The organism is Oscillospiraceae bacterium, from assembly GCA_035380125.1.
In the GTDB taxonomy this organism is placed as follows: Bacteria; Bacillota; Clostridia; order Oscillospirales; family JAKOTC01; genus DAOPZJ01.
Genome location: DAOSWV010000002.1, coordinates 1 through 57,671 on the forward strand (window position 1 = coordinate 1; position 57,671 = coordinate 57,671).

General features: G+C 49.7%; 50 protein-coding genes, 1 tRNA gene, 1 pseudogene and 1 riboswitch (1 of these 53 running past the window's edge). Of the genes and pseudogenes, 28 read left to right on the forward strand and 24 right to left on the reverse strand.

Translation table 11 applies throughout. The features are described 5' to 3' along the window. From PK629_00640 to PK629_00700, 13 genes are all read right to left on the reverse strand, one after another. Positions 1-1,044: hypothetical protein (locus tag PK629_00640; protein ID HOP09978.1), on the reverse strand; the 1,044-nt coding region annotated here is incomplete at its 3' end. A 22-nt stretch (positions 1,045-1,066) separates the two neighbouring features. Next, positions 1,067-3,100 carry a hypothetical protein gene (locus PK629_00645; protein HOP09979.1) on the reverse strand — a complete coding sequence of 678 codons (2,034 nt, stop codon included), beginning with the start codon at positions 3,098-3,100 and terminating at the stop codon, positions 1,067-1,069. Beyond that, complete coding sequence (locus tag PK629_00650) at positions 3,097-4,170, reverse strand: D-serine ammonia-lyase (protein ID HOP09980.1); 1,074 nt, start codon at positions 4,168-4,170, stop codon at positions 3,097-3,099. Before PK629_00650 ends, PK629_00645 begins: the two co-directional genes overlap by 4 nt. Further along, positions 4,089-4,382, reverse strand: coding sequence for a hypothetical protein (locus PK629_00655; protein HOP09981.1), 294 nt, complete (start codon positions 4,380-4,382; stop codon positions 4,089-4,091). Before PK629_00655 ends, PK629_00650 begins: the two co-directional genes overlap by 82 nt. 47 nt (positions 4,383-4,429) lie before the next feature. Then, a complete protein-coding gene (locus PK629_00660) occupies positions 4,430-6,460 on the reverse strand; it encodes a DUF4838 domain-containing protein (GenBank protein ID HOP09982.1) in 2,031 nt (676 codons plus the stop codon). A gap of 78 nt (positions 6,461-6,538) precedes the next feature. Next, on the reverse strand, positions 6,539-7,582 hold the full coding sequence (locus PK629_00665; protein ID HOP09983.1) for a uroporphyrinogen decarboxylase family protein: 1,044 nt from the start codon (positions 7,580-7,582) through the stop codon (positions 6,539-6,541). A 264-nt stretch (positions 7,583-7,846) separates the two neighbouring features. Then, complete coding sequence (locus tag PK629_00670; GenBank protein HOP09984.1) at positions 7,847-10,168, reverse strand: hypothetical protein; 2,322 nt, start codon at positions 10,166-10,168, stop codon at positions 7,847-7,849. A gap of 160 nt (positions 10,169-10,328) precedes the next feature. Further along, entirely contained in the window at positions 10,329-11,858 is a 1,530-nt protein-coding gene (locus PK629_00675; GenBank protein HOP09985.1) for a diguanylate cyclase, read from the reverse strand. 137 nt (positions 11,859-11,995) lie between these two features. Continuing rightward, positions 11,996-12,190: a DUF2892 domain-containing protein gene (locus PK629_00680; protein ID HOP09986.1), complete on the reverse strand. Its 195-nt coding sequence runs from the start codon at positions 12,188-12,190 to the stop codon at positions 11,996-11,998. A 39-nt stretch (positions 12,191-12,229) separates the two neighbouring features. Further along, positions 12,230-12,559 carry a Rieske 2Fe-2S domain-containing protein gene (locus tag PK629_00685; protein ID HOP09987.1) on the reverse strand — a complete coding sequence of 110 codons (330 nt, stop codon included), beginning with the start codon at positions 12,557-12,559 and terminating at the stop codon, positions 12,230-12,232. 177 nt (positions 12,560-12,736) lie between these two features. Beyond that, on the reverse strand, positions 12,737-13,516 hold the full coding sequence (locus tag PK629_00690) for a hypothetical protein (protein HOP09988.1): 780 nt from the start codon (positions 13,514-13,516) through the stop codon (positions 12,737-12,739). Between the two features lie 238 nt (positions 13,517-13,754). Then, on the reverse strand, positions 13,755-15,437 hold the full coding sequence (locus PK629_00695; protein ID HOP09989.1) for a glycosyl hydrolase family 18 protein: 1,683 nt from the start codon (positions 15,435-15,437) through the stop codon (positions 13,755-13,757). Positions 15,438-15,606: 169 nt separating this feature from the next. Further along, positions 15,607-15,765 (reverse strand): hypothetical protein, encoded by a 159-nt coding sequence (locus tag PK629_00700; GenBank protein HOP09990.1) that lies wholly within the window; start codon positions 15,763-15,765, stop codon positions 15,607-15,609. 180 nt (positions 15,766-15,945) lie between these two features. Between PK629_00700 and PK629_00705 the strand changes: the two genes are divergently transcribed. From PK629_00705 to PK629_00720, 4 genes are all read left to right on the forward strand, one after another. Next, positions 15,946-16,434, forward strand: a complete 489-nt coding sequence (locus tag PK629_00705; GenBank protein HOP09991.1) for a MarR family transcriptional regulator — start codon at positions 15,946-15,948, stop codon at positions 16,432-16,434. Between the two features lie 5 nt (positions 16,435-16,439). After that, positions 16,440-17,291, forward strand: a complete 852-nt coding sequence (locus PK629_00710) for a hypothetical protein (GenBank protein HOP09992.1) — start codon at positions 16,440-16,442, stop codon at positions 17,289-17,291. Between the two features lie 89 nt (positions 17,292-17,380). Beyond that, on the forward strand, positions 17,381-18,052 hold the full coding sequence (locus PK629_00715; GenBank protein ID HOP09993.1) for a CPBP family intramembrane metalloprotease: 672 nt from the start codon (positions 17,381-17,383) through the stop codon (positions 18,050-18,052). 2 nt (positions 18,053-18,054) lie between these two features. Beyond that, positions 18,055-18,327, forward strand: a complete 273-nt coding sequence (locus tag PK629_00720; GenBank protein ID HOP09994.1) for a hypothetical protein — start codon at positions 18,055-18,057, stop codon at positions 18,325-18,327. A 258-nt stretch (positions 18,328-18,585) separates the two neighbouring features. Here the strand turns inward: PK629_00720 and PK629_00725 are convergent. The 4 genes from PK629_00725 to PK629_00740 all read right to left on the reverse strand — a co-directional run bounded on the left by PK629_00725 (position 18,586) and on the right by PK629_00740 (position 21,780). After that, positions 18,586-18,661: transfer RNA gene (locus PK629_00725), tRNA-Pro, on the reverse strand. A gap of 349 nt (positions 18,662-19,010) precedes the next feature. Further along, entirely contained in the window at positions 19,011-20,237 is a 1,227-nt protein-coding gene (locus PK629_00730) for a sodium ion-translocating decarboxylase subunit beta (GenBank protein HOP09995.1), read from the reverse strand. Positions 20,238-20,247: 10 nt separating this feature from the next. Next, entirely contained in the window at positions 20,248-20,667 is a 420-nt protein-coding gene (locus PK629_00735) for an OadG family protein (protein HOP09996.1), read from the reverse strand. Positions 20,668-20,889: 222 nt separating this feature from the next. Beyond that, a complete protein-coding gene (locus tag PK629_00740; GenBank protein HOP09997.1) occupies positions 20,890-21,780 on the reverse strand; it encodes a hypothetical protein in 891 nt (296 codons plus the stop codon). Here PK629_00740 and PK629_00745 point away from each other — a divergent pair. Then, complete coding sequence (locus tag PK629_00745; protein HOP09998.1) at positions 21,770-22,003, forward strand: hypothetical protein; 234 nt, start codon at positions 21,770-21,772, stop codon at positions 22,001-22,003. The two genes, PK629_00740 and PK629_00745, sit on opposite strands and share 11 nt — an antisense overlap. 30 nt (positions 22,004-22,033) lie before the next feature. Here the strand turns inward: PK629_00745 and PK629_00750 are convergent, their stop codons facing one another. Together PK629_00750 and PK629_00755 are read right to left on the reverse strand one after the other, a co-directional pair. Further along, a complete protein-coding gene (locus tag PK629_00750) occupies positions 22,034-23,113 on the reverse strand; it encodes a hypothetical protein (protein ID HOP09999.1) in 1,080 nt (359 codons plus the stop codon). A 45-nt stretch (positions 23,114-23,158) separates the two neighbouring features. Continuing rightward, positions 23,159-24,313: a hypothetical protein gene (locus PK629_00755; GenBank protein ID HOP10000.1), complete on the reverse strand. Its 1,155-nt coding sequence runs from the start codon at positions 24,311-24,313 to the stop codon at positions 23,159-23,161. 287 nt (positions 24,314-24,600) lie between these two features. Here PK629_00755 and PK629_00760 point away from each other — a divergent pair, with 287 nt between their 5' ends. From PK629_00760 to PK629_00780, 5 genes and pseudogenes are all read left to right on the forward strand, one after another. Beyond that, positions 24,601-25,692: a helix-turn-helix domain-containing protein gene (locus PK629_00760; GenBank protein ID HOP10001.1), complete on the forward strand. Its 1,092-nt coding sequence runs from the start codon at positions 24,601-24,603 to the stop codon at positions 25,690-25,692. 118 nt (positions 25,693-25,810) lie between these two features. Beyond that, positions 25,811-26,476: pseudogene (locus PK629_00765) on the forward strand (ATP-binding cassette domain-containing protein). A 201-nt stretch (positions 26,477-26,677) separates the two neighbouring features. Beyond that, positions 26,678-27,559, forward strand: a complete 882-nt coding sequence (ftsX, locus tag PK629_00770; GenBank protein ID HOP10002.1) for a permease-like cell division protein FtsX — start codon at positions 26,678-26,680, stop codon at positions 27,557-27,559. 9 nt (positions 27,560-27,568) lie between these two features. Further along, positions 27,569-28,927, forward strand: coding sequence for a peptidoglycan DD-metalloendopeptidase family protein (locus PK629_00775; GenBank protein HOP10003.1), 1,359 nt, complete (start codon positions 27,569-27,571; stop codon positions 28,925-28,927). 19 nt (positions 28,928-28,946) lie between these two features. Beyond that, positions 28,947-30,191, forward strand: coding sequence for a S41 family peptidase (locus PK629_00780; protein ID HOP10004.1), 1,245 nt, complete (start codon positions 28,947-28,949; stop codon positions 30,189-30,191). A 111-nt stretch (positions 30,192-30,302) separates the two neighbouring features. On the opposite strand, the gene PK629_00785 is transcribed toward PK629_00780, so the two are convergent. After that, the gene (locus PK629_00785; GenBank protein HOP10005.1) at positions 30,303-31,382 is read right to left on the reverse strand and encodes a ubiquitin-like domain-containing protein; all 1,080 of its coding nucleotides are present in this window, start codon (positions 31,380-31,382) and stop codon (positions 30,303-30,305) included. Positions 31,383-31,771: 389 nt separating this feature from the next. On the opposite strand from PK629_00785, the gene PK629_00790 reads away from it, so the two are divergent. The 15 genes from PK629_00790 (at position 31,772) to PK629_00860 (ending at position 50,258) form a co-directional block, all read left to right on the forward strand. Further along, the gene (locus PK629_00790) at positions 31,772-33,364 is read left to right on the forward strand and encodes an ASKHA domain-containing protein (GenBank protein HOP10006.1); all 1,593 of its coding nucleotides are present in this window, start codon (positions 31,772-31,774) and stop codon (positions 33,362-33,364) included. Between the two features lie 84 nt (positions 33,365-33,448). Beyond that, positions 33,449-34,237, forward strand: a complete 789-nt coding sequence (gene proB, locus PK629_00795; protein ID HOP10007.1) for a glutamate 5-kinase — start codon at positions 33,449-33,451, stop codon at positions 34,235-34,237. A 169-nt stretch (positions 34,238-34,406) separates the two neighbouring features. Beyond that, positions 34,407-35,117: a hypothetical protein gene (locus tag PK629_00800; protein HOP10008.1), complete on the forward strand. Its 711-nt coding sequence runs from the start codon at positions 34,407-34,409 to the stop codon at positions 35,115-35,117. A 31-nt stretch (positions 35,118-35,148) separates the two neighbouring features. Beyond that, on the forward strand, positions 35,149-36,402 hold the full coding sequence (locus tag PK629_00805) for a glutamate-5-semialdehyde dehydrogenase (GenBank protein HOP10009.1): 1,254 nt from the start codon (positions 35,149-35,151) through the stop codon (positions 36,400-36,402). 13 nt (positions 36,403-36,415) lie between these two features. After that, positions 36,416-37,147 carry a hypothetical protein gene (locus PK629_00810; GenBank protein HOP10010.1) on the forward strand — a complete coding sequence of 244 codons (732 nt, stop codon included), beginning with the start codon at positions 36,416-36,418 and terminating at the stop codon, positions 37,145-37,147. Between the two features lie 138 nt (positions 37,148-37,285). Then, on the forward strand, positions 37,286-37,552 hold the full coding sequence (gene rpsO, locus PK629_00815) for a 30S ribosomal protein S15 (GenBank protein ID HOP10011.1): 267 nt from the start codon (positions 37,286-37,288) through the stop codon (positions 37,550-37,552). Positions 37,553-37,723: 171 nt separating this feature from the next. Continuing rightward, entirely contained in the window at positions 37,724-39,895 is a 2,172-nt protein-coding gene (locus PK629_00820; GenBank protein HOP10012.1) for a polyribonucleotide nucleotidyltransferase, read from the forward strand. A gap of 217 nt (positions 39,896-40,112) precedes the next feature. Continuing rightward, complete coding sequence (locus tag PK629_00825) at positions 40,113-41,333, forward strand: pitrilysin family protein (protein HOP10013.1); 1,221 nt, start codon at positions 40,113-40,115, stop codon at positions 41,331-41,333. Positions 41,334-41,349: 16 nt separating this feature from the next. Next, positions 41,350-43,155, forward strand: a complete 1,806-nt coding sequence (lepA, locus tag PK629_00830) for a translation elongation factor 4 (protein HOP10014.1) — start codon at positions 41,350-41,352, stop codon at positions 43,153-43,155. Between the two features lie 44 nt (positions 43,156-43,199). Next, complete coding sequence (locus PK629_00835) at positions 43,200-43,769, forward strand: HD domain-containing protein (protein ID HOP10015.1); 570 nt, start codon at positions 43,200-43,202, stop codon at positions 43,767-43,769. Beyond that, positions 43,766-44,857 (forward strand): radical SAM family heme chaperone HemW, encoded by a 1,092-nt coding sequence (gene hemW / locus PK629_00840; GenBank protein ID HOP10016.1) that lies wholly within the window; start codon positions 43,766-43,768, stop codon positions 44,855-44,857. Before PK629_00835 ends, hemW begins: the two co-directional genes overlap by 4 nt. 10 nt (positions 44,858-44,867) lie before the next feature. Further along, a complete protein-coding gene (locus PK629_00845; protein ID HOP10017.1) occupies positions 44,868-46,091 on the forward strand; it encodes a hypothetical protein in 1,224 nt (407 codons plus the stop codon). A gap of 111 nt (positions 46,092-46,202) precedes the next feature. Continuing rightward, a complete protein-coding gene (gene guaB / locus PK629_00850; protein HOP10018.1) occupies positions 46,203-47,681 on the forward strand; it encodes an IMP dehydrogenase in 1,479 nt (492 codons plus the stop codon). A gap of 47 nt (positions 47,682-47,728) precedes the next feature. Next, positions 47,729-48,604 (forward strand): phosphoribosylaminoimidazolesuccinocarboxamide synthase, encoded by an 876-nt coding sequence (locus tag PK629_00855; protein HOP10019.1) that lies wholly within the window; start codon positions 47,729-47,731, stop codon positions 48,602-48,604. 139 nt (positions 48,605-48,743) lie between these two features. Beyond that, entirely contained in the window at positions 48,744-50,258 is a 1,515-nt protein-coding gene (locus tag PK629_00860) for a hypothetical protein (protein HOP10020.1), read from the forward strand. Positions 50,259-50,326: 68 nt separating this feature from the next. On the opposite strand, the gene PK629_00865 is transcribed toward PK629_00860, so the two are convergent. Further along, positions 50,327-51,409: a Gfo/Idh/MocA family oxidoreductase gene (locus PK629_00865; GenBank protein HOP10021.1), complete on the reverse strand. Its 1,083-nt coding sequence runs from the start codon at positions 51,407-51,409 to the stop codon at positions 50,327-50,329. Between the two features lie 47 nt (positions 51,410-51,456). Then, complete coding sequence (locus PK629_00870) at positions 51,457-51,987, reverse strand: small multi-drug export protein (protein HOP10022.1); 531 nt, start codon at positions 51,985-51,987, stop codon at positions 51,457-51,459. A 260-nt stretch (positions 51,988-52,247) separates the two neighbouring features. Between PK629_00870 and PK629_00875 the strand changes: the two genes are divergently transcribed. The 3 genes from PK629_00875 (at position 52,248) to PK629_00885 (ending at position 55,166) form a co-directional block, all read left to right on the forward strand. Continuing rightward, positions 52,248-53,582 (forward strand): UDP-N-acetylglucosamine 1-carboxyvinyltransferase, encoded by a 1,335-nt coding sequence (locus tag PK629_00875; protein HOP10023.1) that lies wholly within the window; start codon positions 52,248-52,250, stop codon positions 53,580-53,582. After that, positions 53,582-54,379, forward strand: coding sequence for an MBL fold metallo-hydrolase (locus tag PK629_00880; protein ID HOP10024.1), 798 nt, complete (start codon positions 53,582-53,584; stop codon positions 54,377-54,379). The genes PK629_00875 and PK629_00880 overlap by 1 nt, the downstream gene beginning before the upstream one ends. Before the next feature lie 328 nt (positions 54,380-54,707). After that, a complete protein-coding gene (locus tag PK629_00885; GenBank protein HOP10025.1) occupies positions 54,708-55,166 on the forward strand; it encodes a 23S rRNA (pseudouridine(1915)-N(3))-methyltransferase RlmH in 459 nt (152 codons plus the stop codon). Positions 55,167-55,220: 54 nt separating this feature from the next. On the opposite strand, the gene PK629_00890 is transcribed toward PK629_00885, so the two are convergent. Then, entirely contained in the window at positions 55,221-56,720 is a 1,500-nt protein-coding gene (locus tag PK629_00890) for a Na+/H+ antiporter NhaC family protein (GenBank protein ID HOP10026.1), read from the reverse strand. A 284-nt stretch (positions 56,721-57,004) separates the two neighbouring features. Then, positions 57,005-57,170, reverse strand: a riboswitch (Lysine riboswitch). A 107-nt stretch (positions 57,171-57,277) separates the two neighbouring features. After that, positions 57,278-57,671, reverse strand: partial view of a DMT family transporter gene (locus tag PK629_00895; GenBank protein HOP10027.1) — the end only. The gene runs 551 nt beyond the window's last position; 394 of the gene's 945 nt are visible here — the last part of the coding sequence; the start codon falls outside the window, past its right edge; it ends in the stop codon at positions 57,278-57,280.

The following is a 57,671-nucleotide window of genomic DNA, read 5'->3' on the forward strand; positions in this document are numbered from 1 at the left end:
CGCCTGATAGCCCACCGACTCTAATCCCGCAAACCCCTCTTTTCGGATGGAATACAGATTGGTGGCGCTTCGGCCGTGCTGTTGGGCATATTCCGGTATTTTTGAATCCGGATAAGCCGGGGTAAACCCGGCTGCGTGGTCGATGCGGCCGCCTAAGGCGGAAATCAGCCATTCGTTTTCCGTCCGCCCCGGCTGCGGAAGATGCATATACAGGCAGGTGCTGCCGAATTCGGGCGGCATCGGACGTTCGGTCACCGGAAGGCGGCTTGCTTTGTTCCAATGCAGGCCGTCATAACTGTAGGTGAGATAACTGTCGACTTTACCGGCCATTTTGTTGCCGATAAAATCATCCGGGTCGGTGTAAAATACCCAAAGCATCCCCAGAAAATAACCCTCCAACGGCAGAACCAGCATCCCGTAATATTCGGAAAACGGCTCGTCAAAAGGATCGGGAGTCAGCATGATTTCCGGCTGCGACCATTCTTTCAGGTCTTTGGAACGGATGCAGGTGATTCGGCGGTCCATGTGGTTCGGGCGCATAATCAGCTGATATTCCCCCAGCGATTCGTTGTAAAACAAGTTGTTGAACGTGTCGCTGGCGTGTTGGCAGAACGGGTGGGATTCGTCTTTGGCCCAATGGACGCCGTCCGGGCTGAATGCGATGTTGCCCGGGGCGTTTTTGGGGTCTTTGTAATTAAAATAAATACACTTATAACGGCGTGACGGATCGGGATCATGCCCGTCGATCATCATGCAGACGGAAGGCAGGCGATCGGGTTGGGATGCGTCGTCGGGTTTTATCCAGTGAACCAAATCCGTCGATTCCTCATAGACCGGCATCCGTCCCCAGTCGTTTGTGATGTCGGGCAGCAGGTCGTAAAGCATCCGGTAATTGCCGGTATCGGGGCAGTAAAACAACCGACCGCCTGTGCCGCCGGGTCGTTGAAAGGACAGCTCCGGCAGCTGCTTGGGCGCAAAAGCCCGCCGCCGCATTCCGGAGGTTCCCCATACCATAAAGTCGTCAAAGAATACCAGTTTGTTCATATTGCACCTCTTTTTATTGTGTTTACGAATAGATGAAATCCGTAAAGATTTTTTGAATCTCCTGCGGGTTCAAGCCGGCATGGATTTCGGCGCCTCTTTTTTGCGCGTCGCGATACAGCCAATCGGCTTTGTCCCGACAGAGCGGCGCTTTGGTGCCGTCCAGCGGATTGAGCAACAGCAGCTGACCGCCGAAAACCGCCGCCAACTCCGGCAGATCGAAATGTTTGAGTACTTCGGGAATCATCACATCCGATTTCCACAGGTTGGGATAGTCCTCAAGCAATGCGCCGTAGTGGGAGAGCATTTCCACGCAGAGCAGCTTTTTGATATGGCCGCTGACGGCTGCCGTCAGCAGCGCCACCAACGCGCCCTGGCCGCGCCCGCCCATATAAATGCGGTTTCGGTCAACATCGGGGCGGTTTTCGAGCCAAAAGAGGGCTGAAAGCGCTTCTTTGACCCGCTGGCCGATCACCGTGTGTTCGATACCCATGCCGATGTAGGCCAGCTGATTGGCGGTGTCCGCCCAAGAGGCCAGATCGTAGGCACCGGGCTGCGGGGTCAATTCGCCCCAACCCGAGAGATCCATGCTCAGCACCATGGGTTCTTTGTCATCGGTTGTGCGCTCCAAAAACCTTGCCGCACGGGCCAGCGGCCCGTTTTTGTAAAGCCACTCCCATTTGCCGTTTTCGTCAAAGAACAGCAGGGCGGGCGCTTTTTCGCAGGCGGTGCGTTTGAGCAGCAGCCCGGGTATATGCACGTCGTCGGACAGCAGCATTTCCACCCCAAAGAGGGAGTGTACCCAGACCGGCTGATCAATCAGATCGGCACGCACCGATTCAGGTTTGCATTCTGCGGGAAGTGAAAGAAGTTGCTTGATTTCTGCGGTATAGGCCTCGGCGGATTTCGGCTGCCTTTGAGCGGCCAGCCGTTCGGCTTCCTGTTTGTTTAAGGTGTAATAATTCAATTTATTTGACGGATGGCACTGCAGATATTCCGGCTCCAAAAACTGAAGATCCGATTCCTGCAGCGGGGTGAGAGGTTTGGGATTCACCGCGATGAGGCCGTTCATCCACTCCACCGTGCGGTTGGCCATATTAGCCGAATATTCGTGGGGGCAGTTGTCAACAAACAGCTCCGCGCGGTCCTGTGCGGCGTATAACTTGTAAATCCGTTGCACATCGGCATAAACCTTACGGGCCGACGCGGTGTCGGAGACCTCGTCGCCGGTGCCGCTGTGGATCAGGCAGGGTTTGGGCGCCGCCATGCACAGCAGATCGGAGGTGTCGATGCCGTGTTTTAAAAATCCGGTATACCACGAGGTGGGTTGTGCGGTATACCGTTCGGTCATGATGACCTGCAGGCGGGATTTTACCGAGCAGACCGGTGCGATGCAGGTGATTCGGTCGTCCATCCAGCCGCAATGGGCCGTGATATGCCCGCCAAGCGACAAACCGGACACGGCGTATCCTTTCGAGCGTTCCACGTCGGGACGGGTGTCGAGATAATCCAGACATCGCAGGGTGTCCGTGATATAATTGGCCTGACTCCAGATGCCCGTTAAAAATCCGCTTTGACCGGTGACAAAACAATCGTTCATCAACCTGCGCTCACCGATGAATCCCGGCGGATCGATGGAAAGGGCGATATAGCCGTTTCGGGCAAAAATCTGACAGGGCTTCTGATAGACCGTGCGCACCTTGGAACTGGAACCGGTGGGGCAGACCACTGCGGGATAGACCCCCGGTTCTTTGGGCAGATAGAGGGTGGCGTTGACCTCCCACCCGGGGATGGATTCAAAAAGCACATTTTCAATTCGGAAATGCTCGAACTCGTGGCGGGACACCACCCTTGCGTTCAGCGGGCATTTTTCCCGCAGCAACGGGGGAAACGCCTTCAGAAAGGCCTGTTTCATCTCGGCAGAGAGCGCTTCCCACTCCGCCGCGTCGGTCAGGGATTCCCGCTTGCGGTTATGGGCTTCCAGCATCTCTTTTGCGGTCTGTCCGGTCAACCGCCAAAGCTGGTTTTCCGGGCGAACGGACGGGTCTGAAACTTTCATGCTTTTCCCTCCAATAGGCGTTTTCCTTTTTCGATGTGGCGTTCGGCTGTTTCTTCGGGGACCATCGAGCCGCCGGTGGCCCAACAGATGTGAATACCGGCTTTTTCTCCGACTTTGGCCGCGATCACGGGACCCAGCAGGCCGGTGGCGGCAGAGGGTTCGATATAAATATTTTCGGTCTCTTTCAGTAAAGCCAGCAGCGGATACATCTCTTCATCGGCGATGGTATAAATTCCGCTGACCAGATTTCGCATCATAGTCCCGACCAATCCGGAGGGCCGTCCCACCGCCAACCCGTCGGCATCGGTTTTGCCCGACAAGCCGATATCCTCTACGCTCGTGCGGTCGTGCAGCCCCGAGGCCATTCCCAGCAGCATGCAAGGGGACTGCGCCGACTGGGCGAACCAACTCTTGGCGGCGTCTTCGTATACGGTTTTCAACCCGAACGTCACGCCGCCGGGTGCGCCGCCTACCCCGCAGGGGATATAGGCGGTGAGCGGTGATTTCGGATCGGGAATAAGATCAAGCGCGTTCAGCTGACCTTTCAGCCGGTTTGCCGCCACCGCATAACCCAAAAAGAGGTCGGCGGAATGTTCGTCGTCCACAAAATAACTGCAGGCGTCTTTTTTGGCCTCGTCACGGGCATTGCAGACCGCCACCGAATAGGCCGCCGGATGTTCGATCACCTCGACGCCGCGGCTGCGCAGCAGGTCTTTTTTCCACACCTTGGCGTCGGCGGACATATGCACCACCGCGTGAAATCCCAGCGCCGACGACATCGTCCCGATCGAAAGCCCCAGATTGCCGGTGGAACCCACCAGAACGGAATAACCGGAAAACAGGTTTCTCCAATTTTCATCGGCGAGTGAAGCATAGTCCTTTCCGTCAAAGCCGTTTTGCAGGGCCAACTGCTCGGTTAATTTCAGGACCTCATAAATGCCGCCCCGGGCCTTGACCGAACCGGCAACCGGCAGGGCGTGATCGCATTTTAAAAACAATCTGCCGGTGATTTGAACACCGTACCGCTTCTCCGTGCCGCTTTCATGTTCGGCAGTTCCCGTAGCGGGGATTCGATGATGCCCTTGCTTTCCGACGTCTCGGGGAAAAGCCGTTGAATCAATGGAGCAAAACGGATTAATCTTGCTTCGGCGTCGGCGATATCCTCACGGCGCAGGGCAAGGTCGGCTTCCACCTCTTGAAAAGGTTTCAGTTCGGGGTTTTGCCAGATGGCGGGTCTGGCACATTTTAAATTTTCCAACAATTCGGGGTTGATTTGTTTCATGTCGGTCTCCGTAAAAAGCAGATAAGCGGTCTCATGCCGGTGAATTTTTAATTTTGTGTCTCGAGTCGGTATTTTCTGCAGCGCATGACGACATCGCGTAGCTGTGTCTTGGTGAGCGCGTCTTTGCTGCAGACGCCGGGAGCCGGGAAATCGTATTCAACCGTGACGCCGTAGGAATCCAGACGGTTTTCGAGTGATTCAACGGTTTGCCAGATTTGCGCCGCTTCTTGTTCGTTTTGAAGATATAAGGCGTTGTGATAGGCGACCGTCTCGGCCATCAGCTGCATGGTCTGTGATGCGTAAATCAACAGCCGCCGATCTTCTCCGATGCGCTTGGTATAACGGTTAAAGGCGATGAATTTTTTGGCGTCATCCGGGTTTACCCCCGCGCCGATTTTGATTTCTCCTTTTAAAGCGGCTTCTTTTAAATCTTTTTGCCGGACTTCATTGACAATATCTAATGCTTTTTGCAGCTGCCGCACCGATTGCCTGCCGCTTTTTAAGGCGCCGTCCGCGGTTTGAAAGTGGTTGTCGAAAGTCAGCGGGTTTTCGGGTTTCGTACCGTCCCATTCCAACAGCTGCGACAACACGCTGCGGGGTCCCCATGCCCGCCAATCCGCGCAGTAGAGCCACGCCTCTTCGGTCAGGCGGTAGGCCTCGCGCATTTCTTCGGCATAAGGACCGTACCAATTTTCAAAATATTCATTCAGCAGTTTATTTACGTCGGTGTGGACATCCCAACACATTTGGGCATACAGCAGCTGCGTGAGCGTGCGCATGCCCTGATTGTTCATGGGCACGTGCATATAAGTGGCGCTTCGGACGCCCATTTGATGATAATAAGGAATATCCGCCGCGATTCTTTGGCTGAAAATGAGCGGCAGATCCTCAAACTTGGAGACATTATAATATTCGCCGATGACGACCGGCACGGCGGGTTTTTTATCAAGCCAACTCTTCAGCGATTTTTTATAGAACGCGTTGATTTCACAGGTCTCGTCGGAAAAATCGTGCGCGTAGCATCTGCGGATGGGGTAATAGACCATCAGGTCTCCCGCGTCCAACAGGTTTTGCGGAATCGGATTTTGCGGGCCCGTGATGGTGCAGGTGCCCTCATACCCGCAAAACACCATTTTGACGTCGTGATCCAGCCGCCCGTCCGCTCGGGCCCGGTCGATCTGTGTGCGTATGTCGGATAAAAAATGCAGGTTTTTATCGGTGTCGTTGCCTAATGCATTGCATTTGTCGCAGTTGCAGGTATAACCCCAAGTGTCAAAGCCCCAGATATCCACCCGGTCGGCGTGCTTCCATTTGGTATTGAGATACCGTAAAACCTCGTCCGCCAGATAACTTGTCAAATCCTCGTTGGAGGTGCAGAATTGAATTTTTTGCGCCAGTTCTTTTTTTCGCGTTCCGTCGGCGGCCTGCCCGAACCAATCTTTGTGTTCTTCCCATAGAGTTTTGCCGCTTGGCGTCATTTTATCGGGGTCCAGGCATTTTTCGAAAATGTGCCCGCCGATTTTAAACTGCATGCCGAGTTTGTCGCAGAGTGGGGCTGTGTAGACCCTGTATCCCGCGACGTTCATACGGTTTTTTGACATCCAGACCCAAAACTTGATCGAATCTTTGCTGTACCACTGCCCGAAATCAAAACCCCTGCCATTATCATAGGAAGGTGTAAATTCGGTCTCCTGCCGGGGCATAATTAAATCTTTTCGTTTTTCGGGTTGAATTTCCCCCTCATCGCCGGGTGCATACCACCGCCAGCCCTGCAGCCGCAGCAGTTCATAAACACCATAAAGAAGACCCGTTCGGCCTTTGCCTCGGATCAACAGTCCGTTCGGCTGGGGCTTTAATAAAAATTCGTCGCTTCGAGAGGCATTGTCGCCGATTTGCAGTTCGATGGTGAAAATCTCATCGGTCTTTGACTCGGTGAAGCGGATGTCGGAATTTTCAAGGGTTTGGGTTAGATATTTTTTTAACTCGACGGCAGCGTAAGAACAGGTGCATCTTGCCGCCTGAAAGGAATCTTCTCCGAAATCAATATTTTCTTCGTCAAACGCCCAAACCGAAACCATCTGTGCGGCCCCTCGGAAAGGCACAAATATATCAATACGCACGCTGTCACCGCCTTTGAAATTAATGTTGCCTCAGTATTATTTAATCTGCCGATATTTTTGAAAGGCCTCGCAGATGTAGGCGACTTGATCGGGGCCGGTCGGCGGGTAGACGCCGTAGATGAATTCCAGACCGCCTTTTTCGGAGCCGAGGACTTTGACCTCTTCTTCGATCAATTCGAAAATCTCGGCGCGTGTGCCGTGCGAGGTGATCTTGACGCGGTCGAGGTCGAGTCGGATGCAGACCTTGCCCTTGAGCGCTTTCGCCAGATTGCCGATGCCGTTGCACAGGTCCTGCGGGTTGATGATGTCCATGCCGATCTCGATCAGATCGTCTAAAATCGGCAGAATATAACCGTCGCTGTGAATGGCGACTTTGACCTTGTTTTGGCGGCAGGGCGCGGTCAATTTCCGATAAGACGGGGCAATGTATTGACGGAACATCTCTTTGCTGATGATCATCGAGGACTCCGCGCCGAGGTCTTCAGGCAATTCCATGACATCGACGCCTGCTTTACAATAATTTTGAACGATTTTCAGGTTTTCGCGGTCGATGATGTCGATCAGTTTGAACAGATTCGGGTCTTCCTCGGCCATATTGACCATCAGGTTTTCAAACCCCATCAAATACTGCAGGCGCAGGAACAGAAAGCCGTGAACAAGCCCGCCGCGGGTGAGTTTTTCGCTTTGTTTCGCTGCGGCGATTTTTTGAAATTCCGCCGCCCAATCGCGTTGGCCGCCGCGGTCTTTCCAGACGTCGGAATCGGGCGCTTTCCAATGATTGAACTTGTGCCAGTCGTCGAGCGGCGGGTTGATGACGCAGCCCTCGATGCCGTACATTTTATAGTGCCATTGATAACCCCAAGCATCGGGTTCGGTGATGTCGCAGCAGCCGTCGCCGTATTCGGCATAATCGATTTTTCCGGGCTGAAAATTCGGGAAAAATTCCGGGAAACGCGCCATGACCGCCTCCATTTCGCCTTGATACGCAATCAATGAGGCGAGGTTCATGCAGATGGTAACCGGGATGTATTCGGGATAGCCGAATTCAACCGTGCGCAGATAATTCTCTCTTTCTGTCATAGGAACTCCTTAACCGGCAGGCGCCGACCAAATTGTTTTGACTGGCTTAGGTTGGGTTTATTCTAATAGAAAAACCCGAAGAAGTCAACCGGCTTCTTCGGGAATACAGGGAAATATTAAAGAACTGGGCATAATAGATTCGCGCAGACAAGTAATATCTTTCAAATCTGCGCTGCAGAGGGTTGGGTCAGCGATGAGGTGACAAACTTGAAGGAAGCAGAATTAATGGTGGATATAGTGAATGAACAAAGAGTGTGATTACGTTCAACCTTTGGGATTTAAACTTTCATATTCATCGAGCAAGGCCTCATATTCATTTGCTAACGGAAGATAGACCTGCTCGTAGTACATAAGGTATTCATCGTAGAGCGCTTGATATTCATCATAATCACTGCGGTCATGGGTCTGTTCATATTTTGCCCAAAGGGTATCCAATTGAGATTCATATACATTAAGCTGATTGACAATCGCATTGAGCTGAGGTCTGAGTTCATCCAGCTCAAGTAAAATTTCCTGACGGCGCTCTTCATTTAAGGCATCGTAATCGACGGAAGAGGTCTTCGAAGAGGCTGCAACGGAACTCGGGCGTACAGATGAAGTTACAGAAGAACGCACGGAGGACACCTTTGACGAGGTAACCACAGAGCTGACCGGTGCTGACGAAGCCGGTTTGGATGAGGTTGTCTCAGAGCTTTTAGATACGGAAGACGTTTTTGATGAGGTCGATGTGCTGGAACGTACAGAACTTGTCTTTGAAGAGGATACGGCGGAAGAGACCGGAACGGAAGAGATGATTGAACTTGCGGGCAAAGAGGAACTCGGTACAGAGGATGCAACCGAAGAGGCAGGGGCGGCTGTAGGCGCAACGAACACAGCGGTTGAAAGCGCGGTCAGCTTACTGCCGAAAATCAACAGCAAAGCGGCGGTAAAAACCAACGAAAGCGCGCCGATGCCGACAGCGTATTCGGCCGCCTGGAAAAAGGCGCGGTGTTTGGCGCGGTTGCGGTACGGCTCCTCGATGACATGAGGTGCTTCACCGTTTGAATCGGCGTGCTGTGGGGCATTGGATTTTGCGAATAAATTCGCATAACGCCAGTTGGTGAAAGTATACAGGATATAATTATCCTGAAGATGGATACCGCCGATCCATGCGCTGTTTTGCATAGCCGAGTGTTCGCCGCCGAGTTTCGGAAGACGTAACAGCAGTCCGAGCAGGACATAAGCCGCTGCCGCGACCAGAATCGGGAGGAGCCAGAAGGCAATTTCGGCGGTGGAGAACAGTGTTGCAAACCATAGAACACTCGCCAAACCGATCAAGGATGAGAGCGCGAAAAGAATCCAATTCGCCCATTTGGCTTTTTTACGGTGCGCAAGGCACTCGGGACAGACTGGCATATTGATTGAAACGGTTCGGGTTGCGGCTTTTCCGCCTTCTTTTTGCGAGGAGGAAGCGCTGACGCTCTCGACCAATGAGGTCGGTTTCATACAGCAGGTGCAAAACGGCGGGATGACCACCTTGTCTGCGTTGAGGTAGACAGAGTATTTTCTGTCGATGCGGTTTCGGTATAGAGACTCCTGCTGGGTTTGGGTATCTGTTTCGGGCTGTATTAAGGGAACGTTCTGACTGTCGGTTACTCCGGGCTGTACGGCATTCTGCGGTTCGGGAACGGCATTTTTGACCGCTGTGAAGGGCAGAAGAACTTCCGGTATACCGCCACGGCTGTTCAGTTCGGCAGTGAGTTCGCGAACGGCGTTTGTGACTTCCTCGCTGTCGGGATGCCGCTGCCCGTGTTTCTCAGCCGCTGCTTGCAGCGGTCGGACCAGCAGATTCCAGCGATTTAATGCCGATGAGAGTTCGTTTACCGTGCCTTCGGATGGGATGCTCTCATTTTTAAGTGCGGAAATTAAAGTCCAAATGCGTTGTTTTTGCTCTTTGACCTCCGGCATGATGTACAGTTCGTATCCCGTCAGGATATCGTCGAGAACGCCGCCTGATTGATTGACGGCGGAGAGTCCGGCAATTAAGCTGAAATATCGATTTTGCGGAAGTGCGGAGATTTTATCGTGAAGGGTCTGCCGAATCTCATCTCGGTAATTGCGAAGGGCCGTTTTGAGTTCGGAATCATCATTGACCGGGGAAATTCCGGCGGTGATCCGATCGCGATTGATTTCGATTTTAACTGCTTCGACGGTTGCCGACTCAAAAAGTCGGTTGATATCGAGAATGATTTGATTTAATTCTGAATCGGTTTCAAAATGCCAGAGCGGGAACGCACCAAGGCGGAGATTTAATGCGGTGAGAATGCCCGGATTCACAAGCCCCGGAACGGCGGATTGATGACCGTCTTTTAATTCGGAGAAGAAGAAGAGGAGTTTTGCGAGTTCCTCTTTTCCCAGCCCCGGAAACCAGCGGAGTTCGGCTGAGAGGCGTTTTTGCGGGTTGGTCAAAACGTCGCGTGCCGCTGTAACAGCATCCGCATCAATTCCGGCAGAAATCGATTTTTCATCGGCCAGAGCGGAGATTTTCCAGCGGTCGTCCTGTGCGGCCGCACCCAGAAGATAAAACGGGTTTTGAAATACGGTCATTGAATCGTCCCCTTCGGTATTTTTAAACGTATGAATGACAACATTTTACACGAAAATCCGAATTCTGTCAATCATAAAAAGGGAAAGTGGTCGAAAAATGCAATAAAGAAGGTGGAAATTTCCCACCTTCTTTATAAGAAATATTTTGTTTTATCACAGATCACAGCACGGTGAAACGGTTTCGGCCGTGTTCTTTGGACTGATAAAGCGCTCTGTCCGCTTTTTGCATCATGCTTTCCAGCATCTGCCCGGGCTGCTTTTTTGTCACTCCTATGCTGACCGTCACATTGAACCGAACGCCGGAATAATTATAAATATGGCGTTCCGCTCTGGACAGAAAAGAACGGACCAATGCAACGACCTCATCATCGGTCTGACTTTCGAGCAAAACGGCAAATTCCTCGCCTCCGAGACGCGCGACGAGACTGTTTGAATTGAAGTGATTTTTCAATAATTGGGCAAATTCCCGAATCGCCAGATCCCCAGAAAGATGACCGTATTGGTCGTTTACATCCTTGAAATGATCCAGATCCAGCATCAGAAGATATAAAATGCCGCTGTTTTCTTCGGACTTTAAAACCCATTCTTTGCCGAGTTTAATAAATGCTCTGCGATTGCTGAGGACACTCAGTTCATCCGTCATCGCCAGCCGGTGCAGTTCTTCGTTGAGCAGGTAGATTTCTGTGACGTCGCGGATGGTTTTGATCCATCCGCGCAGGGCATTTTTATCGTCCGTGCTTTCGGTGGTGATTTCGTAATAACAGTTTTTATCGCCGATCGGAAGTTTTATGACCGAAGTTATCGGGCTTTCCATGCTCTTTAAAAGTTCGGGGCGCTCAGCGAAAGCCGCAGAGAGGCATTTATCTTCCGGGTTGATGCCGATTCTCTGAAAGAGCCGATTTGCGCTGTCATTATAGTCAAGGATTCTGTTTTGGCTGTTGAGCAGTAAAATGGCGTCGTTGCCGGCTTCGAAAACTTTGCTTCTTGCGAGGGATTTGATTTCAAGCAGGTCATAGCGGGTGATCGCTAAAATCACCATGATGCAGGTCGTCGGCAGAAACAGCGCCATATAATCGATTCGGAAAGGCAGTAATTTGAATTGCGCGAGGACCAGACCCATGATCGCAAATACCGTTGCGCTGATCAAATAGTAGATCTTGCCGTTTTGCCGTTCCTTCTTTTTTGCGGCGTCGTATATGAAAAGCCCCAAAGCCGCAAAGACCATAGCGGCGGAATGAGCCGCCTGCACATACATCCATGGTCCCGCTTGTTTGACGAGAATCAATGTACCCAATTCTTTGACGAAATTCAAGGATGAGAAATAGAGGTGGTGATATTCGTTTGTATATCGGAGAATCAGCGTAATGAACGGGATGATGTAAATAGCCGCGAAAACGAGTTTTTTGTAACGCGTGAGATGCCCTGTATAAATCAATGCCATTGTCAGCCATAATGCGGAGACGAACGGGATTCCGATGTATTCGATCAGATTCCAGAACAAAATCTGTGCGGGACCGGTCGAATTGAGTTCCAGGGTATAGCCGAGAATGTAAAAACACACCGCAAGGCACAACAGCATCGCTGTTTTGGCATAATTTGCCCCGCTCAGCGTTCTGATTTGGACTGCATAAAAAATAACGACAATGGTCACGGATAACAGATAAATACTGATAAAATTCGTTATGAGCATTAAAAACGCCTCTCCCGCCGTTGGAATATGCCACATTATATCATAAAATGCAAATCATGTCATTATTTGCATTTTCAAGGGTATTGTAAAACAAAACCGCCTCTGTGACAGAAGCGATTTTAATGGGTTCTCTATTTTTATTTGGTTTTATCAGTGCTGATTTTGAACAGCGCATAAAGCGGGCAGTAACCGATGAGTCCCGTGATCAACGGAATCAGACCGATCAATCCCAGCCATTTCAGATTGCCTTCAATCAGGAAAATTAAACTCAACACGGCAAGTCCCAAAATGATGCGGATCCACTTATCCACGGTACCAACATTCTTTTTCATTTCAATTTCCCCTTTCTTATTTGTCCTTCGCGTATTATTTTATTCGATGCCGACGAGGATGTCCTCACCTTCGGCCTTGACCGGATATGCGCGGTCGTCTTTGACTTTGAGATTCATGAATGCGATCTTGCCGCCTTTGATCGTTTTACCGGTTTTCACATCGAACACGGTGCCGTGCCAGGGACAGGTGATGGTGTCGCCCTCCAGAATCCCGTCGTAGAGGGAACCGCCCATGTGCGGGCATTTGTTGTCGATGGCATAGTATGTACCCCCGATGTTGGTGAGCAGCAACACTTTGCCGTCTGCGGTGACTTTCTTTTTCTCTCCGGGTTTTACTTCGCCGGTCTGTGCGACTTTGACATACTCCATAATATCCCTCCTTGTTCTTTTCATTATACCACAAACAACCGATATCAACAAATATTCATAAAATAAGGGCTCATGGGTTAAAATGGACATGACAACACCGGATTACCCCATGAATATCATGTGAATCGAAAAAATAAATCGCTCCGTCCGGAAGCGATTAATAATCTATTGGCAGGTTTACAGCGAGGAACCGAGGATCGCAAGGTTTTTTCCATAGATCAACAGCATTACACCCGTGATAATCAGGATCAATACTCCGACAGCTTTGGGATGATCGACAGAAAGTAAAAACAGACGGCTCTTTGCGCGATTTTTATATGGTTTTTCAACAAAGGTCAGAGCGCGCTTACCGGGTAAAAGCTTTTTAAATTCATTGGCTTTTTCAAATAATTTGGCATACTGCCAATTTGTAAAATAAAATTCAACATCGCTACCGTCCATAGTTGTACCGCCCAGCCATCCCGCATATTGCCGAGCGGAATGCTCCTTTTCAAGTGGCGGAAACTTGACGATCACACCGAGTGTAACATAAATCACTATCGCGGTTAGGAAGGGTAGAATCCAAAAAGCACCGGTCGGCTCAAACAAAGAGGCCCACAGTATAGTGCTGGTTGCCGCAAGCACGGAGGAGGCAGCGATTATTCCCCGATTGGCCCAGTTGATCTGCTTGCGATGCTTCAGACATTCAGGGCAGATCGGTAAATAAGCTGTGGAGGTTCGGGTGGTTCTGGTTCTGCCTGCAAACGAGTGGGTGGTCTCGGAAGCCGTCGCAATGAATTTTTCAGTCGTTCGGGTTGGTTTCATACAGCAGACACAAAAGGGAGGAATAACGGTATTTTGCTCATTCGTAATAACCAGATACTTCATGTCCATACGGTTGCGTCGAATCCCCTCATGCGTGTTGAGGAAAGCTTCATCATCATAACCATTCAAGGTTTCCGGAGCCTTGTCAAGCAAAGATATCAATCCTTTCACTGTTGTTTTTTATCTTTCAATATTTTACATAATTCCCTATGAAATGTCAACCGGGTATTGATCTATAAAACGGCGATAGGGCGGGGTTTGAGGCATTTATAATAAACAAAGCAATTAGATGAACACCGCCCGCTCGAATTGAGCGGGCGGTGTTGCTGATATTTAATTTATAATTACTTCTTCTTTACTGTTTTTGATGCTGATCCGTTGCGTAATGGGGTTATTGTATATTTTCATGAATCGCATTGAGCAGCGTTCCGTCTTTGTTTTGGGAGAGTTCCCAGACCGAGACGCCCGCGAGATTGCTGAGATTCACATAGTTTGCTTTTTCGGCAATGGAGGCAGGGTCGTCATAGGAGATAAACACGGAGGCGTTGAACAGGGTCGGTACTTTCGCGTCCGGATAATAATACTTGGTATAGGCGGAATCGCTCAAATATCCGGACAAAATGCTGTCGTAAGCGATGGATTTTCCGCTGGTATAGTGTTGATAAAGTCCGTTATTTGCATTGGTGACGCCGCTGTAAATATAACCGTAGAAAGGAATGCCAAGTACGATTTTCGAAGATGGGAAGCCCGCCGCAATCCAGGCCTTGACACAGGAATCGACGCTCAATTGATATTGTGGGGACGCCGTGGTCGGCGTATAAAGAGGGGCGTTGAAGTCGGTGTAGGTATCCCACGGGCCGTGAAGGTCGTAGGTCATGATAATGGCGTAATCAACATAGCTGCCGATCAGACTGAGCTCCGTGTTTTTGATGTATGTATTGCCCGCGCCGCCCGCGAATGACAGGAGATATTCTTTGCCGTCAAGCGCTCCCTGCGTATCTAATTTCTCTCTTAATGTTTTCATCAGCAGGGTGAAGTTTTGTTTGTCCTCCGGCCGGTAAGTGTTTGTCGAAAGTCCTCCGCTGACGGGATATTCCCAATCGATATCGACGCCGTCGAAATTGTATTTCGTGATAAATTCAACAACACTGTCCGTAAATGCCGTTCGGCTGGATTCGGTCAGTGCGGCATCGGAGAATTTGTCGGAGAACGTCCATCCGCCGACAGAAATCAGTGTTTTCAGGTCGGGATTCGCCGCTTTGAGCTGATTGAGCTTTGCAAAATTGGCAAGATCGATATTCGGATCACCGAGAGCGATTTTCAAATCGTCCCCGATTTTGGCAAAGGCATAATTGATATGGGTGAGTTTTGATGCGGGGATATCGAGCGGGGTATATCCGTTGTAAGCCGACCAGCTTGTATAATAACCCGCAACGATCTTACCGGCGGGGGCAGGTTCGGATGGGGTCGCAGGGGATTCGGAAGAAGTCGGGGACGAAGAGGTAGAAGAAACCACAGATGATTCGGAAGAAGACGTGAGAGGCACCGATGAAACGACAGACGATACGGATGATGGCGCAGATGAAAACACAGACGATACGGATGAAACCGCTGATGAAATCACGGAAGAAACCGCAGACGCTGTTGATGATGGTTCAGAAGGGATGGATGAAACCGCAGATGGTATTATCGGCGGGACTGAAATAGTGACTGTGACGGTATTGCTGATGGGAGAAAGGTTCCCTCTGTAGTCTTTGGCTCGGACATAAAATTCATAGGAAGCGGAGGCGGAAAGGCCTGTTACGGCGAAACTTGTGGTTTGGCTTGAACCAATATAGACAGCGTTTTGATAGATCAAGTAGGAGGCGATTCCTTTGGCGGCGTACGAAGCCGTCCATGTGAGTGTCGCCCATGTTTCCCCGACTTCCGATACGGTCAAGTTTGCCGGAGCGGTCGGAGAGATTATTTTTTTCTTAATCGCCTTTGCTGAATATACACCTGTATACAGTGACAGCAGTAAAACGGCAATAAAAACCGAGCAGAACGAATTTATGTATTTCGATTTTTTCATCATACAATCTCGCTTTCGCTTTTTCCTTGTTTTTAAGTATATTTGAATAGAAGTGGCAAATCAATGTATAAATTATGGCAGAAAATGAATGATAACCCCGGCTTTCCCTGCATTTTGATTGAAATATAAGAGTATGAAAAAGCACCTGTTCGAAACGAACAAGTGCTTTATCTTATTTTTGGATCGGCCTTGCTTTCTCCTTGCCGCTTTTCGCTTTGCCCTGTATCTCCGGAACGGGCGGCGCGTCATTCTTCGGAATATGCAGCTTGCGGTTGCTCTCGGTGCCGTGCGGCTGCTTGGGATCGGGTCTGCGCATACCGGCTTTCGCCATAATCATCACCTCGGGAGTAGTTTCTCTGCAGGGAGAGAGTTTTATGCTTTTTGGCAGTCATTCAATATTATTCAAAAAAATTTTTAAAAAGTATTGACAAACAGGAAAAGGTAATGTATTATCTAAAAAGGAAATGCATTACCTATAACGCATTATCCAATTAGCAGATGGGGTGTAATCATGAATTCAAACAATAATATTCCTGATAAAGCGATGATTTTTGGGCTTTTACTGATCATTTCAAATAAGATGAATACGCTTCTCGAAAGAGAATTCAAAGAATTTGATGTGACTACCAAACAGTGGTTTTTGTCAGAGACGATCAACAGCCTCTTCGATTTTCCTCCGACTTTAAAAGAAGCCGCCAATGCGATGGGGAGTTCTCACCAGAACGTCAAACAAGTGGCTGTGAAACTTGAAAGCAAGGGGTTGCTGGCACTGGAAAAAGATAAAAAAGATGCCAGAGTCACCAGACTGAGAATGACGGAAAAGAGCTATGATTTCTGGAAGCAAACAGACCCCAAAGGGGCAATATTTCGAGAAAAAATGTTCAAAGAAATAGATACAAATGATATTACGAAGATAAGACATTTTCTTGAGAAATTGCTTTCGAATCTGGCTGACATTGAAAATGCGGTTAATGATGAGGGTACTAATGCTCAGGAGTGAGGTATATGAAAAAAGGTCAAATAATAAAAGTTGCTGCAACGATATTTGCTTGTGTGTTATTGGATATCATTTTGCATATTGTTACAAGCTCATACAGTACGATGCCGGAGAATCCGAACTATAGCTTAGTACAGAGGATTCTGGGAACAGAAATTACAGTTTCTCTTTGGGCTATAATCGCTTTTTCGGGCGTTGCGTTTGTGTTTTGGAAAATCAGAAATGAGATACCCGGAGTGGGTGTAAAGAAAGGATTGCGTTACGGGGCGGCAATAGCACTGCTTTGGATGTTTGCAATGCTTGAGGGGGTATCTCTGTTTGGAAATCCAATCATGAAAGAATTTGTTGTCGGCCTCAGTGATGCGATACCTGTTTTTGTGATGTGTATTCTTCTGAGCAAGCTGCAAATTGGAGAAGCCATGCACGATCGTCCGGTAACATTTGTTTTCAAACAAAAAATCAAAGCAGTACTGATTTTTACGGGGATGTTTCTTGCAGGCAGATATATCGCTTATCTTTCAGGGATCATCAAATCCGGAAATCAAAGCAGACCTTTTCACACGTTAATATGGACACTGTTGATGGGAATTTCCATCGGGTCAGCGTTTATAATGCTTGGAAACAGCAAAAACGAGCGGTCTTTTTTACACAGGGCCGTGAGATTCGGTTTCTTGATTTTTGGTTTGAATTGGACCGTGTTCCTTGTATTTATGCCCTTATTGTTTTCAGGTTATATTGGCGACGTTTTTCTGCGGATTTTAATCGATACAATATTAGCGACAATTGCTTCATATTTGACGATTATTCCAAAAGGTGAGTTCTTGAGAAAACAAAACCTACAAAAACATGAAGCGGCTTAAGGAGGTGCTTATAAATTAAAACGACAAAATGCAACAGAGCAGCGTTCGGAATGCTCGCTTTAATATTGCTGCTTGTTATACAGGTCTTGATGGGAAAAGCGGGTTATTTAATTGCGGCTTTAGTTCCTTATCAACAAATCGATCCTTTTAATAGCTTCGCCGAAATTTCCATACATCATGCGGTTCAATTTTTAATTGCCGCGCTGATTATCCTCGCGTTGAGAAAAATTTTAAATCTCAACTTCTACTTTCAACTCGGCGATAAGAAAAAAGGAATAAAATACTTTACTATATTTACAGCTGCTTTTGTTGTGATTTCAATTGCGCAGCACATCTATTTGGCTGTGAATAACCAACTCCCTGTCTATGCGTTTCCGTTGGATAAAAGGAATGTGGTCGGAACGTTGGCGTTCCAGTTGCTATTAAGCGGACCGGTAGAAGAAGTTGTTTTTCGGGCATTGCCGATAACAATATTGATATATGCATTTGGAAAAAGCTTTTCAATAAAAGGTAATGTTACTTTGGAAGTAATATTAGCATCGGTATTATTTTCGTTTGCACATATTAAATGGTCTTTAAGCCCGTTCGTTTTTGAGGTGAATTATTTTCAAATGCTTTATTCGTTTGTGCTTGGAACCATTCAGGGGATTGTTTATCAAAAAAGCAAGAGCGTTTTATATCCTATGCTTATGCATAGTTCAAGTAACGTTTTGATGGTTGGTATTGGATATTTATTTAAAGTATTATCTGTTGGAGGTTAATCATGTTAAGAACTCTTTATGAACTTGAAAAATGCAATGTAATAATTTATGACGGTATACACGAATATTGTTTGGCTGAAAAATTAAATGAGGAACAATTGAGGGCGTCTATAAAGAAGGGGGATTCAGCGAATAAGCCAATTAAAATGCACGGGATTACAACTGGTTTTTCCACTTTGCTTGCAGTTCCGGTTAAAATTATTAATTCAATTCGACAATCAATTGAAGCGACAACAACTACGTCGCATCCCGTCAAGAGAATAATAAAAAAATAGAAAAGAGAATCGCTGCCTGTCGATATAGCAGGCAGGACTTTTTTGTGCAGCTGATTTGGAATACTCCTGAAATTCGGATGATGTATTCTGAGATAGCGTATGCTTGACCATAAGAACTCTGTTTAAGATTCAAATTTCCTCCCATGGCAAAAACAAAAAAGCACCTCAGGGTGCTTTTGTGACAGGAGTTCGAAAGGTTCGAATCCTCCCAAGGGCAAGAAATAGCAGAGGGCACTTTAGGTGCCCTCTGCTATTTCTTGGTCGGAGTGACAGGATTCGAACCTGCGGCATCCTGCTCCCAAAGCAGGCGCGCTACCAACTGCGCTACACCCCGATGTGTCTCTATTTTATACGTTTACAAGTCATTTTGTAAAGCGGAAAAGTGAATTTTTCGGAGATGTTTTTTGAATAAATCGAGAAGGGCAAAAGCAGGGGCGGCGAATTCGCCGCCCCGTTTGGTACGATAATAAATATAATAAGATATGAACAAAAGTGGGAAGCGTGCGCTATCAAGCCACTGGTTCGCAGATTCCAAGACGCGTTTGACAGCTTGCTCTACCCGTCGGAGCGCCGAGGTCGTCGCTCCCTACAGATGATCACCGAGTGGGGAAACGCGGCTATGCGGCGAAGTGAAAGCAGATTTTGACGCGCATATTGCAAGCAGCTTTAACCGCATGTGGATTCTATGCGCCGAAGATTTGGAGAAGGACACCGGCTGCAACCGCCGAACCGATAACACCGGCCACGTTCGGACCCATGGCGTACATCAGAAGATGGTTGCTCGGATCCTCTTTCTGGCCGACCTTCTGGACAACTCTGGCTGCCATCGGGACTGCCGAGACACCGGCCGCACCGATCAGCGGGTTGATCTTGCCGTGTGAGAGTTTGCTCATCAGCTTGCCCAACAGCACACCACCGGTGGTGCCGCATGCAAAGGCTACAAGACCCATGAGAACGATCTTGAGTGTGCTTAACTGCAGGAAGACACTGCCTTTCGTGGTAGCACCGACTGTGAGGCCCAGGAAGATGACGACGATATTCATCAGGTCATTCTGTGCGGTTTTGGAGAGACGGTCAACAACACCGCATTCTCGGAAGAGGTTGCCCAACATCAGCATACCGACCAAAACAGCCGCGTCGGGGATAATCAGAGAAACGATGGTTGTGATGGCGATCGGGAAGATAATTTTTTCTTTCTTGGAGACCGGACGGAGCTGTTCCATTCTGATCAGGCGCTCTTTTTTCGTGGTCAGTGCCCTCATGATCGGCGGCTGAATGAACGGAACCAATGCCATATAGGAATAAGCCGCAATTGCAATCGGTCCGAGCAGATGCGGTGCGAGTTTTGAGGTCAGGAAGATGGCCGTCGGACCGTCTGCGCCGCCGATGATGCCGATGGAAGCGGCCTCGGGACCTGTAAAGCCCAAAAAGATTGCGCCGACAAATGCGACGAAGATACCCAGCTGTGCCGCGGCACCGAGCAGAAAGCTGCGGGGGTTTGCGATCAGCGGGCCGAAGTCGGTCATCGCACCGACGCCCATGAAGATCAACGGTGGATAAATACCGAGTTTAACGCCTATATATAAGAGGTCCAGCAGTCCCGCATTTCCGGCGGCGAACTGCGACCAGTCGATATGGCCGCCTTCGAACAGTTCGGTATGGAACATCCCGCCCAACGGCAGGTTTGCCAATAAAATACCGAAAGCGATCGGAACCAGCAGCAACGGTTCAAACTGTTTTTTGATTGCCAGATAAAGCAGGAAGAAGGATACAAAGATCATGATCAGATCTTTCCAGCCGCCATCGGTGGTGACAAACTGAACAAAACCGGTTTTGGTTAAAAATTTACTGAGGACATCCGCAAATTCGGTCCAGATATTGGACGCGGCAATTAAAAAGCTCAAGTTCATTCAACTCCGTTCAAAAAGATCTCGTATTATCGCGGACACCCGCGTTGGCCCAAGCGGACCGGCCGTCCTTGCTCTTGCGCGGTACGCGCTGAACCGACTTGATCGCGAGTTTTTGACCGACACTTTCACCGAACGCATGTACGGCGGCGGCAATGACGGCGATCAGCGAGTCATCTTCGGTTGTCTGAACGGATTTGCTGACCGGCGGAGCGGTCTTCACGGGCGGTTTCGGATTTGAATCAGCGGCTTTATCCGTCTTTTTGCCCGGTTTGGCGGCGGAAGCGGCCCCGATTTTTCCGAACAGAGAGATGACCAGCGTCAGGATAATCAGGATGGCGAAGACGATGATCAGTCCGGTCAGGGTCGTTAAAAGTGAAAGTTCACCTTTTGACATTTCCGACCAGTTGAATGCGAGAAACCAAAAATTCATACGGGGTAACGACCTTTCCAACACATTTGCCATTAGGCGATCACTGCATATTTGGCCTATTTGGCACAAATTTCGCAGTATAACATATTATACATGATCTTTTCCGCGAACGCAAGCACGGGAAAGATAAAAAGTTGAATAAAAATGCATTCAAAAAAGCCGCGGCAGTCAACGAATTGCCACGGCTTTTTATAACGGATGATGATTTTTATATGTCAGAAATTACATACCGCCGCTTCCGGTCAGTACGCATTCCCATTCGCTTTGATCGTTGAGAGAATAGACGTAAACATGATGCCACTCCCATTCTTGTTTATATAGGCATAGTTCAAAAATGCCGTCGTTGTTCAAATCAAAGAACCCGATCAATTCCATGAATTGATCGGCGGTAACCCTGTCATTTGAGCGGCTCCAAGAGGTAACCGTTTTATAACCGGTTTTATCTTTTATCAAAACCATATAATAAAAAGGTGAATATTCAAATACGTAGCCCCATTCATCTCTCGGAGCATTGGCAATTACAAAATGTTCGGTGCTGCCGTCGTTGTTATAATCGAATTCAAAGCATTCGGTGATATTTATGGGGGCGTCGGGGACTCCGAGATGTTCCAATTCGGTTTTTACTGCTACTTTGTCCGCTTCGGAAGACCCGGTTATTTGTTTTATTTGGGATTTGGGAAGAGGGTTAAAATCTGTTGAGAGGACAAGCGGAAAATAGTGTTCAGCGTATTCGACATTGAAAATGATGTTTGTGTTGTATGTTTGGCTTTTTATATAACGCAGATCTTGAGGAAGTTCAAAAGGAATATAAAACGTCATCTTTGATAATCCGTTGTGTTCTTGCGCATAAGGAATCAGGGGTTTGCCGTCGTTTGCGAAACTGTCGTTTGCTTCACAGTCATACATGAATGTGAGCTTTTTTGAAATGCCGATCAGTTCGGTTTGGCTATAACAGTAATAGGCGTATTGTTTTAAATAATCGGCGATTGAAAGTTCACGGTTTTCGATGGTATGCCATTGATTGTCATGATAACTGCCGACAAGCATGTTATCAAGGAAGATAAAATACCCCGGGTCTTCTTCGATGGGCGGTTCTGAGACAATGGAACTCATCGCACTTTCGGAGAAGGGTGCTGATGAGAGAGCAGAAGAAGCGGAGGATGAAATTTGTGAAGAGACCTGTGAGGAGGCAAGGGAAGAGTTCATTATGGAGGAGGAGGTCGAGCCGGGTTCCGAAACAGGGCTGCCGGAGCAGCCGATGCAGAAGGTAACGGAGAGAAGCGCTGCACAGACACGGAGAAAGGATTTTTTCATATGTAATTTCTCACTTTCATAGAAGAAATGGAATTATAAAAAGAGAGAGGTACTACATACCGTAATTTCCGGCTAACACCCGATCCCACTCGTTGTGTTCATTAAGTGTATAAACAAAAACCTGGCCGAACTCATATTCAGGTTGAAAAAGGCATAATTCATAGATGCCGTCATTATTCAAATCGAATATACCTTCCATATAAATCGACTGGATGGCGGTGCAATAATAGTCGCCGGGTTCTGTCATGTCTTTATTATGGCTAAAGCGATACAGCCAACTCCAAGAAACGACTGTTTTATAACTGGTTTCGTCTTTGCACAAGACCACGTAATAATAACCCGATTGGTCGTTTTCGATCTCTTCTGCCGAAACATAGGGATAACCGTCATCGGTTCGAGGCGTTTGAGCAAAAATAAACTGTTCCGTTTCGCCGTCTCCTTCAACATCGTATTCATAGACCTCGGTGATATTCACCGGAGCGCCCGGGATATCAAGCCGTTCAAGTTCTTTCGTTACCGCAGCTTTATCCTCGTCGGAGAAGGATTCTGATAATTCTTTCACTTCGGTTTTGGGGAGCGGATTGAAATCCGCTGAAATGATAAGCGGAGTATAATAATGTTCGCCTAAGGGGTTTTGAATGTGAAAATAGATATTTGTGTTGTAAGTTTCACTTTTTAAATAACGTAAATCTTTTGGGAGAGTGAAAGGAAGATCAAAGGTAATATATTCACCTCCTGAATCGTGCTCGGTCGCATATGGAATTAATGGTTGCGGATTTTGTTGAAAACTATTCCCTAAATCCTCAGAGTAGCAAAATGTCAGTTCATCAGAAACACCTATCAATTCGTTTTGGCTATAGCCATAATAAGCCTCTTCTTCCAATAAATCCGCAATATAAATATCTCGGTCATAGGAACTGAACCATTGCCCGTTTTTATAACTGCCCACCAGCAGGTAGTCAATGAAAATAAAATAATCCGGTTTGTTATCCTCAATGGAACCGGTGTTTAATTCGAGGGCTGATGAAAACGAATAAAGCGAAGCCGATGTGGAAACCGAACCGCTCATGCAGCAAAATATAACAAGTGCGGATAATACTATTGAAAAATAACGAATGTATGGCGTTGTCATTTTATTGCCTCTCTCTAATAAATTTCGGAAATTGAAAAACTTGCACTACCACCACGGGTGGTAACCTTCCAACACCAGGTCCCATTCGTTATATTCATTCAGAGCGTAAACGAATACAGACCCCTCTTCAACCCCCGATTCCTTTAAACACAATTCAAGAATTCCGTCATTGTTTAAATCAAAAATTCCCACCATTGCAATGGACTGAAAGGCCTTAAATTCATAATCGCCTGGCAGCATGTCTTGATAGTTGTCAAAGCGGTATGGATAACCCCAAGAGAATACGGTTTGATACCCGGTTTCATCCTTGCACAAAACCATATAATAGAAGCCGGAGTGGTCGTATTTGATCTCTTGTATGTTGACATGCGCATAACCTTCGGGATTAAGCGGCGTTTGAGCAAAAATGAATCGTTCCGTTTCACCGTCTCCATCAACATCGTATTCATAAACATCCGTAACATTAATCGGAGCGCCGGGAATATCAAGTTTCAACAACTCACCATATACAGCTGCGCTGTCTGCGGCGGCAAAGGGCTCTGTTAACTGTTTCACTTCGCCTTTCGGAAGTGGATTGAAATCTGCCGAAAGCACCAGCGGAATCCGCGCATTTGAAGAAAATGAAATATCAAAAACGACATTATCGTTCGGACGATCGCTACGGATGTAGTTTAATTTCTGTGGCAGTTGAAAGGGGAGATTAAAGGTGATTTGTTTATTTTGGGCATCACGTTTCTGCGCATAAGGGATCAACGGTTCCCCGTCCTCCCAAAAGCAGTCGTTTGAATTTCCATAACCAAGTGTGAGTTTTTTGGATATGCCTAAAAATTGTGATTGGGAATAACCATAATAAGCGTTATAACTGAGTAAGTCGTCGATGTATATGGTTAAACCGGTTGCATTGTACCAATAGTTGTTTTTACAGGTTCCAATCAACAGACCGTCGATGAAAATGAAATACCCCAGTTTTTTTTCAATAGAAGGTTCGGAACTGGAAACTGATGTAACAGAAGAACTTGGGATTGAGAGTGCAGAAGAAACAGGCGATGAAATTTGTGAAGAGTCCTGTGAAGAGACAGGGGAAGAGTTCATTATGGAGGAGGAGGTCGAGCCGGGTTCCGAAACAGGGCTGCCGGAGCAGCCGATGCAGAAGAGTATCGAGAGTAAGGAGACAATGAAACGACGAATAAAATTCTTCATATAACTACGCTCCGACTTAATTTTGGCTAAAAAATAAAAACAAATTGATATGGTAAATTATAACTAATACAAGTTTAAAATGCAAACGGGTGAATTCTTTGTGGAGGTTTGGCGGGGTTTACAAACCTTATAAGGGAGATGATACCAAAATTTGATGTTCATTTTTATGCAAAACGCCGACAATCATGCAAAATGTTCAAAAAAACGCTTGCAAAATATGTGGAATTTGTGTAAAATGATTTCGCTGGTAAATTTCGAGCTTGCGAATAGCGAAAGTGGGAGTGTGCATGACCAATAAAATTTTTCAGGACATGATTAATCAATTTTCAATTCCGATCGGACGTACTATCGGCATCATCGACCGCAGCGGCACCGTGATCGCCTGCTCTGACGCGATGAAGGTCGGCGACGTCTATGAGGATGCGGTAGAGGAACTGATTTACGGCCAGAACTGTGTGAAGGCAAACGGCAAAGTGCTGCGCGCCATCAACGGCGACAGCGGCTGGGAACATATCGTTTTTGTCGATGGCGACGATGACGCAGCGGAGAAATACTCCGAACTGCTCGCAATCTCGATCGCCAACGTCAAGCAATATTATGACGAAAAATTCGGCAAGGCCAATTTTATCAAAAACGTGATTGCCGACAATATCCTGCCCGGCGACATCTTCCTTAAAGCGCGGGAACTGCACCTGTCGGGCGACGTCTCGCGTGTCGTGATGATTGTGCGCATCGCCCAAAAGAGCGAAATCGCCGCTTATGAGGTTATCTCCAATCTGTTCCCCGATAAGAGCAAGGACTTTGTCATCAACCTTAACGAGACCGACATCGCTCTCGTCAAGGAGACCCGCGCCGAGATCGAATCGCGCGACCTCGAAAATCTGGCACATGCGATCATTGATACACTCTCCACCGAATTCTTCACCCAAGCCGTCATCGGCATCGGCACCGTCGTCAACGGCATCCGTGATCTGGCGCGCTCTTTTAAAGAGGCACAGGTGGCTATGGAAGTCGGCAAGATCTTCGACAGCGGCAGACCGGTTGCCCGATATGACAATCTGGGCATTGCGCGGCTGCTGTATCAGCTGCCCCGGCCCATGTGCGAGATGTTTTTAAAAGAAATTTTCCCGCGCGACACACTGGATTCGCTGGACTCCGAGACCTTGTTTACCATCGACAAATTTTTTGAAAACAACCTGAACGTCTCCGAGACGGCCAGAAAACTGTTTGTCCACCGCAATACGCTGGTTTACCGGTTGGACAAGATCAAGCGCGCGACGGGACTAGACCTGCGCGAACTCGATCATGCCATCGTCTTTAAAGTGGCCTTGATGGTGCGCAAATACCTGAACAACACCAGCTACGCCACGAAGTTTTAACAGTATTTACCGGTTCCGATTTGGGGTTTGATAACATAACCCTCACATTATAGATTTAGATTTTTTCTTGGGGCAAATATACTTAAATGCACCTAATCGGTGAAAGGAATTCTTTTCGATGATCGAATTCAAAGACGTTTGTAAGATTTATGATACCAACATTGAACGTGAAAAGGCACTGGATCATGTGTCTTTGAAAATCGAGGACGGAGAATTCGTCTATATTATCGGCGCAAACGGCTCGGGAAAGAGCACTCTCGTAAAACTGATCAACTGTGAGGAACGGCTCACAAGCGGTTCGATTATATTTGACGAATATAAACTGGAAAAGATCAAATCACGCCAGATTCCGTACCTGCGCCGCAAGGTGGGAATGGTATTTCAGGATTTTAAACTGATCGAGAATATGTCCGTTTACGACAACATCGCCTTTGCGCTGCGGGTCACCGACTGCCCGGCGCGGGACATTCGCCGCAAGGTGCCGAAAATTCTCGAGGTCATGGGTCTGACCAAAAAGGCCAACTGCAGGCCGGACGAGCTGTCCGGCGGCGAACAGCAGAAAGTCGGTATCGCACGCGCCATCGTCGGCAGCCCGAGCGTTTTGATCGCCGACGAGCCGACCGGTAACGTCGACCCCGAGATGTCGTTTGAACTACTGCAGATGCTCGACGAAATCAACAAGGCCGGCACCACGGTCATTCTGGTTACGCATCAGCGTGAATTTATCAGCAAAATGCCCCGGCGCGTGGTGGTGCTTGAAGACGGGAAAATTGCCTTCGATGAGGATTTGACATTAGCCGAGGCGTGTCAGAATCCCGATTTGCCGGAGGCTTGCGAAAATGAAATTCCGGATTTTGAGGAGGGTTCTTCCTCACCGCAGCAGGAACTTCCGATTGTCGCGGAGACCGCCGACGGGTTTGTCCCGCCTGAGGTTACAGACAGAGACAACTAAGCTCCGAAGTGTCGAGAGGGTGGAGAGAAAGAGATGAAGAACAAGAGTATCGGTTATCTGGTCAGACAGGGCGTCAAGAACATATTTTCCAACGGGCTGATGTCTTTTGCATCGGTCAGCGTGCTGTGTGCCTGCCTGCTGCTGGTGGGCGGCGCATTTTTAATGTATTTTAACATTCAAAAGGGTGTCGAATATGTCGGCAGCATGGGTGAGATCGTGCTGTTCGTCGAAGACGGTACCAGCGAATTGGAATGCAGCGGTATTAAAAGAACGCTTGAATCACTCCCAGAGCTGCATGATGTGCAGTTTATCTCGAGCAGCGAGGGACTGGAAGAATTAAAAACCGAAATCGCGGGCGGAGAAGAATTGTTCTCGATGCTCGATGGCGAGGATATCCTGCCGAACTCTTTTAAAGTCAAAGTCAAGGATCCCAATGATTATGACCGAATGGTTTTACAGCTGTCTCAGATTTACGGTATTTCCGACGTCGTGGCCAACGGTAAAATCGCCAATACGCTGACCAATATCAGTACCGCAATCGCCACGTTCGGCGTGGCCGTTGTGGTGGTATTGCTGGTGGTTTCGATCTTTATTTTGATTAATACGATCAAATTAGCCATGTTTACGCGGCGCAAAGAGATTTACATAATGAAGATGGTCGGCGCAACCAATTCGTTTGTACGGGTGCCGTTTTTTATAGAGGCTGTGATTCTGGGCGTTTTCAGCGCCTTGATCGCCTATCTTGCAGTGCGTTTCGGATATGTGGGATTGGAGGAATACCTGTCCGATCTGAGCATCAATCCGATTCCGTGGCCGAATGTCGCTGCGGCGGTTTTGCTGTCTTTTTTGGGCGCCGGATTTTTGGTCGGCATGCTGTCCAGTTCGGTCTCGATCAAGAAATATCTGAAGGTTTAGGAGGACGAGATGAAAAAGCCGGTTGCCGCACTTTTACTCTGCTTTTTGATGGTTCTGTCCTTATATATTCCGTCGCTGTCGGCATCTTCCGCCGTTTCGGACGCATTGTCGCTCGGGACGTCTTCTGAACCAGCTGCCGGTACGGCCGCTTCCTCCGAAGAATCGTCGACTGCCGCATCGGCCAACGAATCCTCCGCGGCGGCGAGTTCTGAAGAGACCTCATCTGTGCAAAGTGGATCATCCGATTCTTCTGAAATGGACGAAGAGGACGCGCAAACAGTCAGCGATCTGACCAATGCCTATGACGAACTGCAGAAAAAGGTTGAAGAACTGGAAGCCGAAAAAGAGAAACTCGCCTCGGAGCAAAAGGATGTCACCAAATATCTGAACGCGCTGGACGATCAAATCGACGCGACCAATGATCAGCTCAACCTGCTCAACGATGAGATCGATGAACTGAATGACAAGCTTGACACCTTAACGGCACGCATCTCCGAAGTCGAGGGCGACATCTCATCGACACTGGAGATTTTTAAACAGCGTTTACGTGCGATTTATATGTCGGGACATGCGACCGAACTTGAACTTCTGTTGTCCTCCGATAATTTTGTGGACTTTTTGACGCGCGCTGAGATTTTACGGCGTATCTCCGAATATGACCAAAAAATCGTCAATCAGCTTATCGCCGATAAGACGGAGTTGGAGACCCTTGTCGTTGAAGCGGAGGATGCCAAACAGACCAGTCAGGAAAAGAAAGTTACCGTGGCTTCGAAAAAGCAAGAACTGAACACCCAATACGACGAACAGGAAGAATATTTGGATAAATTGAAAGAGGATAAGGCTGCATACGAGGCCTACATCAAACAGTATCAGGCGGAAATGGAAGAGGCTCAGGCGGAGATCGACGCCATTCTTGCCAAATATGCAGATGACGGCGATTATGTGGGCGGCGATTTCGTATGGCCGCTTCCGGGCTTTACCAAGATCACTTCGCCGTATGGACCGAGACCCAGTATGGGGGATTTCCACACCGGTAGCGATATTGCCGGCAGAAATGCGGCGGGCGATTTATGCTATGGCTATCCGGTTGTGGCGGCCGCAAGCGGTACCGTTATCGCCGTGCGCAATCTCGGCAGTAAGAGTTACGGGCGCTATATCATCATCGACCACGGCGGCGGATGCAAGACGTTGTATGCGCATCTGAGCAAAGTGGAGGTCAGCGAGGGCGACGTTGTCACCGCCGGACAGGAAATCGGGAAAGCCGGTTCCACCGGAAATTCCACCGGAGCGCATTTGCACTTTGAACTCTGGCTTGACAACGAACGCGTAGATCCGATGGACCACCTGACGATTCCGAGCTATAACTAGTAATTTCGGGAGTGATAACTTGAACAAAAAGTACTCGTTCGGCACACTTTTATGCGCAATATTGCTGGTCGCGGCATTGACCTTTTCGGCCACGATGGCCTTTTCGACAATGGCTTACAATAAAAAAATCCTCAACCTCTACGAGCGCCAGTCCATGTATGAGAAGCTTGAGGAACTGGATCGAATTGCCCGCTATGACAGCATCTACGATATTGATGAAACCCTGCTTACGCAGGGGTTGATGGAGGGTTATCTGGCCGGAATCGGCGACAGCGAGGCCACTTACACGTCTGCCGCTGATGCCAAGACACTCTCACAGGGGTTGGGAATCGAAAGCGGGATCGGTGTTAAAACGGTTCGTACCGGTTCAAAATATCTGTATGTTTATGAGGTGTTGGAGGGGTCCGGCGCATCGGTCTCGGGGATTGCCGTGGGAGATACGATTATCAAGATCGATTCCAAAGACGTCACACAATTGACTGATACCGAGGCCTATGTGCTGCTGCACGCGGCTGAGGGCAATGAGGTTAAGATCGATTTTTATCGCGGCGGAGAGCAGTTCTCACTGACCCCCGTCTCACAGGCCTATTCGACCACACCGGTTACCTATCATATTCTCGATTATTCCATCGGTTATATGCGAATTACCGATTTTGACGCAAATACTTACAACCAGTTTATCAAGGCGATCAACAACATGAATTCAGAGCCGATTACAGGTTTGATCATCGACCTGCGCCATACCGCGGGCGGTGACATTGAAACGGCTGCGCAGATGCTTGACCGGTTGCTGCCCGAGGGCGACATCATGTCAAAGACCCTGCGGGACGGCACGGTTGAACTGGTCTATACTTCAGACCGGTTGGAATTTAATCTTCCCGTTGCCGTTTTGGTGGACAACGCCACAGCGGGTCCCGCAGAACTGTTTGCGGCGGCAATGGCAGACTACGGCAAGGCAAGCATCGTCGGGACGCGTACCGCCGGGCAGGGTACCATCAAACAGACTTTTACGCTCTCCGACGGTTCAAAGGTATTGCTATCGACGGCAATTATCAACCCGCCCAAGAGCGCGACTTTTAATGAGATCGGCGTTAAGCCGGATTATACGGTCGATCCGCTTGGAACGAGCGATTACGATTTTTACACGACCACGACCGAAAATGACACACAGTATAAAAAGGCGTATGATATTGTCTATTCACAAATTGATTTGACTGCTCTTAATACGACGCCGATTATTACCGATATCCCCGAGGGATATTAATGAAACCCCCCGCCGAAAGCGGGCGCTGCGAAATAAGCAAAAACGGGCGGGTGAACTTGTTCACCCGCCCGTTTTAATTGGTTGTGCACAGATTATAAAGAGCGCCGATCGTTAAGGTAAAATATAGATCTCAATGTCACGGCGGCCCCAGTAGTCGATTTCGACTTCAGAACCCAGGAAGAGATCCGCAACGGTGATATTTTTCAACACCGAGGGACCTGTGTCGGCTGCGATGGCAAATCCGTAGATATGCTTGCCGTCGACCGAACGGATATAGAGTCGGCTGCCGTAGGGGATGACTTTCGGGTTGACTGCAATATAGCCGATGGCCGGTTTGACGCCGGTTGAGGTTTTGTTGCCGTCGTTGGCACCGTAAGCCGTGGCCTCACCGACGATTAACTGGGTATATTCGGTCGGAATGCCGTTTTCGTCGAGGATGATATCGTCAAAGACCATTGACGATAACGGCGGGGCATCGCTGTTGCCGACAATCACTTTTGCGGTGACCGGTTTGAGCGTGACTTTTTCCTTGGTCTTGGTGTCGACCAGGACGCCGTTACTGTAGGTTTCGGTGACCGTGATGGTCTTTTCACCGTTGACGCCGGCACGTTCGACTTTTGTCTGCCCGTCTTTGAGAAGCGTAGTCTCGTAATACTTGGTCTCATAGGCGACCGGTTCGGTGGTGACGGTGACGACGATTTCGACACGTGTTAAAACAATGTGCATGTCCGGAGTGACCTCATCGGTGAGCGCATAGTTGACGGTGTCGTATTCGCCGACTGTGATATCGGCCTTTTTAAAGGCATCGGCCACCGTACCGCGTACCATTTCCACGGTGGTTTCGGTGCCGTCGGCTTCGATGGTGACATCGAAGGCGGAATGGATGACAATTTCCGTTATGCTGCCCGTGTCGTCGTACAGACACAGGACTTCGTCGTTATCTCCGACGGGGATAAAGTTTTGCGCCAAAATGGATTCGGCGCTGGTGCGCATGGTATAGACGGTTTTTTGTGCACCGTCTGTGTTGATGATAACCTGATTTGAGGTTTGCCCTGCAGCGAAGGCGATGAATCCGGCGGCGCAGAAGACGCCTGCCGCGCTGAGTGTTCGCTTAACCGCGTTGAACTTTTTCGCTGCGGCATTTCGTACGGCGTTTTTGAATTCCGACGCCGTTTGGTTGATTTGTCGCATCTGTTGTGCTCCTCCTTGTAGAGCGCATTTCGGGCCATACGTTGAAATGCGGGAAATTTGCCGAACCACACAGGGAGTGTTGACTGTGTGGGGCAGGAATATGCGGCCAAACGTTTGGTTTCAATTTGCTTGACTGCATCGCTCCGAGGGAATATAATGAAAACGTTAAATCCCTATTGACTGTTCAATACTGTGCACTGTATTGAATTGGTTCGGCAATCCGAAACTTACCGACCACAAGAGGGCATTTTAACACAAAAAGGTGATTGTTTCAACGGGATGTCGATTTCTTTAGACATTATGCACAAATAAACGCAATTATAATTGTGTAATATATACATATAAGTTTTTAAAAATGGTAAAAATCTAATTAAAAATGGGAGAGCGCTGTGTCAGAAAAAATTACCTTTCAAGTCACGGAATCAATGAAAGTGTCCGATATTGAACACAAAAAAGTAACAAAACCACTGATTGAACTCTTGCGGGACCGGGGGATTGCAATCGACGCGCCCTGCAACGGGTTGGGTCGCTGCGGAAAGTGCCGGATTAAAGCCGGCGGTGACCTGCTGCCGCCCAATGATGCCGAGAAAAAAGCACTCGGCGCAGGGCTTGCAGACGGTTGGCGACTGGCCTGTCAGGCAAGGGCTTTCGGTGATTTTTGGGTCGATCCGCCCCAAAAAGGCAATGCCCGGGTCTCGATGGAGGGGTTGACGAAGAAATATGAATTTACCCCTTGGGTCGACATTACCGAAACCGGACTGCCTGCCTATGGGCTTGCGGTCGATATCGGCACGACTACGGTCGCGGCTTACTTATTGGATTTAAAAGACGGAAGACGAATCGGTACACTGGGTGAATTGAATGCCCAGCGTACTTACGGCGCCGATGTGATCTCGCGTATCACCGCCTGCAACGAGGGACATCTCGATGAATTACGCAAAGCCATCATCGATCAAATCAATGAGATGGCTTCAAGGCTTTGCCCGGACACGAAACGCATCTTTGACGTGGCCCTCTGCGGAAATCCCACGATGCAGCATATTCTGCACGGAATGGCGCCCGAAAAGTTAGCCGTCGCGCCGTTTATTCCGACTTCGCTGTTCGGCTTCGCCGTCCCTGCCGATGAATTCGGCATTCAAGCAAACCCGGCGGCACAGGTCTATACACTCCCGGCAATTTCGGCGTATATCGGCGGAGACATCACGGCCGACGTGCTTTCCTGTGGGATGTATGACGACGAAAACATCACGCTGATGGTCGATATCGGCACCAACGGCGAAATGGCACTCGGAAATAAGGACGGTATTTATTATTGTTCGACGGCGGCGGGCCCTGCGTTTGAAGGCGCTGCGATTGAAGACGGTATGGGCGGCATCGACGGCGCAATCGGAACGGTGAGGGTCGGGAAAGAGGACATCGAATTCGATACCATCGGAAATCAAAAATCCATCGGTATCTGCGGCTCGGGGATTATTGATGCCACAGCTGTGATGCTTGAAATCGGTGTGATGGATGAGACGGGACGGTTGGTTGATCCCGACGAACTGGATGAAAAATATCGGGACCGGCTCGACGACGATGCGCGAAAATTCATGATTGACCGGGCGCATCGCATAGGATTGACGGATAAAGACCTGCGGCAGGTGCAATTGGCCAAATCGGCCATCGCTGCGGGGATCGATACGTTGATGCATAACGCCGGCATCGGGTTTGATGAAGTTTCGGCGGTCTGGCTGGCCGGCGGATTCGGTGCACACATCGACCGCGACAGCGCCTGCGCCATCGGTCTGCTGCCCAAAGAACTCAAAGAAAAGATTCACTCCGTCGGAAACAGTGCCGGCGAAGGTGCGGTCAGAACAATTTTAGATAAAAACGCCAAAGAAATTCTTTCCGAAATCGGGAAGAATGCGAAATACATCGAGCTTTCCGGGGATCCGTATTTTATGGACAGCTATGTCGAAAATATGTTTTTTGATAAATAACAATTATTTTTGACATTTTTAGTAAATTAATGTATAATTACGGTATGGACGTCTGTATCGGATAGTGAAAGGATGGTCAGGTTCATGTGCAGCTCCATGACATTTGTCATCAAGGTCGGAACTTCAACGCTCACACATAAAAGCGGTTCTCTGAATTTACGGCAAGTGCGTGAAATTGTCGACGTGGTGTCGGATATCCGCAATATGGGTCATAAGGTGATTCTGGTTACGTCCGGCGCAATCGGCGTCGGCGTCAGTCGTCTGGGACTCGCCGAACGTCCCACGGACCTGCCGACCAAGCAGGCCGCGGCAGCGGTCGGCCAGTGCGAACTGATGAACATCTACGGAAGACTGTTTACCGAATACGGGTACACGGTGGCGCAGATTTTGCTGACACTGGATGTTATCGAGGATGAGATGCGCAAGAAAAATGCCGTCAATACGTTCGCGCGGCTGCTTGAGATGGGCGCACTGCCCATTGTTAACGAGAACGACTCGATTTCGACCTATGAGATTGAGCATATGAACAGCTTCGGCGAAAACGACACGCTGGCGGCAGTCGTTGCGCGTTTGGTAAATGCCGACCGGCTGGTGCTTCTTTCCGATATAGACGGGCTGTATGACGCTGATCCGCGTAAGAATCCCGAGGCAAAATTAATTCCGGTCGTACATAAAATCGACGGTGATCTTGAAAAAGCCGCCGGCGGCGCCGGGACTTCGCTCGGAAGCGGCGGGATGTTTACCAAACTGGCTGCGGCCATTATCGCCATGCAGGGAAAAATTCCGATGAATATTATCAACGGCAACAAACCCTCACTTATTTATGATATCCTTGCGGGTAAGAACCCGGGAACGGAATTTATCTGCGATTGAACCGCTGAACGGAGACAAGGAAATCATCAAATCCTGTTTTCGCCTCCGACCTTGGGATTTTAAAAAACCATCACTTTTATAGGATAGCCTTGCAGATAAAGAATCCCGAAACGGTGTTTGTCTGCGATCAGTGTCTGATGGTATCGCTTTTGAAGGGAGCTTAACAGAGATGAAAAAAATTATCCATGCAATCGCCGTTTACGGACCGATAATTTTGAGCGGTATTATTGTGTTGTTTTTGTTGCCGCTGCTGTTCGGATGGTCATTCGTCCCCTATAACGGTTATGTCTGGTGCGGCGTTTCGATGACGGTCTGTCTGTTGGTGTGTTTCTGTGCCAAAAGGGATTATGTGAACAAGGAGCTCCCGAAGATTGAGGAGAGCGGAATTTTGCTGCTTGCAACCCTGAATACGGCTTGGTGGATTTATGTCTGGTCGGTTGTCGAACACACTGTGATCATGCCGTTCGGGGTTATCTGTATCATATTTACAATGTATATCGCATTTAAGTTGTGCGATGATACCATCAAACGCACGCTGGGGTTGATGGCAGGTGCAATGGCTACCGTTATCGGGGTGATCATTCTGGTCGTTCCGCTCCTGACGCCGATGCCGATTATCAGAGACAGATTCAATGTTTATAATGAGCAGGGAATTGTCGCAAAGGTGACTTCCATCCGCGACGCCGGCAATGTCTATGATATTGCCATCATCGCGAAAAAAACCGGTGGGAACTTGGGATTGGGACGGTTTGAGGGGACGGAAGAGGTCAGCGTGTATTACGAGATCGTTGATGTGAGCGATTATCAAAAACCCCAGCTTTCTTGGCAGGGAGCGGATTTGTATATCAACGGAGAGTATACGGAGATTTATTGGGAATAGCTTCACGGATCTGACGAAAGGATCTTTTATCATGGAATTTTCTCTTGAAAAAATGTGTACCACAGCCAAAAGGGCGGCGGCAAAACTGGCTGTTCTCGGCAGTGGTGAGAAAAACCGGGCACTGGCGGCGATGCGGGCTTTAATCGATCAAAACCGCAAGGCGATTCTCGACGAAAATGTCAAAGACGTCGAGGATGCGAAAAAAAGCGGGATGCGTGTTTCGCTGATTGATCGGTTGACGCTGACCGACGCGCGTATTGACGGAATCTGCAAGGGCATGGACGAACTGATGATGATGCCGGATCCGGTGGGCGTCGTGCTGGGTGGCCATGTTGCGGAAAACGGGCTGAAAATCACGAAAGTCAGTGTACCGATCGGCGTGATCGGTGTGATTTTCGAAGCCAGGCCGAACGTCTGTCCGGATGTAGCGGCGCTGTGTTTAAAATCCGGAAACGTCTGCATACTGCGCGGCGGAAAAGAGGCCCTGCGCAGCAACACGATTTTGGCAAGCATCATGCGAAACGCGCTTGAAAGCGTCGGACTCGATCCGAATTTCATCAATCTGATCCCGACGGCGGATCGGGAGATTGCTGACGAATTTTTAAAACAAGATAAATACCTCGACTGTATGATTCCGCGCGGCGGCGCCGGACTGATTCAAGCCGTGCGGCAGAAATCTTCCGTGCCGGTGATTGAGACGGGCGCGGGCATCTGCAGCGTTTATATCGACAAAGCGGCCGATCTTGAAAAAGCCGTGAAGATCACCGATAACGCCAAAACCTCCAGACCTTCGGTATGCAATGCGGCGGAGATTTTGCTGTGCCACAGGGATATCGCGAAAACAGCGCTTCCCGCGATCAAGAAAGCATTGGACGGACATCAGGTGCAACTGCGCTGCTGCGCCGAGTCGTATGCAATCTTAAAAGGCGACAACGTGGTTTTGGCCGGGCCGGAGGATTACGACACCGAGTTCGGGGATATGATAATGGCGGTGAAAATCGTCGGATCGATCGATGAGGCGATTGTCCATATTACCGCGCATGATACCCGTCACAGCGAGGCCATTATTACCGAGAATCTTGCAGCGGCAGAGGTGTTTTTAAACCATGTCGACGCGGCTGCGGTCTACGTCAACGCCTCGACTCGTTTTACCGACGGCGGTTGCTTCGGGCTTGGCGCCGAAATCGGCATTTCAACGCAGAAACTTCATGCCCGCGGACCGATGGGGCTTACGGCGCTTACAAGCTATAAATACACCGTCGTCGGCGACGGGCAGATTCGATAGAGGTGAATTCATAATGAGCGAACAGGAAAAAACAGTGGTAAAACGCCATAAAAGATACGCTGCGCCGTTGGGATTTCTGATTATCTTGCTGACGGTGATCGGGTTTGTGACCTTAATTGTCATCGGCACGAGATTGTTTTATCAGCTGACCGACGACAGCGCACTGCGTGAAGAATATTCCACGATGATCGATCCGATCGTGATGCTTGACCCGCCCAATTTTGCCGAACCCGGCAAACTCAGCGACGCCATCGTTTTGCAGTCCTCGATTTGGTCGACGGTTTTCAGCGGCGATATCACCCGGTTTTCGACCGACGAATACGGTCAGATTCTGATACCGGTCACCGATCTGGAGGTCGTTTGCAACACCCTTTACGGGCCGAACGCGACGATTCCGCGCCGCAGCATGACCGTTGACGGCGGAGAAGTCGATCCGGAAGCTGAAGAGGGCACGGTTATTTTTGAATATCGGTCGGATATCGATTCGTTCGTCGTGCCGATTTTGGGCGAGTTCGGCGAATATACGGCTAAGGTGGAGAGTATCAAGCGCAGCGGCGACGAGATGTATCTGACGGTCGGATATTACCCCAAGAGCAGTTCTTGGTATGACCAATTTACAGAGCAAAAGAGTACCGATACGGCAGAGAAATATAAGATTTTCGTGATGAAAAAGAACCCCGACACCAAGGAATATTACGTCTATGCGCTTCAAAATGCCGATATCAACACGGTGGTGTACGATTAAGCCTCGGCGTAAATAATCGGCACTTGACAGGGGCAGAATAATGTGGTATACTTTCCCGTGCCTTTTCGCGGAATGGGGTATAGAAAATATCACCCGCCCATCCTGCGTGAACGGATAAATTTTAAAGGTGGTAACAACATGCTTGACAAAGAAATCAAGGGCGGCATCATCGCCGCAAACGCCCGTACCGAAAACGATACCGGCTCTCCTGAAATTCAGATCGCAATCCTTACAAAACGCATCGCCGATCTGACCGAACACTGCAAGATTCATAAAAAGGACGCCCATTCCCGCCGCGGGTTGCTCCAAATGGTCGGTAAACGCAGAAACCTGCTGAACTACTTGATGAAAAAGGACATCAGCCGGTACCGCGCGATCATCGAAAAGCTCGAACTCAGAAAGTAATGCATGTCACGGGGGCAGGCGGGTTCCGCCTGTCCCTTTTGCGGGTTTTTGGGACTTATTTTCGGCAATATCCTGCGATTGTTAGCAGTGAATCGAGGGCAGCGCTTGCCGCCTTGGCTTTATTGCTAAAAATCGCCGGGATTTGTAATATATCAAATACGGAGGTTACTCATGAGTGAAGTAAAAACATTCTCAACCACCTTCTGCGGAAGGCCGTTTTCCGTTGAAATCGGAAAATACGCATTCCTCTCGGGCGGCGCCTGCATGGTCCGTTACGGCGATACTGTCGTTATGGCCAGCGCAACCGCTTCGGCCAAACCGCGTGAAGGCGTGGACTATTTCCCGCTGTCGGTCGACTACGAGGAAAAACTCTATTCCATCGGCAAGATTCCGGGCAACTGGCAGCGCCGCGAGGGCAGACCGTCCGAAGCTGCGATTCTGGCTTCCCGCGTCATCGACCGCCCGCTGCGTCCGCTGTTCCCCAAAGATATGCGCAATGACTGCGGCGTCGTGCTGACCGTGATGTCGGTCGACCCCGACTGCGTGCCTGAGATTACCGCAATGGTAGGCGCTTCGATTGCAATCAGCATTTCCGACATCCCCTGGAACGGCCCGATCAGCGGCATTTCCGCGGGTTATGTCAACGGACAGGTCGTTTTAAATCCGACCGCCGAAGAGCGTGCGATTTCCGAGATGGAAGTTACCGTCGCCTCTTCCGCCAACAAGGTCGTCATGATCGAAGCCGGCGCAAAAGAAGTCAGCAACGAAGTTATGATCGAAGGCATCCGTGCCGCAGATGCTGAAAACAAGCGCATGATCGAGTTTATCAACGAGATCAAAGCCGCTGTCGGCAAGCCGAAGTTTGAGGTCGTCTCGCTCGAGCCGTCTCACGAGCTCTTCGACGCGGTCAAAGAGGCCTGCATTGAGGACGTGCGCCATGCGCTCGACACCGATGACAAAAATGTGCGCGAGGAGCGTATGAATCCGATTCGCGACGCGATGCACGAGCGGTTCGACGAGGTCGCAGGAAGCGCCGCCGCGATCGACGAGTGCATTTATAAGATTCAAAAATACGTCGTGCGCCGCTGGCTGCTCGACGACGGCAAGCGCGTTGACGGCAGAGGCCTCAACGAAATGCGCCCGCTGCATGCCGAGGTCGGCATTCTGCCGCGTGCCCACGGCACCGGCCTGTTCTCCAGAGGACAGACGCAGGCGCTGACGGTTGCCACACTGGCGCCGATCGGCGAAAAGCAGCTGCTCGACGGCATCGACGGCGACGACTCCAAGCGTTATATGCACCACTATAACATGCCGTCCTATTCAGTCGGTGAGACCCGGCCTTCCAGAGGTCCCGGCCGCCGCGAAATCGGCCACGGCGCACTCGGTGAGCGCGCACTGCTGCCGGTGATCCCGTCTGAGGACGATTTCCCCTATACGATTCGTATGGTCTCCGAAATCCTCTCCTCCAACGGCTCGACTTCGCAGGCCTCGATCTGCGGTTCCACGTTGGCGCTGATGGATGCGGGCGTTCCGATTGCGGCGCCGGTCGCGGGCATCTCCTGCGGTCTGATTACCGAGGGTGACCGCTGGATGACCATGGTCGATATTCAGGGTGTCGAGGACTTCTTCGGCGACATGGACTTCAAAGTCGCGGGCACCATCAAGGGCATCACCGCGATTCAGATGGACCTCAAGATCGACGGTCTGACCTTCGATATCATCAAAGAGGCGCTTGAAAAGACCTATACAGCGCGTGTTCATATCATCAACGAGGTCATTCTGAAGTGCATCGACAAGCCGCGTGAGCAGCTTTCGAAATATGCACCCAAGATGGCAACCGTTAAAATCAATCCCGACAAGATCCGTGAGGTTATCGGCAGCGGCGGCAAGGTCATTCAGAAGATCTGCGCCGACTGCGACGTCAAGATCGACGTTGAGGACGACGGCAGAGTCGCGATTTTCGGCGTCGACCTTGAAAACGTCAACCGCGCGCTCGAGATCGTCAAGACCATCGCGTTCGACCCGGAGGTCGGTGCGATTTACAAGGGTAAAGTCACCCGCCTGATGCAGTTCGGCGCGTTCGTCGAGATCGCCCCGGGCAAAGAGGGTCTGGTGCATATCTCCAAGCTGGACTTCCAGCGGGTTGAAAAGGTTGAAGACGTTGTCAACGTGGGCGATGAAGTCGTGGTCAAGGTCACCGACATCGACGATCAGGGCCGCCTGAATCTGTCCCGTGTCGCCGCTATCGCCGAGATCGAGGGCAGACCGCTGCCCGAATCGGCTTCGGCGCCGCGTCCGCCGCGCCGCGATGACCATCATAATAACCGCGGTCCGCGCAGATAGAACGAAACGTAACTTTACAAGGGGTTCAAATCTAATTTGAACCCCTTGTTTGATAGAATGTAGGGAATGGTCTTGACCATTCCGTTTGTAGGGGTTGGCATCCAAGCCGCCTTGTGGGGTGGCATGACGACCCGTAAAGGCTGTCACCATTTAATAATAATCCAATTCGGAACGGTCAAGACCGTTCCCTACAATTTATAAAAGGACAAAAGATCGAATGAAGAAATTTGAACTTTCCAACGGGATCCGGGTGCTGACCGACCGTCGTGCCTACGCCAAGGCCGCGACCGTCGCGGCTTTTATCGGCGTCGGCTCCCGTTATGAAGAAGAACAAAGCCATGGGTTTTCGCATTTTATCGAACACATGCTCTTCAAAGGTACCCGGAAGCGTTCTTCGCTGGACATCGCCAACGAGACCGATTTGATCGGCGCGCAGCTGAATGCTTATACATCCAAGGAATACACCTGCTTTTATATCCGGACACTGCCCGAATTCGGTGCAAGGGGTATTGAGATTCTGGGCGACATTGTGACCGACCCGGTTTTCGCAGCTTCCGACGTCGACACCGAACGGGGCGTGATTTTGGAAGAGATCAATATGTATAACGACGATCCCGAGGATCTGGCCGCCGACGGCATCTTTCAGGCCGCCTGGACGCCGCATCCGCTCGGGCGGAACATCGTCGGGACTTCCGCAAGCGTCGGCGGGGTCAACAGCGGAAATCTGCGGGCGTTTTATGAACAGTTTTACCGGCCGGAGAACATCGTCGTGGCCGTCAGCGGGAATTTCGATGAGAACCGGGTGGCGGAAGCGCTTGAAAAGGCGTTTTCATCGTTGAAAAAGACGGGATTTGAGAAAATGCAACTTACGGCTCCGATTTTTAATTTCGGCAACACCGTGAGTTTTTCGCGTAAAACCGAACAGCTTCAGCTCTGCCTTGCCTATCCGGGCGTGCAGATCGGCAGCAAACAGGCCGCCGCGATGTCGTTATTTAATTCTGCGGCGGGTGGTGCGGCTTCAAGCCGGTTATTCCGCCGGGTGCGGGAGGATTTGGGGCTGGCCTATTCGATTTACAGTTATTTCACAGCCCACCTCGGCGGCGGCGTATTCACGGTTTCTGCGGGGATTTCGCCTGCGGCGAAAAAGCAGGCGCTTTCGGAGATTGACGGCGTGTTGAAAGGCCTTTTGGACGGCATCACGTCCGAAGAACTGGAACGTGCGAAAAATCAGGCGAGTGCGGGGCTTGCGATGGGTTACGAAAACTCGTATAATTTGGCTATGGACATGGGCAGGCGCGAAATTCTGGGTCTGCCGCAGCGCACCGAACGCCAATCACGGGCGCTGATTGCCTCTGTGACGCTCGATGCGGTCCGTGACCTTGCACAGCAGACGCTGAAAAATAAACCCGCAAGCTGTTTTGCGGGAAAATTGAAATAAAAAGAGGAGAAAATCAATGGCTGTCGATCCGAAATTCATCCGGAATTTCTGCATCATCGCCCACATTGACCACGGCAAAAGCACCCTCGCCGACCGCATTCTGGAGCATGCCAACGCGGTCAGTGTGCGCGAAAAAACCGATCAGATTCTGGACAATATGGACATCGAACGCGAACGCGGCATTACGATCAAGGCCCGCGCCGTCAATTTGAGTTACGATTGCGACGGTCAGCAATATGAATTCAACTTGATTGACACGCCGGGGCACGTCGACTTCAACTATGAGGTCAGCCGGTCGTTGGCCGCTTGCGAAGGCGCAGTGTTGGTCGTCGACGCCACGCAGGGTGTCGAGGCGCAGACCTTGGCGAATACATATCTCGCCGTCGACCACCAGCTTGAAATCATTCCGGTCATCAACAAGATTGATCTGCCGTCGGCAAGGCCGCAGGACGCGATTGAGGAGATTGAAAACATCATCGGCATTCCGGCACAGGACGCGCCGCAGGTTTCAGCCAAAAACGATATCAATATCGACGCGGTGATGCGGCAGGTCGTGCATCAATGCCCGCCGCCGACAGCCGACCGCGAAGCCCCCCTGCGGGCGTTGATTTTCGATTCGTTTTATGACAGCTACAAAGGCGTTATCATCTATGTGCGGGTGTTCGACGGCAAAGTCAAAATCGGTGATACGATTAAAATGATGGCACTTGGTACCGAATTCGACGTGACCGAAGTCGGTGTGATGCTGCCGACGAAACATCAGCCGACCCCGACGTTGGAGGCCGGCGAGGTGGGTTATATCACCGCTTCGATCAAGACCGTGCGCGACGTGGCCGTCGGCGATACCGTGACCAGCGCCGAACGCCGCGCCAAAGAGCCGCTGCCGGGTTATAAAAAAGTGAGGTCGATGGTTTATTGCGGCATCTATCCTGCGGACGGGGCGCGTTACGGCGACCTGCGCGACGCGTTGGAAAAGCTGCAATTGAACGATGCGGCGCTGTTTTTCGAACCGGAGACCTCCAAGGCGCTCGGATTCGGGTTCCGCTGCGGATTTTTGGGGCTGCTGCACATGGAGATCATTCAGGAGCGGCTTGAACGCGAATTCGATATGGATTTGATTACGACCGCCCCAAGCGTTGTTTACAAGCTGACACTGAACGATAAGAGCGTAAGAATGATCGATAATCCCACCAATTATCCCGATCCTTCGCTGATTTCAAAAGCCGAGGAACCGATCGTCGACGCGCACATCTTTTCACCTTCGGAATACGTTGGCAGCATTATGGAACTGGCACAGGACCGGCGAGGTATTTTCAAGGATATGCACTATCTCGACGCCGCACGTGTCGACATCCACTACGAACTGCCGCTGAACGAAATTATCTACGACTTTTTTGACGCGTTAAAATCTCGTACTAAGGGTTATGCGTCGCTGGATTATGAATTCAAGGGCTATAAGGAAGCGCAGCTGGTGAAAATGGATATTCTGCTGAACGGTGATATCGTCGACGCGTTGTCGTTCATCGTCAATGCCGAGCGGGTCAACGGGCGCGCGCGTCGGATGGTCGAAAAGCTGAAAGACAATATCCCGCGGCAGATGTTCGAGGTGCCGGTGCAGGCGGCGGTCGGTGGCCGGATCATCGCTCGCGAGACCGTCAAAGCTATGCGCAAGGACGTGTTGGCCAAGTGCTACGGCGGCGACATCACCCGTAAAAAGAAGCTGCTTGAAAAGCAGAAAGAGGGCAAAAAGAAGATGCGCCAGCTGGGCAGCATCGAAGTGCCGCCCGAGGCGTTTATGAACGTGCTGAAGCTGGACGAGTAGAATTTTATAAAAGTTTTATAAATCTTCGAAAGGTGGTCGTAAAGTTGGATGAACGAAAATTCCTCGATTTTTTAAGCAAGATCGAAAAGTGCAAGTGCTACACCCGACACAATTTTACCACCGCCGGACGGGCCGAGAGCGTGGCCGAACACAGCTGGCGGCTGTCGGCGATGGCCTATCTGCTGGCGGGCGACCTCGACGGTGTGGATACGGATAAGGTGATCAAAATGTGCCTTATTCACGACTTCGGAGAGGCGGTCACCGGCGACATCCCGTCGTTTCAAAAGAGCGACAAGGATATCGCGCATGAGGACGATGTGGTGCAGAAACTTGCGGCGACCCTGCCGACCGAGAAAAAGGATGAGATTGCGGGGTTGTTCGACGAGATGGCCGAAAAAAAGACCATCGAGGCCAAGGTCTGGCGGGCATTGGATATGATGGAGGCCGTGATTTCTCACAACGAGGCCGATATCGCCACATGGATTCCGATTGAATACGAACTTCAGCAGACCTATGGAATCGAAGAGGCGAAGTGCCATCCGGTTTTGGAAAAACTGCGGGCACAGGTGCTTGCCGACACGCTCCGAAAAATAGAAACCGAGGGCAAGAAATGACCGGCTTATATATCCATGTGCCGTTTTGCCGCTCGAAATGCCATTACTGCGATTTTTATTCGGTCAGGCCGGACGACGGCGTGGCCGAATCGTATATTCAAGCGGTTTTAAAAGCCGCAGAACCGTATCGGGATGAAAAAATCGACACGGCCTATTTCGGCGGGGGTAATCCGCTGCTGCTCGGGGCGCATAATCTGTGCAGACTGCTGGACGAGCTTTGCGGGATCTTTCGATTGAAGACAAACAGTGAAATTACGCTTGAATCTAATCCGGAAGACGTTTCTCCGGAAGCGGCGAAGACGCTGTTTGACGGCGGGTTTAACCGGATTTCAATCGGAGTGCAGTCACTGGACGATGAAGTTTTGAAAAAACTCGGGCGGCGGCATGATGCGAAACAGGCAATATCTGCGGTCGAAACGGCATATCAAGCGGGGTTTCGGCATATTTCGGCGGATTTGATGTTATCGCTGCCGGATGCTACACCCGAAAAAGATAAAAACACAGCGAAAGCGCTTTGCCAACTGCCGCTCGACCACATCAGCGCGTATCTGCTCAAAGTGGAGCAGGGAACGCTGTTTGCGGGCATGAAGTTAAATCTGCCGGACGAGGACTCAACTGCAGACAGTTATCTGGCGGTATGTGAAACGCTTGAAGAAAACGGGTTTGCGCAGTACGAGATCTCGAATTTTGCCAAACCGGGCGGAAAGAGCCGCCACAATTTAAAATACTGGACGCTGGAACCGTATGTCGGCCTCGGCCCGGCGGCGCACAGTTTTTATAACGGAAGGCGATTTTATTATCCGCGTGATCTGGTGGGGTTTTTGCAAAACCCGCAAAAGACCGTATTCGATGGTGACGGAGGAAATGCCGAAGAGAAAATCGCCATGGCGCTGCGGCTGACGGAGGGGATCGCGATTAATGAGCTGAAACGGTTGATCGGAGAAAAGGGAACGGCAAACCTTGAAAAGCCGATGAAAGACTGGATAAAAAACGGACTGGCAACGGAAAAAGACGGCAGGTTTTCGCTGACACCGAAGGGATTTTTGGTTAGCAACTCGATCATTTCGCGGATTCTATGCGAACTTTGACGGAGGAAATATGACGGATCGGGAACGGCTGGACTATTTAAAACAAATGGCTTCGGAGGTATTGGAAGCGTGTACCTTTGAGCAAAAGTGTGATTACCTGAGAGAATCGGAGATCATGCGGATTGCGGTGCCGTCCGGGGATGGGAAATACCCGAGTTTTTGGGTGCGCGACTGCGCGATGATGGCCGAGAGCGGGTTGTTTTCACGCGAAGATTGGAAGCGGTATATCCAAATCATTGCCCGGCACGGGGTCAACGGACCCGAGACCAAAACGCTGGCAAACGGTTTATCGGCGCCGCCTTTCGCGGTTGCGGATCATATCAATTACGACGGTAAGCCGGTGTTTTTCCCGGGTACCTATTCGTCGGGAGACGATCAGGGGTGCGGGCGTTGCGGATTTTTGCCGCCGTTATGCGACAATTACCTGTTTTTGAGTATGGCCGCCGAATATCTGCTGAAATATGATGACCCCGAAGTGCGAGAGGAACTGGAAGCACTGGCCGAGCCGGTTTGGAATGCTTATTGTATCGACGCTGAAACAGGACTTTGCGCCTGCGACGAGGCGAAACGGGCGGTCGACTGGGGATTTTGTGATTTGATTGTCAAGACCGGAAAACTGTTGTTTCCGTCGCTGTTTCGGCTTTGGGCGGCGCGGTTGCTGGCGAAAGCGCTCGGCAACCCGGAATATGACCGGCGTGCAGACAACCTTGCTATTGCGATCAGGGAGACGTTTTTTGAAAAAGAGACCGGATGGCTGTTGTCGGCGACCGAAATCGGCGCGCAGCCCGACGTCTGGGGTACGGCCTGTGCGATTTGTTACGGCGTGTTAGTCGGAAAAGACGCAAAAGCGGCGGCGAATGCGCTGATGGCGGCGTATCGAAGCGGAGACGCGGTCAAAGATGGATATATCCGGCATGTTCCGAAGAGCCGGGATTTTTCGGAGGATTCGGCTTGGGAGTGCGCGCCCGGGCTGGCGAAGGGAAATTATCAAAACGGCGCGTGGTGGTCTACGGCGACGGGCTGGTATGTGTATGCGCTGAATACGGTCTCGCCGGAGGCTGCGCGGGATTTGATGGATGATTTTATTTTACACACCAAAAAACATCGGGTGGGAGGCTCACCGTATGAGTTTTTCCGGGACGATGACGGCGAACCGTCGGGACTCAATTACGGTACTTCGGCGGCACTACCGTTTACCTGGTTTAAGAAAATGCTCGAAGCGGAATCGAATTGACAAAAATGCGGCCGCATGGTAGAATATTGATATGAGATTTTTCGATTTTTTCATTGACAACGCGGGGGCGTTGTGTTATAGTACTAAAAATATTTTAAAGGGGTGGGGCATATGATCAATACCGACATCAATCAAAAATTCGTCAAACAGGGGCTGACGTTTGACGATGTGCTGCTCATTCCGGCCTATTCAGACGTTGTTCCGACGGAGATTAAATTGTTTTCCCGCCTAACCAGCACCATCATGCTGAATACCCCGCTTTTGAGTGCGGCGATGGATACGGTCACGGAGAGCGGAACCGCCATCGCAATGGCGCGCGAAGGCGGCATCGGAATCATTCATAAGAATATGCCTATCGAGACACAGGCCGACGAAGTGGAACGGGTCAAACGATCCGAAAACGGGGTCATTCATGATCCGTTTTTCCTCTCGCCGGACCATTTTGTTTATGAGGCCGATCAGCTGATGGGAAAATTTAAGATCAGCGGCGTGCCGATCTGCGAAAACGGAAAGCTCGTAGGCCTGATCACCAACCGCGATTTGCGGTTTTTGTCCGACTTCGACAGCCGCATCCGCGAGGTCATGACCCCGGGTGACCGTCTGATCACCGCACCGGTCGGCACGAGTTTGGAACAGGCCAAGGCGATTTTGCAGAAATATAAAGTCGAAAAGCTGCCGCTGGTCAACGATAAGGGTGAATTAAAAGGCCTGATCACGATTAAGGATATCGAGAAGGCGACAAGGTATCCGAATTCCGCACGCGACACCAAAGGACGTTTGCTTTGCGGCGCGGCCATCGGCGTGACCGATGACGTGCTCGACCGTTCCGGCGCATTGCTCGAAGCGGGCGCGGACGTCTTGGTACTCGATTCGGCGCACGGACACAGCAAAAATATTCTTGATTGCCTGAAAAATGTTAAAAAGCACTATTCAAATTCGCAGATTATCGTTGGCAATATCGCGACCGGTGAGGGCGCAAAAGCCCTGATCGATGCGGGCGCCGATGCCGTCAAGGTCGGCATGGGTCCCGGCTCAATCTGCACGACCCGCGTGGTCGCCGGTATTGGTGTACCCCAGATCACAGCGGTCTATGACGTCGCCTGCGAGGCTTCAAAAGCCGGGATTCCGGTGATCGCCGACGGCGGCATCAAATACTCCGGCGATATCGTCAAGGCGATTGCGGCGGGCGCAAACGCGGTGATGCTGGGTTCGCTGCTGGCCGGCTGCGAAGAGGCCCCCGGTGAGACAGAGATCTATCAGGGCCGCAGTTTCAAGGTTTATCGCGGCATGGGCAGCATGGCGGCGATGGAAAAGGGCAGCAAGGATCGCTATTTCCAGACCGGCAGCAAAAAGCTTGTCCCCGAGGGCGTCGAGGGTCGCGTTCCCTATAAGGGTCCGATTTCGGATACGGTGTTTCAGCTGCTGGGCGGTCTGCGTTCCGGCATGGGTTACTGCGGCTGCCACGACATTCCCGAACTTCAAACCAAAGCGCGCTTTTTGACCATTACCAACGCCGGGCTCAAAGAGAGCCATCCGCACGACATTTATATCACTAAGGAAGCACCAAACTATACGATCAACCCGCAGTGAAAATATGAAAACGGTGTTTTATACCGTTTTCATATAAGGGAGGCAACATGAACGAATTTCAAGAAATCCCGTTTCCGAAAATCGTGTCCGGTAAGGTCCGCGAGGTGTTTGATATCGGAAGAAATGAGCTTGTTATCGTCACAACTGATCGGATATCTTCGTTTGACGTGATACTAGACAGCAAAATTCCGAAAAAGGGCATCGCGTTGAACAAAATCTCAAATTTCTGGTTTGATTTTACGAAAGATATCGTTTCCAATCATCTCGTGGCAACCGAACTCTGCGAGTTACCCGCGCCGTTTCAACACGAGGATTTTAAGGACAGGACAATCAAAGTAAAAAAACTCAAGATGCTGCCCTTTGAAATCATCGTGCGCGGATACCTGTTCGGAAGCATGTGGAAAGCGTATCAATCGGGAGAGGAATTTTGCGGGTTAAAGTTTTCGGGCGTGCATCAGCAGGCTGAAAAATTGGACAAGCCGATCATCACACCATCCGCCAAAAGCAGCGAGGGGCACGATATCAACATCACATTGGAACAGCTGGCAGAGGGTATCGGGCAGGATTTGGCCGACAAAATATGCGACATTTCATTGCGGCTATATGAAAAATGTTTTGATTATGCAATCAAACAGGGAATTATCATCGCGGACACAAAATTCGAATTCGGCTTGGATCAGAGCGGAAACTTGGTCTTGGCGGATGAGATATTCACGCCCGACTCCAGCCGGTTCTGGGATGCCGCCGCATATCGCGTAGGCGAATCGCCGAAATCATACGACAAACAGTTTGTAAGGGACTGGCTGATTCAAAACAAACTGGACGGCGTGACACCCGCACCGCGTTTGCCGGAGAACATCATTGAAAAAACGGCCGGTTTGTATGCGGAATGCTGCAAGAAATTGACCGGAGAGGCGATATAAGAAACGATCAACCAAAGTAAGAAAGTGAAAATGATTAAAAGAGCGGCTCCGCAAGGGGTCGTTCTTTTTATGACAAGATTGACAAATTATAGGAATGCTGTTATATTTATAATAGCCCAATGAAAATCGGGAGGTAAATATGAAACGCTTCATCTGCGCTTTAGTTATTGTTGTCTTAGTTTTTGCTGCATGCGATTTAATAGATATAAATGGATCTCAAAATAGTAGTCGTGTGAATTCATCAGATAACGCTTCTGAAATTAGTAGCGTGATCTCAAGTAGCAATTTTACATCTTCTTTAACTTCGAGAATCGCTGATGAGAAGGCAGACAGCGAAATTATATCCGCGGATTCTGTAACTTCAAGAAGCGCTGAAACATCAGAAATATATATAGACCTTTCAAGGGTTATATTGAAGGTTTTTAAGGGGCACGAGGATGATGTTCAATACATTCTAATGCATAATAGTGTTGAAGAGAGTCATGAAGTGTATTTTAGTCAATCTAAAGATCAAATAGATGCCTTTAGAAAAGAATTCGAGGTCGTAAATATTGATGAAACGGAATATATGGAAAGTGATAATGAGATAAATTTTTATAACGATTTGTGGATTGGTGCGCTCCCTTATCCGATAGCATCTTATAATAAAGCACAACTTGATTGTGTTTCGACTCTTATGACGATTGAAAACCACAAGTATTTATATACTTTTAATGTACCATATACGTTTGATTTTTATGAATTAGCTCAACAGATAAAACAAGATACAGGTTCAACTGTTCTTGCACCATATGCAAGTTCATGCGTTATGCACCCGAGTGTTGAACTAGTTTATGCGGGTCAGGCAGTAGATGAAGCGGAACTTTATGGGGCAACGAAAAGTATTCCACTTGGTGAATTCGAAAGTGACAATTTCTTTTTGCCATGGATTGAATTATTTAATAATCAAAGCAATATTTACGAAATTTCAAATTGCTATGGGAAAGGGCGGAGCACCGATTTATCTTTTTTACGAGGGATTACCATATACCTTAATAATGCTCTGGATAATGAGACAATTCAGGCACTGATACAAAAAGCGAATCAGGAATTCAATTCCAAACTATCGATTTCTCATATGGGCACACCGTTTCTTTATAAAGATATTAAATCGTATGATATATTTATTATTTTCGATGAGCCGCAAAGCGCTGAGATGATTAAGGCATTTTATAAAAAATACCAGATTGATTCATATGATTATGAACGGGAACCACTGAATATTGATAAGATCATGGTATTTTATAACGATGTTAATCAAAAAGACGACAGATATCATTCATATACAATTACACCGGATTTGGAAGTCGCCTATCATAGATATGAGGTTGATTTTACGCCTTTTGTCGATGAAACACCTTCGTCAACGCTTCTCTCAAAGCGTTCTGTTTCGGAGCAGGATTATTATGAATTAGTTCAAATTCTTTCGAACTATGATTTTAGAACTATGCCTAACGAGATTGGTTTCGGCGGTTACAAATTTCAACAGTATGTATATATCGGTGTGAAAATTGACGGAGTATGGTATTATTCCGGCGGTGATCATCCATATAGAATAAATGATAGATTTAAAGCAATATTTGAGGTTTTTCAAGGCAAATTTCAAATACCATAAATATAAAACGGTTTAATAATAAATAAGGACGGGCATTTTGCCCGTCCTTATCTAGTTATAGTTGTATTTTACAGAATAACCTCTTTGCCGGTGGCGGCGGATTTATAGATGGCCTCGAGAATTTTGATCATGTTAACGCCCTGCTGCGGGACAAAGTCCGGCGTGACGCCTTTTTGCAGCACGTCGACAAAATGGCGCAGATTGGCCTCGTGCTGCGGAACGCCTTTTTCGTCATTGACAAGCGGGTCGTAGTTGACGGTTTTGCCGTATTCTTCGGTAAAAATGTGTAGGCCGTTGTCACTGGCAATTTCGCAGCCTGCCTTGGTGCCGCGAAGCTCGACAAAATTGCGCTCTTTTCCGATGTTTGATGCCCAGGAGAATTCGATCTGCATACAGGCGCCGTTATCGAATTTGATAAAGCCCATTGCAAGGTCTTCGACATCAAAAACGCCGTTTTTATTGACTTCGCCGAACATCGAGTGCATTGAGTCGGTGATATCGCCGAGATTGGCAAATTTGCTGTAGGTGCAGCCGGTGACCGCGACCGGCACCGGATTGCCCATCAGCCAGATGGCCAGGTCGATCATATGTACGCCGAGGTCGATTAACGGGCCGCCGCCGGACTGGGCTTTGGTGGTGAACCAGCCGCCCTTGCCGGGGATGCCGCGACGGCGCTGCCAGCCGCAGCGGGCGGCGTAGATTTCGCCCATTTTACCGTCGGCGATGTATTTTTTCGCAAATACCGCGGTCGGGCGGTAACGGTTGTTGCGCATGACCATGAGTACCTTGCCGCTCTTTTCGGCGGCGGCTTTCATCTTTAAAACCTCTTCGACGGAGACGGCGTCGGGTTTTTCCGAAAAGACGTGCATGCCGTGTTCAAGCGCATAGACGGCCATGATCGAGTGCAGATAGTTCGGCACGCACAAGTCGACAGCATCCGGTTTTTCGGTGTCGAGCATCTCTTTATAATCGGTATAGATTTTTTCGATACCGAGTTCTTTGGCGATAATCTCGGCCTTTTCGGGTTTGATGTCACAAACCGCGACGATTTCAACGAGATCTTTCATCTCCTTGTAGGCCGGCATATGCGCCCAGCGATTGATGCCGCCGCAGCCGATGATGGCGATTTTGGTCTTTTGCGTGTTTTCCATAGTGTTTACGATCCTTTCTTATCGTGAGTGCGATTTATATTAAAGATTTATCGAAACCAGGGAATACTCGTACTGCCGTGCAGCCCCGCATAGACGGGCAGTGCGTAAATAATCATACTGGCGATACCGGCTACGGCAGCGCCGATCGCAAGTGACGGGAATGCCTTTTTCAGCCGCACGTCCATGAACGAGGCAATCAGTCCGCCGGTAAACACGCCGGTACCCGGTACCGGAATTGCAACAAAGAAAAATAAGCCGATGCTGGTCAGCGTGGTGATTCGATCCATTTTCTTTTGGGTTCGGCCCGACATCCAGCGTCCGAACCAGCCCAAAATTTTTGTCGTCTCGAGCCATTTGATCAGTGTTCTGCCCAAAATGACCATCGGAAAAATCAGCAGAAGATTTCCGATTAAACCGAAAATAAACGTCTCGACAATTCCAAGTCCCAAATAACAGGTTCCCGCGACCATCGCAAGGCGGATTTCGAATACCGGGACAAAACCGATGGCGAGTACGATCAGATATTTTATGATAAGCGGAAGCTGTGCGCAATTTTCCAGAAAAGTCAGCTGTTCCAAATTTGCGTTCCTTTCACAAAACAAGATGGGAACATCTTACCATCGGCGGCGCGTTTTGTCAACGAAAAGCTGATTGCAAAACCGAAAAACTGGGTACAATGAGAATACGGTCGTGTAAAACACGGCGGTAAAAATTTTCTTAAATATTTGCGCTTTTATTGGAAATGTGGTATCATAGATTTGTGTATACGGCGAGAACGGTTTTTAACCCGGTGATAAACCGTTTGCGCTTTGAAAAATTCACACGGGAAGGTAACAGAATGGACAAATTTGTTATCAACGGCGGCAAGCGGCTTTCGGGCGAAGTCGAGATCAGCGGAAATAAAAACGCTTCGGTCGCGATTTTGGCGGCGGCATCGCTGTGTGATGAGCCGTGCCGTATTGAGAACCTCTCACAGATCGGGGACGTCGACGTCTTTATGCAGATTTACGACCGACTCGGCGCCAAGATCACCCATATCGATTCAAAGACCATTGAGATAGATTCATCCACTATAAAAAACGTGGAAATTCCCTATAAACTGACCAAGCTGATGCGGGCCTCCTATTACTTTATCGGCACGCTGCTCGGTCGTTTCGGCAGAGCCAAGGTCTGTATGCCCGGCGGCTGTGATTTCGGCTCCCGCCCGATTGATCAGCACATCAAGGGCTTTGAAGCACTCGGTGCGGCCGTCAGCGTGGAACACGGCTTTATCGAGACCATCGCCAAGAACGGACGGCTGGTTGGGAATTCGGTCTATTTCGACAACATCACGGTCGGGGGTACGATCAACGTCATGCTGGCGGCGACCAAAGCCGACGGGTTGACTGTGATTGAAAATGCGGCCAAAGAACCTCATGTCGTTGATGTGGCCAACTTTTTAAACTCGGCAGGCGCGGATATCCGCGGCGCAGGTACCGACGTCATTAAAATCCGCGGCGTACCGTATCTGCACGGCACCACTTACGGCGTCATTCCCGATCAGATTGAGGCCGGCACCTTTATGGCCATTGCAGTGGCGACCGGCGGCGACATTCTGATCAAAAATATTATCCCCAAACATCTTGAATCCATTTCGGCCAAGCTTACCGAAATGGGTGCGGAGATCATCGACGAGGACGACTGGATGCGGGTTCGCTGTGCCGATCGTCTTCAGCGCGTTAACATCAAGACTCAGCCGCATCCCGGTTTCCCGACCGATATGCAGCCGCAGGCGGGCGTGTTGTGCGCCATCGCCAACGGCACCAGCGTCATCAGTGAAGGTGTGACCGATAACCGGTTCCGCTATACCGAGGAATTGGCTCGGATGGGTGCAATGGTCAAGGTCGACGGAAAAACCGCCGTGTTTGAAGGCGTCGAAAATCTGACGGGTGCGACGGTGCGGGCCACCGATCTGCGTGCAGGCGTGGCCATGGTGATTGCGGGACTGGTCGCAAAGGGCACAACAGAAGTTGAAGACATCATCTATATCGAACGCGGCTATGAATTTTTGGAGAAAAAGCTCTCGGCGCTGGGAGCGGACATCACGCGGATCTCCGCATCCAAAAACGGAGAAGAAACGCCTTCTCGACAAGCGCAAATGAACGGCGAGAAACCATTGAAAAAGGCAAATTAATGGACAGTGTTTCCACTTTATTCTCCGGCAGTTCGGGTAACAGCTGTTATATCGGCGGCTGTGACGACGGGATTTTGATCGATGCCGGAAGGAATTTTAAAGCCATTTCCGAAGGATTGAAGTCGCTCGATTTCCCCGTCCGGGGGATTCGGGCGGTTTTTGTTACCCATGCGCATAATGACCATATCAGCGCGTTGAAAGTACTTACCAAAAAATTGCCCGATATACCGATTTTCGCCTCTGCACAGACCATCGATAATCTGTTATTTGAGGGAATCGTCGGACCGGAAGCGATGCTTTGTCCGATTGACGAACAGGGTATCGGCGTGGGGCGTTTTTTTGTAACGCCGTTCGAGACGCCGCATGACTGTCCTGGCAGCTGCGGATATGTGATCGAGACGGAAAGCGGCGGACGCATCGGCGTCTGTACCGACCTCGGACACCGCAGCGATACGATTGTCGAAGCGCTCTCGGGCTGTAAAACCGTGGTGATCGAGTCCAATCATGACGAGAATATTCTGCGCGCGGGCAATTACCCCTATTGGCTAAAAATGCGCATTTTAGGCGCGGAAGGGCATTTGTCAAACCGGGACTGTGCCTCACTCTCGGCGATTTTGTTACATAGCGGTACCAGAAATTTTGTGCTGGCGCATCTTTCAAGAGAAAACAATCTGCCCGACGTGGCGTTTGACACCGTAAACCGGAAACTTTGCGAATGCGGTGCGGAAGCGGACGGGGAATTCGGACTGCATGTCGCTCCGGCTATGGCTGCAGCAAAGCATTATTCAGTTTTATGAACATTAAAATTATTTGCGTGGGTGGATTAAAAGAACCGTTTTTGCGCGGACGCAAGCGTGTCGCACAAGGTAAAATGCTATGAATATTAAAGTGATTTGTATCGGTGAACTCAAAGAACCCTTTCTGCGCGGACGCAAGCGCGTCGCACAAGGTAAAATGCTATGAATATTAAAGTGATTTGTATCGGTGGACTCAAAGAACCCTTTTTGAGCGGACGCAAGCGCGTCGCACAAGGTAAAATGCTATGAATATTAAAGTGATTTGTATCGGTGGACTCAAAGAACCCTTTCTGCGCGGACGCAAGCGCGTCGCGCAAGGTAAAATGCTATGAATATTAAAGTGATTTGTGTCGGCGGACTTAAAGAACCCTTTTTGCGCGACGCGCAGAAAGAATATCAGAAGCGGCTCTCGGCTTCGTGCAGTCTGGAGATCGTCGAGCTGGGGGCGAAAAACGATTTACCCGCAGACCGGCAGCTGATTGAAGAGGGCAAAAAGATTCTTGAGAAAGCAAAGAACGGGTATAACATCGTTCTATGCATCGAGGGTAAAGAGATGACTTCGGAGGCCTTTGCACAGAAGGTTGCGGAACTTTCTGCAAACGGCATCAATGCTTTAAACTTTATGATCGGCAGTTCGTATGGGCTGTCCGACGAGGTCAAGGCGGCAGCTGACTTGAAATTGTCGTTTTCGCAGATGACCTTTCCGCACCAACTGTTTCGGATTATGTTATTGGAACAGCTCTATCGGGCGTTTGATATTTTAGGCGCACGGAAATATGACAAGTGATAAAGCAAAGGGCCGGACGGGTTCACCGTCCGGCCCTTGCTTTATCGGGATGTGTTAAGCGCTTTTCTTTTTCTGCGAAAAATACATGATCAGCAGTAAGCCGCCCATTAAAACAATGGAAATCGGGAGCATGATAACAGCATTTTGCAGGAAACCGGCGGCGATATAACATACAAACGACACACCGGCGACCAACAAGGCATAGGGCATTTGGGTCGAGACATGGTTGATGTGGTCGCACTGTGCGCCTGCGGACGCCATGATGGTGGTGTCCGAGATCGGGGAGACATGGTCGCCGCAGACCGCGCCGGCCAAACACGCCGAGATGGTGATGACCAGAATTTCGCTCATCTCGGGGAAGATGGCAATGACAATCGGAATCAGAATGCCGAACGTCCCCCAGGAGGTGCCGGTTGAGAAGGCCAAGCCCAAGGCTACAAGGAACAAAATTGCGGGCAGGAAAGCGCTTGCGGTTGCACTGTTGCCGACCACACCGCCGACAAATTCTCCGGCACCCAGACAGTCACGGCAGAAGCCGGACAGCGTCCACGCAAAGACCAGAATCAGAATTGCCGGAACCATCGCCTTGAAACCCTCAGGGATGCTGGCTGCGAATTCCTTGAATGAAATCACTTTTCTTGGGATGTAGAGAAGGAATGTCAGCACCAACGCCGCAAAAGAACCCAGAACCAGGCCTACCGAGGCATCGGAACCGGCAAAGGCCTCGATAAAGCTTGCGCCTTCGAAGAATCCGCCGGTATAGATCATGCCTAAAATGCAGCAGACGATCAGCAGGACGACCGGAATCACCAGGTCAAGAACCTTTCCTTTTTCGGATACTGCCTGTTCTTCGGTATAGGGTCTGGCGTCGGTTGTGAACAAATCGCCGTTGGCCGCGTTGACCTCGTGCCTTTTCATCGAACCGAAATCGAAGTTCAACAGTGTGATCATAATCAACATCACGATTGTGAGGATGGCGTAGAAATTATAGGGGATGGCTTTGATGAACATCGCAAAACCGTCGATATTCGTGCCCTCGGTCGAAGAGGTCACCGCTGCCGCCCAACTCGAAATCGGGGCGATGATACAGACCGGTGCTGCGGTCGCATCGATGATATAGGCCAGTTTTGCCCGGGAGATTTTATGTTTGTCGGTCACGGGACGCATGACGCTGCCGACCGTGAGGCAATTAAAATAGTCGTCGATGAAGATTAAGACACCGAGACCCACGGTGGCAAGCGAGGCACCCGCTTTGGTTTTGATCTTTTTAGCGGCCCATCTGCCGTATGCAGCCGAACCGCCCGCCTTGGTCATCAGTGAGACCATGATGCCGAGAATGACCAGAAAAATCAAAATACCGACATTCCAGGGGTCGCCGGCTTTTTCACTCATGACCTCGAAAATGGAGGTGACGGTGCCCATCGGGTTGAAGTTGCTGTAAAACAACGCTCCGGTCAGAATACCGATAAACAGGGAGATGTAAACCTCTTTGGTCAAAAGAGCGAGCGCGATGGCGACGATGGGCGGTACCAATGCCCAGAAGGTGGCGTACATGTTGCTCTGCGGAGCGGGTTCCGTCTCGACAACGGCCGTATCGGCAACGCTCTCTTCGGGTGCGGCGATGGTGGTCACGGTCATGACATCGGTATTCGGTGCAGCGGTTTCACTCGCACCCATCACCATGCCGAAGACCGATGCAGCCATCACACAGACAAGTGCGAATACCAGCAGACGGGTTCTTTTTTCTCTTCTTGTTCTCATCAATTTCTTCCCTTCAAAATATTGAAGAGGCCGTACACGCAGATGTGGATTGCGTGCACAGCCATAAGGCGGTTTTCGGCAATGATAGCACTCCACATTCGTGACAGTCCGACGCATATTCTGCGTCGGCCCAGCGGCGGATGTCGGGCAGACAATCCGGCGCTTCGGCGGCAGCTCCTTTTCTCCGCGTCTTGCCCTGACATTTTACGGAGTACTGATAGCGGCCGCGCCTCTACCATTGTCCCGGGATACCCCGAAACAATAAATAATGTGGAAATCGTAACACAGCTTCAAAATGCTGTCAAGCTTTTTCGGAAATTTTGCCGAAAAGAGAATATTACGGTGAAAGATCAAAGTTTAGCCGAAGCTTTCCGGGATTGGAGTCTGGCTCGCTTTTTGGGTGTGATCTGCGACAGCATGACGGCGACAAGCACCAGGCCTGCGCCGAACAGTTCGCGTTGCGTAAGCTGCTCGTTCAAAATCAGCCAGCCAAAAACAGCCGCAAAAACCGATTCCAGACCGAAAACGACCGAGGCCACCGCGGGCGGCGTGGTCTTTTGCCCGAGGATTTGGAAGGTATAGGCGATGCCGCAGGCCAAAATCCCGGTGTATAACAGCGGCATGCGCGCCGACCAGATTGACGTCAGATCGGGCTTTTCGAACAAAAACATCGTGACTGTTGAAAGAACAGAAGCGACGAAAAATTGAATGCAGGACAATTTAACGCCGTCGACGAGCGGGCTG

Coding starts and splice junctions, on each gene's coding strand:
- PK629_00645 (HOP09979.1), bottom strand. CDS start 3,100: ATGAAAGTTTCAGACCCGTCCGTTCGCCCGGAAAACCAGCTTTGGCGG.
- PK629_00655 (HOP09981.1), bottom strand. CDS start 4,382: ATGAAACAAATCAACCCCGAATTGTTGGAAAATTTAAAATGTGCCAGA.
- PK629_00660 (HOP09982.1), bottom strand. CDS start 6,460: ATGGTTTCGGTTTGGGCGTTTGACGAAGAAAATATTGATTTCGGAGAA.
- PK629_00665 (HOP09983.1), bottom strand. CDS start 7,582: ATGACAGAAAGAGAGAATTATCTGCGCACGGTTGAATTCGGCTATCCC.
- PK629_00670 (HOP09984.1), bottom strand. CDS start 10,168: ATGACCGTATTTCAAAACCCGTTTTATCTTCTGGGTGCGGCCGCACAG.
- PK629_00675 (HOP09985.1), bottom strand. CDS start 11,858: ATGCTCATAACGAATTTTATCAGTATTTATCTGTTATCCGTGACCATT.
- PK629_00680 (HOP09986.1), bottom strand. CDS start 12,190: ATGAAAAAGAATGTTGGTACCGTGGATAAGTGGATCCGCATCATTTTG.
- PK629_00685 (HOP09987.1), bottom strand. CDS start 12,559: ATGGAGTATGTCAAAGTCGCACAGACCGGCGAAGTAAAACCCGGAGAG.
- PK629_00695 (HOP09989.1), bottom strand. CDS start 15,437: ATGATGAAAAAATCGAAATACATAAATTCGTTCTGCTCGGTTTTTATT.
- PK629_00700 (HOP09990.1), bottom strand. CDS start 15,765: ATGGCGAAAGCCGGTATGCGCAGACCCGATCCCAAGCAGCCGCACGGC.
- PK629_00705 (HOP09991.1), top strand. CDS start 15,946: ATGAATTCAAACAATAATATTCCTGATAAAGCGATGATTTTTGGGCTT.
- PK629_00710 (HOP09992.1), top strand. CDS start 16,440: ATGAAAAAAGGTCAAATAATAAAAGTTGCTGCAACGATATTTGCTTGT.
- PK629_00715 (HOP09993.1), top strand. CDS start 17,381: ATGGGAAAAGCGGGTTATTTAATTGCGGCTTTAGTTCCTTATCAACAA.
- PK629_00720 (HOP09994.1), top strand. CDS start 18,055: ATGTTAAGAACTCTTTATGAACTTGAAAAATGCAATGTAATAATTTAT.
- PK629_00730 (HOP09995.1), bottom strand. CDS start 20,237: ATGAACTTGAGCTTTTTAATTGCCGCGTCCAATATCTGGACCGAATTT.
- PK629_00735 (HOP09996.1), bottom strand. CDS start 20,667: ATGAATTTTTGGTTTCTCGCATTCAACTGGTCGGAAATGTCAAAAGGT.
- PK629_00745 (HOP09998.1), top strand. CDS start 21,770: ATGGAACTCATCGCACTTTCGGAGAAGGGTGCTGATGAGAGAGCAGAA.
- PK629_00740 (HOP09997.1), bottom strand. CDS start 21,780: ATGAGTTCCATTGTCTCAGAACCGCCCATCGAAGAAGACCCGGGGTAT.
- PK629_00750 (HOP09999.1), bottom strand. CDS start 23,113: ATGACAACGCCATACATTCGTTATTTTTCAATAGTATTATCCGCACTT.
- PK629_00755 (HOP10000.1), bottom strand. CDS start 24,313: ATGAAGAATTTTATTCGTCGTTTCATTGTCTCCTTACTCTCGATACTC.
- PK629_00760 (HOP10001.1), top strand. CDS start 24,601: ATGACCAATAAAATTTTTCAGGACATGATTAATCAATTTTCAATTCCG.
- ftsX (HOP10002.1), top strand. CDS start 26,678: ATGAAGAACAAGAGTATCGGTTATCTGGTCAGACAGGGCGTCAAGAAC.
- PK629_00775 (HOP10003.1), top strand. CDS start 27,569: ATGAAAAAGCCGGTTGCCGCACTTTTACTCTGCTTTTTGATGGTTCTG.
- PK629_00785 (HOP10005.1), bottom strand. CDS start 31,382: ATGCGACAAATCAACCAAACGGCGTCGGAATTCAAAAACGCCGTACGA.
- proB (HOP10007.1), top strand. CDS start 33,449: ATGTGCAGCTCCATGACATTTGTCATCAAGGTCGGAACTTCAACGCTC.
- PK629_00800 (HOP10008.1), top strand. CDS start 34,407: ATGAAAAAAATTATCCATGCAATCGCCGTTTACGGACCGATAATTTTG.
- PK629_00805 (HOP10009.1), top strand. CDS start 35,149: ATGGAATTTTCTCTTGAAAAAATGTGTACCACAGCCAAAAGGGCGGCG.
- PK629_00810 (HOP10010.1), top strand. CDS start 36,416: ATGAGCGAACAGGAAAAAACAGTGGTAAAACGCCATAAAAGATACGCT.
- rpsO (HOP10011.1), top strand. CDS start 37,286: ATGCTTGACAAAGAAATCAAGGGCGGCATCATCGCCGCAAACGCCCGT.
- PK629_00820 (HOP10012.1), top strand. CDS start 37,724: ATGAGTGAAGTAAAAACATTCTCAACCACCTTCTGCGGAAGGCCGTTT.
- PK629_00825 (HOP10013.1), top strand. CDS start 40,113: ATGAAGAAATTTGAACTTTCCAACGGGATCCGGGTGCTGACCGACCGT.
- lepA (HOP10014.1), top strand. CDS start 41,350: ATGGCTGTCGATCCGAAATTCATCCGGAATTTCTGCATCATCGCCCAC.
- hemW (HOP10016.1), top strand. CDS start 43,766: ATGACCGGCTTATATATCCATGTGCCGTTTTGCCGCTCGAAATGCCAT.
- PK629_00845 (HOP10017.1), top strand. CDS start 44,868: ATGACGGATCGGGAACGGCTGGACTATTTAAAACAAATGGCTTCGGAG.
- guaB (HOP10018.1), top strand. CDS start 46,203: ATGATCAATACCGACATCAATCAAAAATTCGTCAAACAGGGGCTGACG.
- PK629_00855 (HOP10019.1), top strand. CDS start 47,729: ATGAACGAATTTCAAGAAATCCCGTTTCCGAAAATCGTGTCCGGTAAG.
- PK629_00860 (HOP10020.1), top strand. CDS start 48,744: ATGAAACGCTTCATCTGCGCTTTAGTTATTGTTGTCTTAGTTTTTGCT.
- PK629_00865 (HOP10021.1), bottom strand. CDS start 51,409: ATGGAAAACACGCAAAAGACCAAAATCGCCATCATCGGCTGCGGCGGC.
- PK629_00875 (HOP10023.1), top strand. CDS start 52,248: ATGGACAAATTTGTTATCAACGGCGGCAAGCGGCTTTCGGGCGAAGTC.
- PK629_00880 (HOP10024.1), top strand. CDS start 53,582: ATGGACAGTGTTTCCACTTTATTCTCCGGCAGTTCGGGTAACAGCTGT.
- PK629_00885 (HOP10025.1), top strand. CDS start 54,708: ATGAATATTAAAGTGATTTGTGTCGGCGGACTTAAAGAACCCTTTTTG.
- PK629_00890 (HOP10026.1), bottom strand. CDS start 56,720: ATGTACGCCACCTTCTGGGCATTGGTACCGCCCATCGTCGCCATCGCG.